Origin of the sequence: Paenibacillus baekrokdamisoli (assembly GCF_003945345.1) — a bacterium.
Classification (GTDB): Bacteria; Bacillota; Bacilli; order Paenibacillales; family Paenibacillaceae; genus Paenibacillus_Z; species Paenibacillus_Z baekrokdamisoli.
Genome location: NZ_AP019308.1, coordinates 4,910,935 through 4,968,605 on the forward strand (window position 1 = coordinate 4,910,935; position 57,671 = coordinate 4,968,605).

37 protein-coding genes (2 of these 37 only partly in view) are annotated in these 57,671 nt (G+C 46.8%); 9 read left to right on the forward strand and 28 right to left on the reverse strand.

Translation table 11 applies throughout. From position 1 onward, the window contains the following. A protein-coding gene (locus tag EKN16_RS21680) for a GntR family transcriptional regulator (protein ID WP_125662075.1) crosses the window boundary here: on the reverse strand, window positions 1-533 show its 5' portion. It extends 106 nt beyond the left edge of the window; only the first 533 of its 639 coding nucleotides appear in the window; its start codon is at window positions 531-533; the stop codon falls past the left edge of the window. Between the two features lie 83 nt (window positions 534-616). Here EKN16_RS21680 and EKN16_RS21685 point away from each other — a divergent pair, with 83 nt between their 5' ends. After that, window positions 617-1,249 carry a GntR family transcriptional regulator gene (locus EKN16_RS21685; RefSeq protein ID WP_125662078.1) on the forward strand — a complete coding sequence of 211 codons (633 nt, stop codon included), beginning with the start codon at window positions 617-619 and terminating at the stop codon, window positions 1,247-1,249. A gap of 152 nt (window positions 1,250-1,401) precedes the next feature. Here the strand turns inward: EKN16_RS21685 and EKN16_RS21690 are convergent, their stop codons facing one another. Next, window positions 1,402-4,299 (reverse strand): family 78 glycoside hydrolase catalytic domain, encoded by a 2,898-nt coding sequence (locus EKN16_RS21690; RefSeq protein WP_232015921.1) that lies wholly within the window; start codon window positions 4,297-4,299, stop codon window positions 1,402-1,404. Between the two features lie 434 nt (window positions 4,300-4,733). Between EKN16_RS21690 and EKN16_RS32415 the strand changes: the two genes are divergently transcribed. Beyond that, a complete protein-coding gene (locus tag EKN16_RS32415) occupies window positions 4,734-4,901 on the forward strand; it encodes a hypothetical protein (RefSeq protein ID WP_164522929.1) in 168 nt (55 codons plus the stop codon). 215 nt (window positions 4,902-5,116) lie between these two features. Here EKN16_RS32415 and EKN16_RS21695 read toward each other — a convergent pair whose 3' ends face one another. Both EKN16_RS21695 and EKN16_RS21700 read right to left on the reverse strand, forming a co-directional pair. Further along, entirely contained in the window at window positions 5,117-9,904 is a 4,788-nt protein-coding gene (locus EKN16_RS21695) for a M4 family metallopeptidase (protein ID WP_164522930.1), read from the reverse strand. Window positions 9,905-10,339: 435 nt separating this feature from the next. After that, window positions 10,340-13,585: a S8 family serine peptidase gene (locus tag EKN16_RS21700; protein WP_164522931.1), complete on the reverse strand. Its 3,246-nt coding sequence runs from the start codon at window positions 13,583-13,585 to the stop codon at window positions 10,340-10,342. A 500-nt stretch (window positions 13,586-14,085) separates the two neighbouring features. Between EKN16_RS21700 and EKN16_RS21705 the strand changes: the two genes are divergently transcribed. From EKN16_RS21705 to EKN16_RS21715, 3 genes are all read left to right on the forward strand, one after another. Continuing rightward, window positions 14,086-14,349: an AbrB/MazE/SpoVT family DNA-binding domain-containing protein gene (locus EKN16_RS21705; protein WP_125662087.1), complete on the forward strand. Its 264-nt coding sequence runs from the start codon at window positions 14,086-14,088 to the stop codon at window positions 14,347-14,349. Continuing rightward, window positions 14,346-14,768 (forward strand): type II toxin-antitoxin system death-on-curing family toxin, encoded by a 423-nt coding sequence (locus tag EKN16_RS21710; RefSeq protein WP_125662090.1) that lies wholly within the window; start codon window positions 14,346-14,348, stop codon window positions 14,766-14,768. Before EKN16_RS21705 ends, EKN16_RS21710 begins: the two co-directional genes overlap by 4 nt. 155 nt (window positions 14,769-14,923) lie before the next feature. After that, complete coding sequence (locus EKN16_RS21715) at window positions 14,924-15,490, forward strand: Fic family protein (RefSeq protein WP_232015923.1); 567 nt, start codon at window positions 14,924-14,926, stop codon at window positions 15,488-15,490. A 265-nt stretch (window positions 15,491-15,755) separates the two neighbouring features. Here EKN16_RS21715 and EKN16_RS21720 read toward each other — a convergent pair whose 3' ends face one another. The 15 genes from EKN16_RS21720 to EKN16_RS32420 form a co-directional block, all read right to left on the reverse strand. Beyond that, entirely contained in the window at window positions 15,756-16,751 is a 996-nt protein-coding gene (locus EKN16_RS21720) for a FecCD family ABC transporter permease (protein WP_125662093.1), read from the reverse strand. Further along, window positions 16,752-17,771 carry a FecCD family ABC transporter permease gene (locus tag EKN16_RS21725; protein WP_125662095.1) on the reverse strand — a complete coding sequence of 340 codons (1,020 nt, stop codon included), beginning with the start codon at window positions 17,769-17,771 and terminating at the stop codon, window positions 16,752-16,754. 4 nt (window positions 17,772-17,775) lie between these two features. Further along, window positions 17,776-18,786 (reverse strand): ABC transporter substrate-binding protein, encoded by a 1,011-nt coding sequence (locus EKN16_RS21730; RefSeq protein ID WP_125662098.1) that lies wholly within the window; start codon window positions 18,784-18,786, stop codon window positions 17,776-17,778. Between the two features lie 146 nt (window positions 18,787-18,932). Continuing rightward, window positions 18,933-20,546, reverse strand: coding sequence for a helix-turn-helix domain-containing protein (locus tag EKN16_RS21735; RefSeq protein ID WP_125662101.1), 1,614 nt, complete (start codon window positions 20,544-20,546; stop codon window positions 18,933-18,935). Window positions 20,547-20,807: 261 nt separating this feature from the next. Then, on the reverse strand, window positions 20,808-22,286 hold the full coding sequence (locus tag EKN16_RS21740) for a rhamnulokinase (protein ID WP_232015925.1): 1,479 nt from the start codon (window positions 22,284-22,286) through the stop codon (window positions 20,808-20,810). Window positions 22,287-22,358: 72 nt separating this feature from the next. Continuing rightward, window positions 22,359-24,146, reverse strand: a complete 1,788-nt coding sequence (locus EKN16_RS21745; protein WP_125662105.1) for an L-fucose isomerase — start codon at window positions 24,144-24,146, stop codon at window positions 22,359-22,361. 13 nt (window positions 24,147-24,159) lie between these two features. Further along, the gene (locus EKN16_RS21750) at window positions 24,160-25,374 is read right to left on the reverse strand and encodes a TIM barrel protein (protein ID WP_125662108.1); all 1,215 of its coding nucleotides are present in this window, start codon (window positions 25,372-25,374) and stop codon (window positions 24,160-24,162) included. Window positions 25,375-25,518: 144 nt separating this feature from the next. Further along, on the reverse strand, window positions 25,519-26,403 hold the full coding sequence (locus EKN16_RS21755) for an AraC family transcriptional regulator (RefSeq protein ID WP_125662111.1): 885 nt from the start codon (window positions 26,401-26,403) through the stop codon (window positions 25,519-25,521). Between the two features lie 175 nt (window positions 26,404-26,578). Further along, window positions 26,579-29,749, reverse strand: coding sequence for a glycosyl hydrolase 2 galactose-binding domain-containing protein (locus EKN16_RS21760; RefSeq protein WP_164522932.1), 3,171 nt, complete (start codon window positions 29,747-29,749; stop codon window positions 26,579-26,581). A gap of 54 nt (window positions 29,750-29,803) precedes the next feature. Next, the gene (locus tag EKN16_RS21765; RefSeq protein WP_164522933.1) at window positions 29,804-30,589 is read right to left on the reverse strand and encodes a phytanoyl-CoA dioxygenase family protein; all 786 of its coding nucleotides are present in this window, start codon (window positions 30,587-30,589) and stop codon (window positions 29,804-29,806) included. Window positions 30,590-30,745: 156 nt separating this feature from the next. Further along, window positions 30,746-32,065, reverse strand: a complete 1,320-nt coding sequence (locus EKN16_RS21770) for a right-handed parallel beta-helix repeat-containing protein (RefSeq protein ID WP_125662120.1) — start codon at window positions 32,063-32,065, stop codon at window positions 30,746-30,748. Between the two features lie 153 nt (window positions 32,066-32,218). Next, window positions 32,219-33,922, reverse strand: coding sequence for an extracellular solute-binding protein (locus EKN16_RS21775; protein ID WP_125662123.1), 1,704 nt, complete (start codon window positions 33,920-33,922; stop codon window positions 32,219-32,221). A gap of 49 nt (window positions 33,923-33,971) precedes the next feature. Next, complete coding sequence (locus EKN16_RS33175; RefSeq protein WP_232015927.1) at window positions 33,972-34,385, reverse strand: carbohydrate ABC transporter permease; 414 nt, start codon at window positions 34,383-34,385, stop codon at window positions 33,972-33,974. A gap of 482 nt (window positions 34,386-34,867) precedes the next feature. After that, window positions 34,868-35,806: an ABC transporter permease gene (locus EKN16_RS21785; protein ID WP_125662129.1), complete on the reverse strand. Its 939-nt coding sequence runs from the start codon at window positions 35,804-35,806 to the stop codon at window positions 34,868-34,870. Window positions 35,807-36,154: 348 nt separating this feature from the next. After that, window positions 36,155-36,301, reverse strand: a complete 147-nt coding sequence (locus EKN16_RS32420) for a hypothetical protein (RefSeq protein WP_164522934.1) — start codon at window positions 36,299-36,301, stop codon at window positions 36,155-36,157. 376 nt (window positions 36,302-36,677) lie between these two features. Here EKN16_RS32420 and EKN16_RS21790 point away from each other — a divergent pair, with 376 nt between their 5' ends. Beyond that, a complete protein-coding gene (locus tag EKN16_RS21790; protein ID WP_125662132.1) occupies window positions 36,678-38,510 on the forward strand; it encodes a sensor histidine kinase in 1,833 nt (610 codons plus the stop codon). Between the two features lie 11 nt (window positions 38,511-38,521). Continuing rightward, window positions 38,522-40,117, forward strand: a complete 1,596-nt coding sequence (locus EKN16_RS21795) for a response regulator transcription factor (RefSeq protein ID WP_125662135.1) — start codon at window positions 38,522-38,524, stop codon at window positions 40,115-40,117. 45 nt (window positions 40,118-40,162) lie between these two features. On the opposite strand, the gene EKN16_RS21800 is transcribed toward EKN16_RS21795, so the two are convergent. The 5 genes from EKN16_RS21800 to EKN16_RS21820 all read right to left on the reverse strand — a co-directional run bounded on the left by EKN16_RS21800 (window position 40,163) and on the right by EKN16_RS21820 (window position 50,324). After that, the gene (locus EKN16_RS21800) at window positions 40,163-41,011 is read right to left on the reverse strand and encodes a carbohydrate ABC transporter permease (RefSeq protein WP_125662138.1); all 849 of its coding nucleotides are present in this window, start codon (window positions 41,009-41,011) and stop codon (window positions 40,163-40,165) included. Next, entirely contained in the window at window positions 41,001-41,885 is an 885-nt protein-coding gene (locus EKN16_RS21805; RefSeq protein ID WP_125662141.1) for a carbohydrate ABC transporter permease, read from the reverse strand. The genes EKN16_RS21800 and EKN16_RS21805 overlap by 11 nt, the downstream gene beginning before the upstream one ends. A 69-nt stretch (window positions 41,886-41,954) precedes the next feature. After that, entirely contained in the window at window positions 41,955-43,352 is a 1,398-nt protein-coding gene (locus EKN16_RS21810) for an ABC transporter substrate-binding protein (protein ID WP_125662145.1), read from the reverse strand. A gap of 195 nt (window positions 43,353-43,547) precedes the next feature. Beyond that, window positions 43,548-45,578, reverse strand: coding sequence for an alpha-L-fucosidase (locus EKN16_RS21815; RefSeq protein ID WP_164522935.1), 2,031 nt, complete (start codon window positions 45,576-45,578; stop codon window positions 43,548-43,550). 162 nt (window positions 45,579-45,740) lie between these two features. Further along, the gene (locus tag EKN16_RS21820) at window positions 45,741-50,324 is read right to left on the reverse strand and encodes a discoidin domain-containing protein (protein WP_164522936.1); all 4,584 of its coding nucleotides are present in this window, start codon (window positions 50,322-50,324) and stop codon (window positions 45,741-45,743) included. Window positions 50,325-50,940: 616 nt separating this feature from the next. Between EKN16_RS21820 and EKN16_RS21825 the strand changes: the two genes are divergently transcribed. Continuing rightward, window positions 50,941-51,537, forward strand: coding sequence for a TetR/AcrR family transcriptional regulator (locus EKN16_RS21825; protein WP_125662154.1), 597 nt, complete (start codon window positions 50,941-50,943; stop codon window positions 51,535-51,537). 153 nt (window positions 51,538-51,690) lie between these two features. Here the strand turns inward: EKN16_RS21825 and EKN16_RS21830 are convergent, their stop codons facing one another. Then, window positions 51,691-53,928 (reverse strand): S-layer homology domain-containing protein, encoded by a 2,238-nt coding sequence (locus EKN16_RS21830; RefSeq protein ID WP_232015929.1) that lies wholly within the window; start codon window positions 53,926-53,928, stop codon window positions 51,691-51,693. A 38-nt stretch (window positions 53,929-53,966) separates the two neighbouring features. Beyond that, entirely contained in the window at window positions 53,967-54,503 is a 537-nt protein-coding gene (locus EKN16_RS21835; RefSeq protein ID WP_125662160.1) for a hypothetical protein, read from the reverse strand. A 312-nt stretch (window positions 54,504-54,815) separates the two neighbouring features. On the opposite strand from EKN16_RS21835, the gene EKN16_RS33535 reads away from it, so the two are divergent. Beyond that, window positions 54,816-56,852 (forward strand): helix-turn-helix transcriptional regulator, encoded by a 2,037-nt coding sequence (locus EKN16_RS33535; protein ID WP_164522937.1) that lies wholly within the window; start codon window positions 54,816-54,818, stop codon window positions 56,850-56,852. 217 nt (window positions 56,853-57,069) lie between these two features. Here EKN16_RS33535 and EKN16_RS21845 read toward each other — a convergent pair whose 3' ends face one another. Together EKN16_RS21845 and EKN16_RS21850 are read right to left on the reverse strand one after the other, a co-directional pair. After that, a complete protein-coding gene (locus EKN16_RS21845) occupies window positions 57,070-57,396 on the reverse strand; it encodes a hypothetical protein (RefSeq protein WP_125662166.1) in 327 nt (108 codons plus the stop codon). A gap of 6 nt (window positions 57,397-57,402) precedes the next feature. After that, window positions 57,403-57,671, reverse strand: the 3' portion of a protein-coding gene (locus EKN16_RS21850; protein ID WP_125662169.1) for an AbrB/MazE/SpoVT family DNA-binding domain-containing protein. It continues 118 nt past the right edge of the window; only the last 269 of its 387 coding nucleotides appear in the window; its start codon lies beyond the right edge, outside the window; its stop codon occupies window positions 57,403-57,405.

Here is a 57,671-nt window from a genome sequence, read left to right on the forward strand (position 1 = left end):
ATGCTGCCCCAAAGACGCTTCTTGTTCCTAATGAATGTCGTTCTAACTGCCATCAAGAATTTGTCTTGAATACGGGACATGGCGTCTAAATACTCTTCATTATCGAGCGCGGAAATGATCGTTTCATGGAATTGACGATCCAGTTCTACATATCCGATGATGTCATCATTCTCCACAGCCTGATACTGAAGCTTGAGATTCTCATCCAGTCGGGCGAGGAACAACGCGTCTAATTTGCCGGTTAGCTGGTTCACCGCATATGTCTCCAAAGAAAGACGCAGCTGGTAGATCTCCATGATTTTCTTAAGCGATACCTCTTGCACGACTATTCCTTGATTCGGAGACAGCTTCACAAGCCCCATCATCTCCAGCCGGTCCAGCGCTGAACGAATTGGAGTTTTGCTCATCTGCAGCAATTCGCTTAACCATTTCTCCGACAGGAAGGTACCTCCTTCCCACTCTCCATTCACAATGCTTCGCTTCATGCGTTCATAGGCAACTTCTTTTAACGTTCGGCCAGGGACTTCGGACATACATAGCCTTCCTTTCAGCTCATAGATTCGTTATGATAATGATACCACTAGACGATCACATTCCTGAAGGGGGATAACCCAGATTGGGCACTCCGACTTTGCGCCAGCAAGCATACGTAATGATCCATGAGTGGATCGTAACCGGAAAATTGCCTAAGGGCACGGTTACTTCCGAGGTTCAAATTAGCCGCTCTTTGGATATGAGCCGCACACCGGTTCGAGCTGCGTTGCAGCAATTGGAATTGGAAGGCTACCTTCGGATCGTCTCTAAACATGGCATTCTCATCTTAGATTCGTCTTCCCAAAGAGTTAGCGATCTGTTGGAGCTTATCGCATCGCTGGAATTATTTGCTGTAAACAGCATTTGGATTTCGATGCAGCAAGAAGATCTCATCGCGTATTCGAACAACAAGAAAGAAGCTTTTCAAGTTCTCCTGAGATCGGAAGGAAATAACGGGGCGGCGTTGATTCAATTCGAATATGATATGCTTCTGGAGATCCTCACCCTCTGCCATAACACCGAGATGCTTACACTGTTTCGGAACGTGACAGCAAGGCTTTTCTGGGCGCTGAATGAGAAGAGATGGCATACCCCTTATCATTTGGAAACCAGAAGCCACGTCCAGGAACTTATTCTCTCCCTAGGAATAAGTGCCGATCACTTTCGCACGGCCCTGTTTGTATACATCCAGCATTTAAAGCAAACATGGACGTAATCATGCGGCTATACATGTGGAGTCCGCACTAATGCCATACAAAGCAAGCCAGACATGACCGCGGGGCGGATGTGCCTGGCTTGCTTATTTTAAATTTCATATCCAAAAGCCAGCCTACTTGCGGCCGGCTTCATCAAATTTCGAATCGTTAGTTAAATATCAAAACGCTCTATGACGCCTTCGTACCCTGTCGGCAATTTGATCGTTGCTTGCACATTTCTCGGTAACCACACTTGCAAATGGATCGTGTTGTCTCCCATGATCCGCCAACTTACGTCGATTCTCCCTTGGGAAGGATGAGGCACGCTCCCTCTGGCCCATGATAAGCCAGCTACTTGGGGTTCGATTATGATCTCTTCCCAACCGAGAGCACCAGGCCTTACTCCAAGTATATATGCGCCTAGGAAATACCCCGGGGCTGCGGACCAAGCATGACAATGACTACGGGTCGGCATGTTGGGATTTGCCCGGTTTACCGCGAAGTTCGGGTACATCTCCCAGCATGTCGTAGCTCCCATATCAACCATCTGTCCATAATTACGGCGCATGTCGTCCAGCATGTGCCCGAACTCTCCCATATGGACTAAAGCCTCATAATAGAAGAAGGCCATAAACGGGCTGCCGATTTGAACGAAGGTTTCCGGCGGTTTGTTAATATGCCGCTTAATGGCGGCTTCGCGCTCCACATCCGCTGATCTGCATAAATAGGCAACGACCTGGGTTTGTATGCTGAAGCTCTCCGAATATCGACCGTCCTCATAAATGCAATCGAAATAAGCTTGATGATCATCCGACCACAAATAGCGGTTAATCGACTCGCGCAGCTTGCTTGCAGCAGATTCATATGTGATAGCCCCTTCCTCATCGCCGACGAGCCTAGCAAGTCCGGCGGAGCTAAGCAGCGTTTGGAACAGAAAGAGATTTTGATGCGTCACAACCCCATTGTCGGGCTGCTCGATCGGGGCCCAATCCAGCAAATTCCAACCTTTAATAAATAACAGTCCGCGCTCATCCCGCTTTTCTAAGTAATGGTCCAGGGTGTAGCGAATATGAGGCCACATTTCATCCGCGAAAGCGAGATCGCCCGTATGGTCGACGAATTCTTTACAAGCTTGCGCCCAGAAGAACGTCCAATTCGGGATGACGCTGCTCCAACCGCTAGGCACTTGATCGGCATACAAGGGCGTTTGCCGCTTCGAGCCCGGCACCAGACGAAGGCATCTCTCCACGATATCTATGGCCCCGAACGTGTAATAATTGATTAATGCTTCGTTCCGGCTATCTCCCACCCAAAATACTTGTTCGTATGCCGGGCAGTCGACGAAGGTATCCTCCATGCACAGCTTGGTCGTATGCCGGCTAATTTGCCAAATATCGTTCAGCATGGAATCCGAGCATTGGAAACGGCCGATATCGGCAACCGGATAATGGCTTTGACGCATCTGCACCTTGTAGAGTTTCAACGGGAATTGTGCATGGCGAACCGTCACCATTAAATAACGCAATCCGCGCCGGATCGGCGACACATAAGATTGGCGGCCTTCGAAGCAAATATAGCGCAGGGTGTTATCCAAGTCGTAAGTATCTTGTCGATAACCGTCCCGCATATATTCGAATCCGTAAAAGTCGATGACCGTTCCTTCAGCCGCCTCCAGTTCAAAAGCAATATAACCAGATAATTCAGTGCCAAAGTCGATGATTAACTCCGTGTCGGCACCCTCATATCGTGGAATAACTGCAGGCTCAGGATTGGAAGTAACGGCATGCTGCACGCTGTACGGTATAGGCAGTGACATTTTATTATTTTTCCAAATACAAGCTACGAATACATTATCTCGACTGATCAGTGCATTGGAAATCGGCTTAACCCACTGCAAACACTTCTTTAGATCCGCTGCTGCCGATAAATCCTGTAGATGCAAGTAAGTTTCGTTGTTTAGAGATAATGGACGCACGGGTTGATGATCGATTATTTCATTGAGGTCGAAGGGTCCAATACTTATAAAAGGTGAATCATCTATTCCGGCTTCATCAATCGGAGAAATCAACTCAAAAGATGCACCGCTATCTATACCGAGCTGCAAGTTCCTTCCATGGTCAGACTCGTTGGTGACATCAAGCAATAGGAAGTTATCTCCTGGCTGCAGCTCGATATCGATATATTTTTCCGGGGCTGTTCCCGTAAAGGAAGCCTTGTCGATTCGGATGCCGTTTATGCTTATAGAAGGGAGATGGGAGGTCGCATTCGGAAAACCCAATGTCGCGATTGTGGTAGTCTTCACGCGAATGATTGTAGCTATATAACCGATGTAACCAATTGGATTGCAATGGTTTATGCTGTCAGCGTCCATTTGATTGCGAACATCAATACTGGTGGTCCAACTGATCGGATTAACTTTATGCAGCGCCTCCACCCTTGCGGGATATACGGCTTCTTCGGAAAGCAGTGGAATGTCCCGCGCTTTAAGCTCAGTCCACGGTTCAGTTCCAGCTTCTCCAATGATTCTCGCGGCAGGCCATGCCGAATCGTCATACGAAGGATCCCACCAGGATGAATCCCACAATCGCGCATCGATTCGTTCAGCGAATGCTTGCTGACAAGACATACGCGGCGAACGGGAGTCCTGGCCGAGATAGCGGGAGGTTTTCCAAGTAGAATCTGTTGCTATGGTTTGCAGTACTTTATTGCCCTCATACCATTCTAGCTGTGTAATCAGTCCTCCCCGCCCCCGCAAATAGTAGAAGGTAGAGACCCCAAAATGCATGACGAGCACGGCGATCGTATTTTCCTGCCCAGATTTGATCAAATAACCGATATCGTAAGTATCATAGGATTGCTCAGACGTCCAAGAACGCGCGGGTCCGCGTCCCACCCATTCCCCATTGACATAAAGCACGTACCGGGAGTCGGCCGTAATGCTCAGACGGACTCCCTTATGACTTCCCTCAGCAGCATAAAATGTCTTACGGAAGCACCACCATTCGTTACGAGGGCTCGCTTCCCCATCGTTCCAAATCCAGTGCGCTCGCCATCGCACATTCATATCCATCTATGACTTCATTCCTCTCTGCGCAAATGTTAAGAAACTTTAGAGTCAGCCTTTCACACTACCTCGGTATGGACCTGAACGAACAGCCAGTTCTTCCGTGAATTTTCTAGAATGTACGTGCGAATATCAGTGGTTTTCATGCAACGATAACCGCCTGTTTGGTTTAGCTGTAACGTAACATGCGCGTTTTATATGCACAAGATGTCTAACTTGTATACATTAGATTATGATTTTCTAAACAAACTCAACATGCTTCACGATCAAGTCTACGGTTAGCGCCGAATCACTGCCCGCCAATGCATCCCTGATCAATCAATGCTCTTCCATGCTGCCCCACAGACGCTTCTTGTTCCTAATGAATGTCGTTCTAACTGCCATCAAGAATTTGTCTTGAATGCGGGACATGACGTCTGAAGACTAGAGTTAGCGATCTGTTGGAGCTTATCGCATCACTGGAATTATTCGCTGTAAACAGCATTTGGATTTCGTTGCAGCATGAAGATCTCATTGCGTATTCGAATAACAAGGAAGAAGCTTTTTGCCATACAAAGCAAGCCAGACAGAACCGCGGAGCGGATGTGCCTGGCTTGCTTATTTTCTAGGCGCTTAGGAGGCAGCCAACAAAATCGACACGCGGTCGAGGGCTGCCGTCCTCTTTACAACTTGAAGAGCCGTGGAAATTGGAAAACCTATCTTCAATCTGCGTCAGCATATCATGGTAAACAGAAGACGTAAAAGGGTCCCTGGTCGCTTTGAACGACAAGCCCGATCACGTCTTTTCGTGCTTCAAATGCTTAACGGAACGTTTCAAGAATGTTTATTTATCTATGAAATGTAAATAATCTAACATTTTTTTCAAAATGACCGCCACCTCGGCACGCGTCACCTTCGCTTTCGGCTTAAAGTCTTCCGACTTGTTCGCCAAGTATATACCTGCGTCGATGTTTTGAAGGATTGCCGTCTTCGCCCATCCGGATATTCGGTTCCCGTCCGCGAATGGAGCCGTCTGTTTCGCAATCAATTCGGTCAAATTTATTTTTTTGCCGGCGAACGAAATCCCCCTGGAAACCATAACCGCCATCTCTTCGCGCGTGATCGTCGCGTTCGGATCGAAGAGTGTGCTGCTCTTGCCGTTAATAATGCCAGCCTTGACGGCTGCGTTAACGGAAGGAGCAAACCAATGCGTATCCTTCACATCGGTAAACTTAGATACGCTAATTGTTGCATCAAGTCCCAACGCTCTTGTAAGCAATGCGGCAAACTCCGCGCGGGTAATCGACTTATCCGGCGAGAACGTCGTAGCACTCGTGCCTTTAATCATCAGTGCGGACGCGAGCGTTTCGATTTCACTCTTTGCCGTATGGTTCTGAATATCCGTGAACGTAACTTTCCTCGCCTCCACGACTCCGTACAAGCTGGCGTGCGGAGCGGAGATGACAATTGTTGTTTTTCCGTTCTCTACTTTAAGCGTAGCAGGAATAAACTGAGCTTCACCGGTTTTCGGATCGATGATGACCGCTAACAATCGCTTGTTGCCGTCCGTTTCAGAAACGACGATCGATCTCGGAACATAGGTGCTTCCGAAATCGGTAATTTCAACCGACTTCCCGCCCGCTTCGGCGAATACTTTAAAGTCGACGATGCTTATGAACGTTAAACCCTGCGATGCTCCATGGTTTCTGATCATTTGCTCCTCGGCTTTCGAAGGGGCGGATAGGGATATCCTGAGCGTAACCTTGTCGATGCTTTCGCCCGTTTTCCACGCCAAGTCACCGAAATTAAGAGCTTTTAAAGGCAAGTCAAAGCTGGTATGCTCCGTCTGAATGGAAATGATGGCGTCATTGTGCTTTTGGGATGCTTTCACCAACGTTCCTGCAGGCAATTCGACGCTCGTCTTATCGGCGGACTTGTTGGCCTTCAAGATAATCGTCTTCGAACCGGAATCGGCATCGTCCATCGCGTTAAATGCTTTCTCCAGATCCAAGGATTCCACCGTGATCGTCATGTTCTTCGTGCCGTCTTGCGAAAGTACAGTTTTGATATTGTTCTCGTTCGGGCTCAGATGCACACCCTCGTCGTCGATAAATAGTCCAGGCACATCTTCTTTCGGCAATGTCGGTGGTATAATCGGCGGAACACCACCGCCACCTCCTCCTCCAGATGGGGGATTCGTTTGCGCCGTACTTTGCGTTACAAGGAAAGTGTCACTGACCGTATGACGATTGCCATCGTTCGCCGTAACCCGGATTGCCGCCGTTCCTATCGCCATCGTCTTCACCCTTAACGTATTGCCGACGACTTTGACCGAAGCGACCTGCCTTGAGTTCGAGCTAGCGGAAAATCTTAACGGATCACCGTCCGGATCTGTGAATACACCTGATAATGGAATAATTATTTCTTGGCCTATACTCGCTGCATTCTGATTTGCGATCGGATTGGAGACGGCCGAAGCTTGGTTTGGCGGTTTAACCGTAACCGCAAACAAGGCAGTCGTCGTATGTCCATGACCGTCGTCTGCTATCAAAGTGACGATTGCCGTGCCAACCGACACAGGATGAATGCGCACCTCTTTATCGACAACGTTCACGATGGCTTTGTCCGAAGCGTCCGATTCCACCGTAATAGTTAAAGCATCACCGTCCGGATCCTTAAACGCGTCCGCTAGCGGAACGTTCAAGTCGCTGCCGACGTACGCGATTTGCCCAGCAACGCTCTTAAAAACCTTTGGAGCCTGATTAGGCGGAGGAGAGATGGTCACGTAAAAGCGATCTTGCACGTAATGCCCCCATCCGTCATGTGCATTTACTAAGATTTCGACTCTGCCAGCTGCAATAGGATGAATGACAAGGGGATCACCCATTTGCGAGACTGTAGCTAGTCTCGTATCTCCTGAGTAGGTCTCATATACGAAAGTATCGTTAATATCCTGATCCTCGAAAGTACCACTCAAAGGCACGACGATGTCTGCTCCACCGGCGATCGCGGTTCGGTCTGCGATCTCTTCTTTAAGCGTAGGCGCATGCTTACCCGCTGACAAAGTATAGGTCGCCAAAGCGATCGAGTCTCCTGCATCTTTCCCGCCGGTTGTGACCAGCTTGAATTTGTAGAGCCTATCCGGCGACAATCCGGTAATGGTCGCGTTCGTACTGCTGCCGTCAAGCGCAGCTGACGTCGCCGATGGACTCCAAGTTACTTCTTCGTCCGTGGATTGGAAGAGTTGAAATTGCGTCGCGTCGCTTAGGCTCGGCCATTCGAACGAAGCTGTTGTCTCTGTAATATCCGTCATCCTTAATGCCGATTTCATATCGATTACCATGTCGTTCTTGTAGTAATTGGCTACCTGATACTCATAACTGTTATGGAATGCACTATCCATGAATCGAATCGAGAAGTCTCTTACGTCATCGCGATTCGTATGATGGACGGCTTCTCCCAAAAACCATAGCTTCAACTTTTGGCCTACGAGCATGGAATGCGGAACTAATCCTTCTGGAACGGGCGATACGATCGCTTTACCCGTTTGTAAGAAGTCTTCTCCATCCACTCCCTGAAACGTATCGTTATGAAGCTCAATTTCTACCTCGCTCGCGATTTGCCCAATATCCACATTTACTTCATAGAAGTTCCATTCGGGATGAACCCAATTCGCCCACTTATAGGTCAAATACGGGGCAGAATCATAGACGTATACATTCCATTCGACGCTCGTTCCCCCGGAATTGACTTTATAAAGGCCAGTTTGATCGGAATAATCCGAATCAACCGCCGTTAGCGTGGCGCCGGAAGTAACCGTGATGGTAGGATTAAACGTTTCAGGCGAAGACGCATTTACGTAAATTTCGTTCGAATTCGCTTCGATCCACACCGATGCGACGCCGTTAGCCTGCAAAGACGTAATCTCATGCCTTGACCCATATGGCAATCCAACGGCAGTCCATGCGTCTTTTACCTTTTGCACGATTCCTTGCGTTCCGCTATGCTCGGAGGCGTAATCTTCTGCTGCCGACACGAAAGCGTCTCTCGCGTCTTCGAAGTTCGAATTTGGCATCAGTCGGTTCGTCAGCACGTCATAACTTAGTTGACCTAAAATATCTTTGCCGTTCAGTCCGATCGTATCGATGCCCGTCGCGGTCAAGTATGCCGCATGGTTGGGAATTCCGCTATTGATATGGACTCCGCCTTCGTCGATTTCCCGATTAACGTACTTGAAATCGTTCATCGTCGCAGGTTGATTGAAACGTCTCGGGTCCGCCATATCCCTGAAGATGGATCCCGTATCTTCTCCGATTGTCCAATTGTTCGGGGTTTGTTCGAAATTCATCTCGATCAACGAGCCGAAAATGTCCGAGAACGATTCGTTTAGCGCACCCGATTGATGCCGATACTCTAAATCCGATGAATATTGCGTAATACCATGCACCATCTCGTGGCCAATGACATCCAAAGAACACGAGTAACAGCTGCCGTCTCCATAGATCATCATGGCTCCGTTCCAAAAAGCGTTATCGTAAACATCCGGAGTTCCGTCATCATTCGCATCTTCCGTATAATGTACGAGAGAGAGAATATCCATTCCATTTCCGTCTATGCTATTGCGATTAAATTTCTTCTGAAAATATTCGTATACGACCCCGCTGTAGAAATGGGCATTGACTTCGTCTTCATCGATGAAGGAAACGTCCTTACCCGGCACCGTTACCGGCGGTCCCCAATCCCCCGCGTCGAAGGTGACGATTTCTCCCGTTTTCGTGTCGTTCTTGTACATATCCCGAGCTCGATCTTCCAGCATATAAATATCGTTTTCTGAATCCGCGTCGTTCAGATCATCAAGAACGACGTTCAATCGTCGTTCCGTATCATTCTGGCCGACTCCCGTTATCAATGCGGGCGCGGCATTTTCGGCCATCCGGTCATACTTGTCTATAATTTCCCCGTTATTCGCGTCAACGTATGCGATCCAATCGCCGGCCGCTGGCTCGAGATAACTCAATTCGGTTTCGTATGCCAAATAGCTTCTACCGTGAAAAGGATAGATCATCAATGTCGAGGCAGGCGGGTTCGTCAGTTGTTTGCCATCGATGACATTTTTCGATTGGATTTCGAATCCGAGCGTTTCCTCCAAATGCCTTCTCAATGCAGTTATCGCATCTTGAGAGGAAAGCTTCGGAGTCAATGTTTTGGGTATTGCCGGTACTGGGGATGCTGCAAGCTGGTTGCGAATTTCCGTCACTCTTTTAGATTTGTTAAGATGAACCCTTATGTATTTGCCATATACGGGAATTCCGCCTTCTTGAAGCTGGTACAAGTAGTGCGTCCGTCCGGCGGGATCAACCGTTTTCTGCTTTAGCGTCAATTGGTTAGCCGGGTCTGAAACTCCGATCGTCTTTTTGTTAGAGGTCAGAAATTGGAGTACGGATTGATCGTTTCCCAGAGGAGCCGATAACTCCCCTTTGATGCTTGATTGAACTTGATTGCCCTCAATAAAATTTTGTGCCGATTGCGCATCGCTAGCTGCTGCTAACTCTCCGCCGCACAAACCGAGTGCCAATTGCAATACCATAAATAAACGTAATGATTTCTTGCCGATGTCCCTCGAACGATTCAAGAATGAGTCCCCCATAAAATAGAATAATTGAAATAGCAAGAAGAAAATCTCGCTTTAATAATGATATTTCATATTTTCTCATATATTGGTTATTGATGGAATAGTCTATCACATAATAATCCAATTTAGATTACAGCTCCACTGTCCTCCGCGCTATTTTAGTTGCGTATACAAGCATAATTCCAAATTATTGAGGTTGAAGTTATTTATTTTGAATGCCACGGAGACTTCTATCTTGCTCCCCGATTCTTTCCACACAAAAACCCGACCGCAAGAGGTCGGGTTTTTGTGTGGTGGAGGCGAACCGTGGCTATTCAAAACCACAATTCGCCGCCGCATTTTGCTCAAGAGTTTCGGAAAAGTCGCTTAATCATCGTCCCGAGTGACGATAAGAAATCTCCACTAACCTCAGAGTGATTCTAGCTATTATAGCTATTACTTCGACCCGAGAACTTTCACCGTACACATCGCTTTTATTCTTCCATCCATTGTGGAAACCGTAATTGTCGTGATTCCAGGTGATTGGGGAGTAATAATACCATCTTGATTGACATAGGCAATCGATGAATGACTACTTTTCCAAATTAGCTGTTGGAGCGGTGCGTCCGCAGGCTCTTTGTTGACGATTAATCGCGTCGGCTCCTGCGTGGATTTTAGAACAAGATAGTTACTGCTTAATGTGAGCTGCTGTATCGCTTTCGCAAAATGAATGGTGCCGTCTGTAACTACTATTTTATAACGAATCGTAACAGATCCAGTTTGAAGATCGGAAGCAGTAATTTCAATGGGATAGATGCCAGTTGAGTTTCCGTCAAAATAATAAACCCCATCTTGGATATACCCTGCACTGACTTTATATTGAATCGCATCTCCATCAGGATCTTGGAAATAATCGGCGAGTTGAAGTTGAAACTGTTGATACATGAGCACGCTTTGATCCCCTGGTGATTTAACAATAACTGGTTTATGATTAGGTCTCGTGCTGTCATTTATAAACCTGCCGGATTTCAAGGTTACGTTTTGACGATATTGCTTAAGAGGGTACACATCATTTACATTCTTTAACGTCATTACATATTGTCCGTCAGGTAAAACCTTCGAAAACTGAAACTTATTATTCCCGTCGACCGTTGTGCTGTACTGTGTGCCCGTCTTCGTGTTTGTTAACACCACCGTTGTCAAAAACTCATGCAGCTTTGGCAGCGGCAAGGACTCCACCGGCAAAGCCTGCTGCGGTGCTTTCGCTGCCACTGTTGAATACGTATCATTCATTGGATTCATGAATTCCCTCTCATTTAGCACAAGAACGTTTCCATAAGTATCTGTAATCCGGACCTCACCGGCGGCTCGAAGAGAATAGTCCAATATCGTTTGGGCGGATAACGACCCGCCGTACTTGATATCGATCTTCGGTGTCTGCTCAGACAAATACTGATCACGGAAAAACATAACATTTTTCATATCCGCACCAGATTTGACCGTTTTCCACAACCTGAAACGATACATTCCATTCCTCATGAATGTCTGATTACTTCCTTCCGACAGGAGCGTGCCTGACGTAAGCACGAATTCATTGCCTTTCAGAAAAATATCCATTGTTGCATGATTATCGCTATTCAACGAGTTCGTTATCCCTTTTTCTCCAACCACATTCACAACAGAAGCTTCATCATCCTCTAAGCTCACGTTCGTAAGGCCTGTTCCCGCCAAAGTATATGCCGAGAAAAAATTATATCCACCGAATTGAATTTTATGTTTCCCCTCATCCACATACAGTACCGCATCTTCCTTTAGTCTAAATTCTTTGATATAAGGCCCTTGAATATAGACGCCATGAACGGATGGAATAATACTGGCCGCATAAACGCCGCCAGCGGTATCGTTCATTCGCTCCGAGCTTTCAGGATAATCAAAAGTCACTTTCTGCAGCTTCTCTGGTTTGAATATCTTAGTTCCGGTGGAAGCAATCTCTCGTATATAGACAGGAAAATCCTTTTCGCTTGCATTCACCGCGACAGCTAGGATGTAATCATATTTCTTTAGCAGCACTCTTAGATCCAAATTCGTTCGTGCTTTTCCGTCTCCTTTGGCATAAACCCATTCAAAATTTTCATTTGATTTCCCTTTAATACCAAAGAGTTGAATATTGAAAAATTTCATAGGCTCCCCGTGGATATCCAAAGCCTCGAAGCTGGTGTTATACTGGATAACCTGAACCGGAATCGTAGCGGATTTCATATGACTACCCGCTCCAACCTGTACATTTAGTTGATAGGTTCCAGGCGATATTCCGACGAGATTCACGATATCGGATTGAAACCCGTTTGATTTGACGATCCGGTTGACAACCACCTTATTATTGAGCGAAATTACCAGTTTGTCATTCACATGATCGTTAATGATCGTTTTAACGGTTAACGCTTCATTTTGTTTGGAGTTCTCATTCGGACTGATCAGTTTGAACTCTTCATTAACGTTTTTAAAGCGTGCAAGATTGACCACGCCTTCCCCGAAAGCGTCATCCCTTCCTGCCAGTCCTAGGTCATCTGTATTTTGCTTGAGTAAAAATTCGATTTCTTGCAGGCTGCGTTTTGGATTGTCCAACAGGAGTAAAGAGGCTGAGGCGCTCACGAAAGGCGCAGCCATGGAAGTGCCGCTCAGCTTCCCTTTTCGATTACCCGGCAGAGTGCTCTCAATGTCTTCACCAGGAGCTGTTAAATCCACTGATTCCCCGTAGTTGGAGAAACTCGCCAAATCATCCGATTGGTTAAGTGCCGACACAACGATAATTTCCTCTTTGCTTGCAGGGAAGTAGTCCTTTGTATCATTGCTGTCATTGCCGGCTGCTCCGACGACCAAGACACCCTTCTTCAATGCATAATCAATTGCCTCATCCATATAGGGGGAATATCCAGGCCCGCCCAGACTGAGATTGATGATGTTTGCTCCATGATCAGCCGCATAAATAATGCCTTTCGCGATATCAGAATCCAATCCTGACCCATCAGGCCCGCTGCCTAAAACCCGGATAGGCATAATCCTAACGTTATCAGGTGTGGATTGGACAATTATCCCTGCGACATGAGTGCCATGATAACTCCATAAACTTTCCATGGGATCCGAATCGTTATCCACAAAATCATACCCCGGCAGCACTCTGTCTTTTAGAAACAGATGATTATAATCAACCCCGGTATCCACCACCGCAATAACAATTCTTGTATCGCTGCTTGATTGAAGTTGATGCGCAAACTGCCGCATTCCGTTACGTTCTATTCCCCATGAAGTAATTTTCGAAACGTCTTCGTCCGCTGCATACCTCAAGTGATCTACTTGGACAAAGACCAGTTCATTGGCGTCTCTGTAGCCTTTGATCGTCTGGGATAAAAGCATGGTATCCAGTTGATGAACAGGAAACGACTGATTCCAATTTAATTGCCCTGGTGAGGAAGGGGCCTTATCATAAAATTGCTGAAACTTGTTATACGCTATGCTTTCATATGTATAATCCTGATCACCTTTATTTTTATACTTCAATACTACTCGCTGTTCCTGAGTATTTCTTTGCTCATCCTTCGCATAAACTTGGTTGCCACTTTTTACGCCATAGAAAGGAATAACTATTAAACCAATGATTGCAGTAAATATTAAGAAGACTTTTTTGTACACCTTACGATTCATTGAGGCTCTCCTAATTAACATATTTTAGAACATTGTATTTACAAGATTATAGCAAAACCACGGTATTATAGAGCAGGTAAAGCGTATACGTTCTACGATGCTAACTCCAAAACTTTCTATTATTAGGATAAATGTACATCTAGGAAGTTGCAATAGCTATGCAGAAAAGCTGATTGTCCGCAAAGATCAGGTAAAGATGATCATCTCTAGCACTTTTCGAGTTTTTTAATCGCTTTTCAGCGCCTGCAAAAGGTTGTCTGAAGCAACTCATCGACTTGATTGAGGATGTTGCTAAGAAAGCCAACAAGAAGATCACAGCACTCATTCAAACACAACTCCACCAATGGATTGCTGGTTTGCCCAGCTATATCAAGGGTTATCTGCCTATTTTAGGCTGCGAAAGTTGAGTACTCAAGAATTAAAAAAAGATTTCACTTCACAAAAGGATAATTGTATAATTGTTATAACAGTTGAATATTATAATTAAGATGGGAAATAGGATGGGTAAGGTGATTGAAATGGAGCGAAAAGTCACAAAGTTCGGTAATAGTTTAGGTATAACGATGACAGATGCACTAAAACAAATAGGTCTTGAATTGGGAGATACCGTTCAAATCGATGTAAATCAGACTAGCGGAGAAATCGTGATCAAAAAAGCAAACAAGGTCACACTACCTGCTGGAATAAGTGGTGACTTCATGGAAAGTCTAGCCGAAGTTATTAGTGAATATGATCAAACCTTAAGAGGATTAAAGGATAGATGACTGAGTCCCGTTATTTAACTTCCCAGGAAGTCATAGCCATTAACGTCGCAATGATACAGAGGTATAGCGTCGGGGAACATATTGGCGTAAAAAGCCCAGGTCTGCTCGAGTCTGCAGTATTTCGCTCACAATCATCAGCATTCGGTGAGGATGCCTACCCTTCTGTTTATGAAAAAGCCGCGGCTTTGTTTGAATCTCTCGGTCAAAACCATCCCTTTCAAAATGCAAATAAACGTACTGCTTTTACTGCTCTTGTAATTTTCTTACGGTATAATGGTTTGAGTTTTGTAATGGACACCAAGGCAGCGGAAGATTTCACAGTAGATATGGTCAATCATATTTACACCTTTAACGAGTTGGTAAGCATTATTGGCCAACATTCCGTCAGTCATAATAAGTCAGACAAAAAGAGCACCTAGCAAGGTGCTCTTTCTCATGAGTTGGTGGAGGTGAACCGTGGCTGTGTAAAACAACAATTCGATGGAAGTATGTCAGTTATCAGCCTCCAGCATTCAACGACGCCTCAACTTATGCAAGCTTATTTAATTGGCTTTGTACTAGTGTCACAGGGTATATGAACCCCTATGAAACGTCAAATGTTAATTTTGAAAAGAAGGTTCATCCTCTAATCATTTCTGGGGTCACTCATCACTTAATAGGTTACATCCATCCTTTTCCTGATGGTAATGGAAGAACTGCCCGAGCATTTTCTACCTTGGTTGGTTTAATACACAATGACCTTGCCACGATTAAGGATGCATTTAGTGTAGAAGAATTCTTCGATAAAAGAATAGAGGATTATTATGATACGCTGATGGCTGCAACTCAAGGCAACCTAAAACCATTCATTGTTTTTTATCTTGAGTGCGTTAACGCATCGCTTACTAAGGTTCTCAAAGAGCTGCAGCGTTACGATAGAATAAAACATATTCGTGAACTACTGGGTAGAGGGCATGCAAAAACAATGTTTGAATTGATTTGTAGAATGGATGACGGAGAGAGATTTCATAGACAATTGTTTGATGATACTCTAGAAGCTTCACCCTCAAGTATTGCCAAAAATATTGCAAAACTAAGAGATCTAAGCGTCATCAAACCGGGAGACGGACGTGGAGAATATATTGTTTGTATTGTGGATTAGCCTATACGAATGATTAAAGACTATAACAGTATTAAAAAGCACTGTTCCTCTAAACATTTGGGGACACAGTGCTCTTATTGTTGGCTCTAAGCCATAACCAGTGATTGCCATCACGAAACAAAAGCGAAGCGGACGGAATCGTTCTGAAGAAGCGATAGCGTTCGCCTTTGTCTCCTTATTTCTACCCCTAAGGGATAGAATCAAGAAATAGGGAGACAACAGCGATCGTAAGAATGATCCGTCCGCAAAGCGCGCTCTCAACGCACTATGCTTCGAGTTTACCTGCTATCCTACCCCTAAGCAGCAAATAAACAAAATAGGGCGCACCGATTAGCGATGTAATAATGCCTACAGGGATTTCTATCGGGGGCATCACAATACGTCCCACTGTATCGGCAAGAACAACTAAAACTGCCCCAAGCAAAGCTGAAGTCGGTAAGGTCAGACGGAAATCAGAGCCCACTAAAAGGCGTGCGAGATGAGGAATTACCAGACCGATAAAACCGATGTTGCCCGCAACTGCTACCGCGCTCCCAGCTAATGCGACCGAGATAATAATCATGAGCAGCCTCACTTGATTAATTCTTGAACCCAACCCCAGTACCATCTCTTCGCTTAATAAAAGTACATTTAACTGGCGGTAACTGAGCAGCGCCAATATTGTACCTATAACTGTCCAAGGCCACAATAGCCCCACATGTTCCCAAGTGCGTGCATATAAGCTGCCTTTGAGCCAAACGAGTGCTTGTGCCGCAGACGGCGCGTATTTGACAATAAATAACGTGATAAGGGCCTGCAAGCCGCTGCTTACAGCCACTCCGCATAGTGCAAGGCGGTCAGGTCTAATTCCTTTTTTGTAAGCTAATAAAAAAACAAGCAGACCTGCGCATATAGCTCCGCCAAACGCAAAGAATGGAAGCATGCTTTGTGAGAAACCAGGAATCGCTAGAATGAGGATGACCGTGGCTAATCCACCTCCGGCTGTTATCCCAATTACATCGGGCGCGGCAAGCGGGTTTCTTGTAACACCTTGCAGCATCGCTCCAGCTATCGCCATATTAATACCAATACATATTGCAATAATCAAGCGGGGCAGCCGATAGTCAAAAATAATACCATCACGCTGAGTAATCTCTTCCAATAACTGAGCAAAGGGAATGTTTACTGCCCCAAGACGCAAACTGAGCACGATAGCAATCAACAGGAGCAGACATCCGATAAGTATAGTCCATCTAAACCGACGAATATTCAGTTCATTCATCTAACCGTCCCCCATTTTTCGCCGCATCAGATAAAGAAAGAATGGGGTTCCCAGAAGAGCTGTAATAATACCAACGGGAATATCCGATGGGTACAAGAGCCATTGTCCGCTTATATCAGCAGCAAGAAGCAGATTCGCCCCTGCTAATGCTGATAAAGGAAACACAATACGATAGTCCGTTCCAACCAACGACCTCATCATATGCGGAACCATTAATCCTACGAATCCGATCGGTCCTGCTAGAGCAACCGCTCCGCCGACAATGAAAATAAGAATGAAAAAGGCGAATCTGCGGAGCCTCACCACATTTTGCCCTAATCCCATAGCAATTTCTTCACCTAGAGAAAAGATATTAAACGATCCTGCAAAGAATAAGATAAGCAGCGTACCCGGAACGACACAGAGTAGACTTAGCTTCACATCCATCCAATTCGCTCCTGACAGCTTCCCCGCCATCCAGTAGAGGATATCTGATAAATTATCCTCCTGGAGAATCAGCAATCCTGTCGTTAAAGAGCCCATGAATAAAGCGATAGAAACACCCGCCAGCAGCAGACGTGTTCCCGTAAAAGCTCCACGCTGAGACAGTATTAAGACAAGGCTTCCTCCAACTGCGGCACCAACAAAGCCAGCAATGAGAATGGTGACCGTTACACCCTTCAGTCCGAACAAAACCAAGGATAAAACAACAAAAAAGCATGCCCCTTGATTAATGCCAATGATCTCCGGATCAGATAGCGGATTCCTTGTAATACCTTGCAGCAGACATCCTGCTACAGCTAGTCCAGCACCGAGAATAATAGCCAGCACAACTCGCGGAAGCCTAACTTCCCAGACCTTATAAGATAATAAATTCGACTCATCCAAGTTCCACAAGTCCGAGAAATTGCTCCAGTTTAGTCCTTTCACACCAGAAAATGTACCCACACTTCCTAAAATAATGACGAGTATAAGCATTCCTACGAACAGATAGGGAGCAGACTTGGTCTGCCCCCGCATGCCCGATTGCAGTTGATTCACCGCTCTACCTCCGGGGTATATTATTATTACCGCCTGCCATTGTTTTCAAAGCTTGGTCAATAATGAGCTCTGCCGCACGTGGTCCGCGACCTTTAGACCAGAGATCCCGGCTCACTGTAATCGCCTTGTTCTCTTTAACAGCCTGCAAATTTTTATAAATCGGATTGTTCAGCCATTTCTCAGGCTCTCCATAAAGAAACAGATATTCAGGGTTATACTCACCTAGTCGCTCCAAACTAAGCTTGGCGATATCGGTCTTGCTTTCAGCAGCTGTATTATCCTTTGAACCATCAAATAAATAATTAACGCCAATCCCGCTAAGCAATGAACCGACGAAAGAGCTTTTAAGCCAGACGGTCGAATCATCTTCAAAGGCACCAACAACCAAAGCACTCGGAGCTGTCTTCATCTTTTCCTTGCCTTCCTTAATCTTCGCCTCAATGGTTTGAATGACCTTATCCCCTTGTTCCTTTTTACCAACAACATCGGCAAGAAGACCCAAGTTCGCAAGTACCATTTCGTAGTTATTGTCGTCAAAAGCAATGGTAGGTGCAATATCCGAAAGCTGATCCTTGATCATTTCGTGGCGATCCGGGTTCGCTAGGATGAGATCAGGTTTAACAGACTTGAGCACCTCCAGGTTCGGCTGCTTGGCTTGTCCTACATTCGTAATACCTTCTCCATTCACTTGATCCTTGAGATAATCAGGAAACCCCGACTCCCCTATTCCTACTGTGGCAATTGGCTTTATATCAAGAACACTTAGCATATCGATAAATGCATAGTCTAGCGCAACAATTTTTATAGGTGTTCCCTTAATTGTTGTTTCACCCCATACATGCTTGATTGTCTTCACTTGTGAAGAAGTTCCTGCATCTACAGCCGCTGGTGTCTCTCCATTCGAACTTCCTGCATTCGGACTGGCATTTTCTTTATTATTAGCACCACAACCAGCCAATAATAAAAGACCTGCAATCAACAAAATGGATATCACTGATGTTTTTACACGAAACATGGTTTGGACTCCTCCTGAAAGCTTCTCTGTTATTCACGCTCGCAATTAAGATTGAAAATCATTCTCAATTACCCGACTAACAGATTATATACGATCCCTTTCAAATAAACCATGAAGTATCTTGTTCCGTTTTTTGAAGCTTTTTGTTATTCGAACGCTTTATTGGTAGGAGCGAGCAAGCTGATGATATGATCAATCATCAGTTCATGACTTAGAGCTGAATAGTCGATCCAAGGATATGTATCAATTTGATGCCACTGAAAGCTGCGAACAGCCTTTAAGCCCTTCCATTCCGAGCTTGATTGTACCTGCTGCCATAGCTTCTGATCCTTTTTTGGGGATGAACACATAATAAAGATAAAGTCAGCCTCGTACTTAGGCAGCTCTTCGGGTAAAATGGTCTTCCTCCACTTAATTTCCTTCACTTCCTGTGGGGGAGTTATTTGAAGATCTTGATATAATACGCAGCCTATATTGCGATCCATGCCGTAAACCCTTAACTTACCCCCTACAATTCTCAGGATAAGCACTGTTTTCTCGCCGATCTGCGCCCTTATGCTTGCTTTGGCTTGCATCGCCTTCTTGTCGTAGCGGTACAGCCAGCCTTTGGCTTCCTTATGCTTGCCAATAATATTCGCAATCTGCAGAAATCGCTGGCGCCAATCCAGCTCCCAATAGGAAATGACAACCGTCGGGGCAATTAAGGATAAGTCTTTGTTCCTCTCCCCCCATTCACGATCACTAACAATAATGTCAGGCTCGAAACGAATTAGATCGTCTAGGCTATTCACAGAATCATAGGTCACAATGATGCGTGAATCCTTCAATTGATCCTTAAGATGAAAGTTCTCCCAGTCCGATATTCGGACAGATACATGAGGCGTCACCCCAAGGGCCAGCAGATCCCCATTAAAGGTATGCCGCATAATGGCGATTTTTTTGCGACTTATTTTCAAATAATTAGCTGGAGGATGACCCGTTTCTTTCTTGAACATTCGGCTAAAGTAGGATTCCTCTTTGTATCCAACTGCTTGTGCAATATCTTGAAAAGAACGGTTAGAGAGCACGAGCAATTCCTTGGCACGTTCAATTCTCAGCCTAGTGATGTAGGCTGTCGGGCTAACACCCTTAATCTTCTTGAACAAGCGAGAATAGTAACTGGGGCTAAACCCTGCCATCTCAGCCAAAAACTCTAGCGAAATCATTTTCATATAATCAGTCTTCAAATAGTTAAATGTACGTTCCATTCCTTTTACCACATCGTGCTTTTGCTCCAAAATCTCCTTCATGATCATATAGATAAATTCCATGAACAAGCTAGTTTGCCGATATTGCCGCAGATCGTCCTGTTCTCTAGCACTCTCATACAATTGTTCGAACAAACGGAGCACCTGTGAATGATTGTCGATATAAACCTCTCCCTCAATGGGAAAAGCAATTCCTTCTTCTTTATACAACTGCCACTTTCCGTTCGTTTGATATCGGCTCTTATAGGAATAGGATATCTTATAAAACTCCATTGGTTCTAGCGCATTCGACGTAACCTGAACTTTTTTCCCTTTCTGGAGAAAGAACGTTTTTCCAGCCTCAACAAGGTGGACTTCACCATTAATCTCTATGCTGCCCTTACCCTTGCTGACGAATATAATCTGATAGGTGGATACAAAATGCGAGTCCAGCTGCGTTTGGTCCGCACAAAGAGTATGCTCCACATGATAGATATGATAAATCATCTCATTTAACTGTTTAACTATTGTCATTTCCTAATCCTCCGCAGGCCGTTCAATTATCGATGGTGTTCCTGAGTATTATTATAACCATTCCCTGTGCCGATTTCTTATTGGAATCCATTGTATCCAATCAAAGTCTTACTGGGCTTGAGCTTTTGTGGCATGAAAAAAGAGTTCCTACCCCATCTCGAAGTGTTTAGTATCGCTACTTCACACGCAGAGATGGTTGGAACTCCAAAGGGAAACTGAATCATCCACCTATCTTGCCCACGGTTTCTGGGGATTATCTCGTCATCTTTCTGCTAGTTTTTTGTATCTCTCATATTTACTTCCCCACTCTTCCTTGCTTTGCGGTTCGTACGTAAGCGGCGAGAACGAATTTTTCACAACTTGCCTAAGTTCATTCAAATTCAATATTTCACCGTGCGCCATCGCCTGAACCAGCAGATTGCCCATCACTGTCGCCTCCACCGGCCCGGCTACGACCGGTTTTCCTACAGCATTCGCGGTCAGTTGGCAAAGCAAGTGATTATTGACACCACCGCCCAACATATGGATGATCTCTATTTTGTTCGGGAGCAGCAGTTCCAGTTCTTCTATGGTTTTCCTGTATTTTAGAGCCATGCTTTCAACCACGCAGCGAATGATTTCCGCCTTGCTTTGTGGAATCGGCTGATTGGTTCTTTGACAAAAAAGGCGGATGGCGTCGGGCATATGGCTCGGAAGAAGAAACAGATTATCGTCGGGATCGATATAACAATTCGAATTGGATATCGTACGAGCGAGATTCTGCATGGACTGATAACTCAAAGGCTCCCCCTCGTTCGCCCATTGCTTTCTGCACTCCTGCAGCAGCCAAAGCCCCATTATATTTTTAAGCACTCTGGTTTTGTTGTCCAAGCTCCCCTCGTTCGTAAATGAAAGCCTTTGGCTTAAAGGACTGTTGATCTGTTTACCGTTTTCAATGCCTACGATGGACCACGTACCGCAGCTGATATACGCATAGCGGCTGAACGATACGGGAATAGCTGCGACGGCCGATGCGGAGTCGTGTGAAGCTGTCAATACAACAGAAACCGGCCGCACATTTATTTCCGCACTTACCTTGTCTTGTAAAGGGGCCAGCACTGTCCCGGGCTGCCTGATTTCGGCGAAAAGGGACTCCGGAAAAGCAAGCCTATCAAGAACCTCCCTGGACCAATCGCCAGTAGTTGCATCCAGCATCCCGCTCGTACTCGCCACGGTATACTCCGTCGCCTTCTCTCCGGTCAAAAAATAATTGATCAAGTCCGGCATGAACAACATGCCGGACGCCTGCTTAAAGAGGGCCGCCTCCTGCGATTTGGTTGCATACAGCTGGAAGATCGTATTATACTGCCAAGGATAGTTACCGGTCATCCGATATAGCTCGTCTTTGGGAAGAAATTGGTAGACTTCTTCCGGGATATTCTCCGTTCTGGGGTCCCGATAATGGTGGGGATTTCCAAGCAGCCGTCCTCCCCAGTCTATAAAGCCGACATCGACTCCCCATGTGTCGATCGCCAGGGAAGATATTTCTGGGCCGCTGTACAGCCCCGCCTTCCCGATGCTTTGCTTGACCTCATGAAACAATCGCAAAAAGTCCCATAAAAAACAATTTCCAAGACTTACGGGCTCGTTCGAAAATCGATAAACCTCGTTCATCGTTAATCTCGATCCGTCAAATGCCCCCAACATCGCCCTGCCACCGCTAGCCCCAAGATCCAAAGCCAGCATATTCAAGCTGCTCACAGTCGGTATACCTCCTATAATGACACGGTTATCGGGTCTGTTCCTTACGCTCGTCCTGTAAGACCTATCTACCTACCTATAGAGTGGTCCGAAGTTCGCACATGCCCGGAAATCGGCCCCTTGCAGGTCGTCCATTCCGAACGCGCTCCATGCCCGTGGACGGTAAACATTGGATTCCCGCACATTGTGCATGCACACCGGGATTCGGAGAATTGATGCGAGCGTGATCAGATCCGCACCGATATGACCGTAGCTGATCGCCCCGTGATTGGAGCCCCAATGATCCATTACCGTGTAAACGTCCTGAAAAGCTCCTTTGCCCGTCAATATCGGAGCAAACCAGGTTGATGGCCAAGTGGGACTCGTCCTCTGATCTAACGTTTCATGCACGTGAACGGGCAGTTCAACCGTATATCCCTCCGCTAGCTGCATAACAGGGCCGAGTCCTTTGACGAGATTAATGCGGGTCATCGTTACCGGCATGCCGCCTTTCGTCACAAAATCGGTGGAGTAACCGCCGCCGCGAAAATATTCCAAATCCGCGGGACGCCATGATGTAGCTTGCAGGCAGGCTTCAACTTCCTCATCGCCGATTTCCCAGAAAGGCTTCATGACCGGTTGGCTGTCCCGCGATTGCTCGCCCGTGCCGTCCAGAGCGGCAGGCCCCGAATTGATCAGGTGCAGCATGCCATCCTTTGCCGGACCCGTCAGCTCGTAACCGGAAATGCGTTTAACCGCTTCCGGACTCCAGAATGTCCGAACGTCCGCGAATATTTGTGCACATTGGGTAAGCAAATAGTTAAAGAGCATCGACACGCCGTTAAGGCTGTCATTCTCTGTCGCGAGAATATAAGGCGCGCGAATGCCGTTCCAATCGAACGAAGAGCAAAGAATCGCCTCCATGAAATCGCCGTTGGGGAAGTGGTCCGTCCATTGTCGCTGACCTTGAAAGCCTCCCACGATCGCATAATGCCCCAGCGCTTCTTCCCCATAGCCTAGCTCTGCCAATTTCGGATTGCCAACCATCAGATCCCGGCCAATCAGTGTCATCTTTACCGCCGTATCCCAATCCCCGTCCTTCTGTAGCTGCGTCCGCTGCCGATCCTGTGGGTTATTGTCCGCGCCTTCCGAGCAGTTCCGCTTCACCCAAGCCATGGCTACCTTGAATTCCTCGGGATCATAAATTTCACGATCCATCCTTCTGACGAATTCGGACATATCCACGTATTCATTGCGCATGCCCAGGTAATCCTGGAAGAAGCTTTCGTCGATTATGGAGCCCGCGATGCCCATAGAAACGGAGCCAAGTGAAAGGTATGCTCTTCCGCGCATAAGAGCTGCGGCCATAGCGGCTCTGGCAAACCGGAGCAGCTTCTCCTCAACGTCAGCGGGAATATCCGTGTCCTTGGCATCCTGTACCTCGCGGCCATAAATACCGAAAGCAGGAATACCTTTCTGATTGTGTCCGGCGATGACGGCGGCCAAATAAACCGCGCCCGGCCTCTCAGTCCCATTAAAGCCCCAAATCGCTTTAGGCATTGTCGGATCGTCGTCCATCGTTTCCGTGCCGTAACACCAACAAGGTGTAACGGTGATGGAAACACCGACGCCTTCTTTGCGGAATTTGTGCGCCGAAGCGGCGGCTTCCACCGCTCCTCCGATGCAGGTGTCGGATATGACGCATTCAATCGACTCCCCATTCGGGTACTTAAGCCGCTCAGACAATAAACTGGCGACTTTCCTCGCCATTTCCATTGTCTGCTCTTCCAGCGATTGTCTGACCCCTTGACGGCCGTCTATCGTGGGACGGATTCCGATCTTCGGAAAGGGCGTTGACCACCTGTGCCATTGTGAACTCATCGATATCCCTCCATTATTTATTACCATCGGTAGTTACCGCTCCGCAAGCCTTCAAGGCCTCGCTAAGCCGTATGCCGTCCCGCGGGATGAAATGGCGCCAATATCGGACCGAATCCTCCATCTTGCGAATGATATCCGTATTCATTTCGCTCGTTCCCGAGAAAATTTCCAATGTCAGAAACAGCTCTTCACATCTTGGAGGCATAAGGCCATCCTCCGGTTTATGATACGATCTGGCGATTGCTTCAAGCACCCGTTCACCAGCTATGATTCCCGTCCGGTTGGCCTCCTGCGTGAAGGGAAGGTGTGCCGATGAGGCCCCAGTCGTTTGCTGCAAATGAACGATCGGAGAATATGCCGCAAGCTCCTCCAGCCACAGATAAGTGTCACCATCGTCCCAGCTGGCAAACAGATGGGGATAACGCTCCATCTCATGACCGATCTGCTCGATATACGCGGCTTCTTTATCGGCCCCTGCTCCCACCATTTCATCGAATAATCGGTAAGCCGTCCGGGGTCCCAACCAGAAAGAGTGAAGCCGTTCGCCGCCCCGGACTTTTGCTACCGCTTCCGATATCGTATCCGGGGTTGGTCGCATGAATTTTCGCTGCCCGCTTTGATGCCCGGTATCCAGGGTCAAATAGAAGGAAGAGCTGGACGCCGCATAAACTTCCCGCAGCAACTTCCTAGCTCCGTCGATCGTCCATGGAATTTGATGCGGCGTATACATTTGCTCGACGCCTGGCGTACGAACTCCAATTGCCCCACAGAACGTCGCGATATCCGCCAATCTTGCGTACAGGTCGCGTTCTGCAGCCTCATACAGCTGCGCGTTTTGCAGCGTGCTATCGGAAAAAGCGTGGCAGTAAAATCCAAGGCCGGCGCCCGTTTCCGCTGCGAGCCTAGCCATCGGCTTTAACCATTCCTCCTGCAGCCGGTCCCGGATTCGCTTGTCTGTGTGGGAAAGACCGAGCGTCGTGTAAGTCCCATGTCCAGAAAAAAAGGTGGCAACCCGCGATCCGGTCCTGTCGCATGCCTGATGCAGCTCATCCTTCCAGGATCGCAAGTACTCCTTTCCCATGTATAGCGGGTCACATTCGTTATCCGCACTCGCTTCGATATTAGTAACGCCCATCCCGCGGATCAGGTCGACCCATTCTGAGGGACGTGTCCACCGTTTAGAAGCAAAACAGTTGTCTACGGATAAATACAGTTTTGGATCAGTCATTGGCGCGCTCCTTCTAAGTAATTACCGGGGACATAAACAATATCGTTCCGGTTTCTTGAACTCAAAATCATTTTATTTCATCAATCACCTAGCGTCTTTGTCCCCAAGAACGATTATTGGTCCAAAATGACGAATTGAAGGGCTTCAGGCTTCAACCCTTCTGGCATATACAGCAAGGAAATGGCTAGGCGCGACCCCCGTTTGCTTCTTAAAGACTTTGCTGAACTGATGCAAGCTAGCGAAACCGACTCTTTCCGCTATGGATGACAACGTCTCATCACCGATTGCAATTAATTTCTTTGCTTCTTCTATACGAACCTGATTTAAATATTTATGAACGGAAATGCCAAGTTGATCTTTAAAAATAAAAGATAGATGGCTTGAAGAAACCCCGCAGTCCCAACTGATTTTGATATTGTCCAGATCCGGAATACAATAGTTGGAATGAATGTAATCGATGCTTTTTTTAATAATGGCCCAGCCCTTGGTAACTATGCCCTTCTCTAACGAATAAATCTTCTGATTTCGCAAAAAAATAATAATCAACTCGATTAGCAATGCCTTCGACAATAACGAATAGTTTGGAGACTTCCCCATGTATTCCCGATACATTTTTAAGAAAGAGCAATTTACATTCTTTTGATCCACATAAGGCAATCGTGAAACCGGCGAGAAGCCTGAAAAATACATCTCCTCCGGATACACTTCATTTTGGCCGTCTTTCGAAATGCCGACATTGTCCCAGAAGGTCCTTTCTTTCCTGAAATACAGGTCGAAATGGGCAATATATTGGATAAGTGGTCTTGCTGAAGTGACGTTGATAAGATGATTGACGAATGGCGGGACAAGAATGAGATCTCCTTTTGAAACGGGATAAGTAATCCCGTTGATGCTGAATTCAGCCTCCCCATCTTCTATATAGGTAAGGACATTATCGTAGTCGATCCAACTGTTTGAGAAAGCAGACGAGGTGACAATTTTGGCGATTCTTACAAAAGGAGATATATCGTTTAGCCGATCAGCATTCAATCTGATCCCTCCATTTTGTTCAGCATCAATCCTACAAGGATATGATTCTACTTTACTCCCTGGGCCATCTCAGCGAAATTAGGCTACCTCCATAAAACGTGTAATATATCCATGCGTTTTCGTCAAATAAAAAAACACTGCCTTAACAAGCGGCAGTGTTGGGTAGATAGGATCGTTATTTATTTAATACAAGATCAAGCGCGTCCCAGGAAAACCAACCGCCCTTCACTTCGATTCTGATCATATTTTTTCCCTCATGCAGTGTACCTGCGGGAAGATCAAAAACAAGGGTCTTCGGAAAAGCCAGGTGGGCGGGATCGGCTTTCTGGATTCCAAAACCGGGCTGCAGCTTCTGTGTAAAGCTCGTTTCGTTCACATAAACCGCAACCAACGTCTCCTTTTCAGAAGCTTGGTCCGCGGTATGAATGCGCAATTTTCCGGTACTCCTTGCGGATTCGGCCTCTGCCTCAAACGAGAACGCCACCTTCTCTTTAACCAGATAAGATACATTCGCTGGATCGATCCTTCTTCCTTCATGGAAGGCTTCTCTACCTTCATTGACTTCTTCGTTGAGGCTACCGGCATATTCCCGCGTCATGCTGTCTAATCTTCCCATGGAGAGTACAACATCCGGTGAAGGCTCGGAACGTAAGATGTCGGCGTTCCAGCATCGAATCTCCCATCCCGTCTGGCTCAAGGATAAACCTTCCCGCACTGACGACGCGCAGACCTTGATCACTCGCGTTTCACCTGGAGGAATGGAGATGAAGTTATTGTCGATAAAAAGATCGGTGCGGTATTCAAGAACAGAGTGCAGCTCGCAGAACATGGCCGTCATTCCCCCTATATTCGCTACAACGAACGAAAGGCTTTCTTCGCCTCCATGCTCTACGCGTTCTGCAGAGACGAGTTTAATCTCCGTTCTAGTAACAACTCCCCCATTAACGCACGTTGTCACGTAAGGAATGCCGTAATCATGATCTGGCAATCCAGTGTTCAACAGTCCTCTTAAAGGGCCCTTCGCACCTTTCATTCCAAACACATAGGCTCGTTCCGCCAACATCTCTCCCGAGGCATCTCTGAGCGCCAGTTCGACCACAATCGGACCAAGACGGGTAGCCATCGGTGGGAGCAGATTCACCTGGTCCAGGGATACGACTTCATGAGGGCTGATACAGGCAGTTCCCTGTCCTTTGGCGAAAGCCTCGCCTCTTCTGTCCCTCGCCGTCCAACTCCAATTCAATTTCGAAGCAGTTTCGGCCGCATCGCTTACGAGTAGCAATTCTATGTCTTTGCCATCAAACATGTCATAATTCAGTGAATCATACTTCAGTTGCAGAGTGAGCGGAGCAAGCGCCTGCTTAACGAAGTAGTATTTCATGAGCGGTCGACCGTCATAATCGATCATGAAGCTGCCTGCTCCGTTTGGCCATGGCTCGTTGTAATCCCAAGTCGTAAATCCTCCCAGCTTCTCCCCTTTTGCCCGTAACGCATCGATAATATAGCGGACACCTTCCGCTCCGATGAATTGTCCGCCTTTGATCAATGATTCGAGCCCATCCAACTCACCGAACAATTGCTCGATTGTGCCTTTCGCCAGCCACATGTCTTTAGAGAAAACCGCGTTAACTGCATTTTTTCTGATCAGGACAGGATCTTCTTCGTTGATCGGCCACTGTGATGCGGGCGGTATGTCCCTATGCCATACTTCCAGATTTGCTGGTGTCTGACAGCCAACTTCCCCATAGCGCATCATAGGAATGACGCCGAAATTATCCTTGATCTCTACATTGAATTGTTTGTAATGAAGCTCGGGAATGTAATCCCACGGAGCGTGCCTGGAGCCTTGGATCGGGCAGGTTGCCCTAAATAGCCGGTCATCCTCCGCCGACACCGCCTTCTCCTGGACGCGAAGCGCCGTATGATCGCTACCCTGTTTGAAATACCATTCGAGTTCATTGCCTCCCGACCATTCGATAATGGACGGATGGTTCCGAAGCTGCTTCACGATATTGCGGATCGTCTCTTCGAAATGATGCAGAAAAACCGGCTCGTTCTCGGGAACGCAGTTGGCAATCGGAAAATCGACAAGAAGCATAAGCCCAAGCTCATCCGCTGCATCGTAAAGGGAATCGGGAAAGATCACCTGGCCTCCATGCTGACGAAGTGTATTCATGTGGCACGCTTTGGCCATCTGGATAAAATGTCTTCCTCGGTCTCCGATCCTGCCGTACAATAGATCGGGCGCAACTAGATTGGAGCCCATCGTACGGATCGGACGGCCGTTAAGGATTAGCCTAAACGGATTCGGGAAATCTTCCGCGGCTCCCTCGACCTGCTCCCATCGCACATCCCGAACTCCAAACCGGGTTGTTGTCCGGTCGCTGATTCCTGAGTTCGACGCAAGAACCAATTCGCTGGTCAATACATATAAAGGTTGGTCGCCGTAGCCGTTCGGCCACCATAGCTCCGGGTCGGGCAATTCGATCCGTCCCTCAACCATGTTGCTCCCCTTCTTCAACTGGGCTTTGATGTCCGCCGACAGGGATATCCCATTTCCCGAAACATGGAAGATCGCCGCAACCTCCGCATTCTCCGTGCTGTCCACTTCCAACCTGACCACGACGGTCGCCTTGCGGTATTGCTCGCTCAAACGGGTTTGCACTTGAACCCATTCCACTTTGGCCGGTCCCGACGCTTCCAACCTAACGTCCTTCCAGATTCCGAGCGTCCAAATATTCGTACCCCAGTCATAGCTGAAGTTAGCCGGACTTTTCAAGCCCTTCAACACTTGTCGGGTCTTGTTGTTAGCCTCGACAAAAAAATACGGTGTGCCGTCACCGCTCATTTTCCCGTCCGAACCGATTAGATAAGGCAAGATTTCTTCGGGCATCCGGCTGATTTTAACTTCCAGACGGTTTCGTTCCCCGGTTCGGACAACATCCGTCACGTCAAAATCGAACCGTTGAAACATGCCTTCGTGCGTGCCTAGCCTGCTGCCGTTGAGCCAAACCTCGCATGCGTAATCCACACCGTCCAAATACAATTTGATCCGTTTGCCGGTCATGCTCACGGGTGCGTCGAAATCTTTCCGGTACCACCAATCCTGTCGAGCGACCTCCAATAACCGCGGATCTCCTTCGCCGTACCAGAGCGGCTTCAACTTCCTCGCCCGCTCCAGATCGGCCTGTATATTGCCGGGGACTGTGGCGGATATCCACTCTCCCCCGTCTTGGCCGGGAAACGGAAAGCTTTCGTCTCCCGCTTCGTTCTCGCAACGGATTTTCCAATCTTCTCCGTTCAAGGATAAACTCTCCGACAATCGTACTGCACGGGTCTGGTTCATCTTTGTTCCCCCCATTAGATTCTTCTTATTAAACGTCATCCCATCCCGCCGTCGTCACTTTTGATAGATTACCGGGCAAAGATACGGATTCGATAAATCATGAAACAACTTTCCTTCGGTGTTTAACAACTGCTTAGATTTCTCCGTACGCATATGAATGGCGATCGATAGTCTGGGCTCTGTTGAACGATTGCTTCCGCTTCCATGTAGAGTCAAAGGGTGGTGAAAGCTCGCTTGTCCCGGCCTCAATACGGCATTCGCTTCATCCCATACCCTTCCCTCGCGATGAAGCTTCTCTTTTTGCCGTTCAAGATCGTGATCGTTAAAGTTGGCCGTATCCTCAAGAAAGCCCCACCTATGCGATTGTTTGACAAAAGCCATCGGTCCGCTTAGCTCCATCACATCGCTGAGAGCAATCCAGGAAGTGAACACTTCCCCTTCCCAATGGCTCCAGTAGGCATAATCCTGGTGCCAACCGATATTCCCCCGCTCCTCGACATTGCCAGGTTTGTGAATCAATTGGGTCAACCAAACCTGAACCATATTCGCTCCCGTTACGGCTGCCGCCCACTCCCCCAATTTCGCTGAACTGATCATGTTGTAAATGGCTTTATTCGATAGATGGGCATCGTTCACTTTAACCAATTTGGATCCGACGTGTTCCGGCTTATAGCTGCCCCATGACGGAGCGACGCCCAAATCATAGCGGCCTCCCAACACCTCTGATGTCCCATTTCGGGCTTGCTTGACTTCCTCCTCGGAAAAAACATCCGCTCCGATATAATAACCATCCCGTTGATAATGATCTGCCGCTTCCCGCATAAGGGAATGAATCGCCATAAATGTCACCTCTTTCTCATGTGGCAGCGCTTTCATTCCTTGACCCAGAGGCAATTGGCTTGAAGGGTTCGTCTCGAAAGCGCTGTGAATAAAGGATCCTCCTCCAAGCCGACATCTCTTGAAGGAGGATTGTTGCCTGATTCCATAAAAATCCGTCTAATGATTTACTTCCAAATTGTTCGTTATCAATTGTTGGGTTCCCGTGGACAAATTGCTTATTTTGCCGTCAACGTTGTTGAGAAGCATATTCCCCTCAATCATGAGTCCATTGTTCGTGCCAGATGGGATCTGGATGCCATAGGATTGGGTATTCAGGAATCCGTCCGATTCGCCAATTGTGTTCCCTCTGATCATCACATTGGTCGCTGCCGGGACTAAATAAATACCAGCGTGATCGCCGTTTGCAAGGCGTGAATTTCCAGCAATACGGGAGTTAGATACCGTGACGTTCTTCGCGTTCGCGGTAACATAAATGCCTTCTTCGCCATTGTTATATATCCTCGAATCATAAACCCCTAGTCCGTCAACTTGATCGGCGTATATGCCGATCGTCTTGGCGCTGGCCGCCCAACTGTTCGTCAGAACCATAGAAAGCGCCGATTGAAAATCCCATCCAATTCCGCCAAACTGCGTATCTGCCAAACAATTGGTGAAGAATCCATAATTAGGCGGAGGCGTGTTAGGTATCGTGTCTACGAATTTAAAACCCGTTTTTCCGCTTGTCACATTCACGTTCGTGGCATAGATCCCCCCGGTATTGCTGTCGAAGATAGCGCCGATGGAAGTATTGTCGTCGGCGAGGTTGATTTCCAAATTATCAAGATATACATCGCCGATCTGTGCAGTGTAGATAGCGTAATCCACGGGATACGTGAACACGCTATCGGCAACGAAAAATTGATTTCCGCCGACCGCCCTGATGGCTGAGCCCATTTTGTACATGGCTTCCGTGCTGCCGAAGTTAAGATTGAGCAAATAAGTTCTCCATGCCTGATTAAATGTCATAAGCGTTCCTGATGCATTCGGCGCTTCGTATTGGAAATTCAAATCCCGAATGGTCGTATGGTTGACGACCTGACCGTTGTTATCGACTTTCAACAGGGTAACGGACGGATTCGTACCCATAATGACCGTATCCGCGTTATTAGTTCCCATAAGCACTAGATGGCCGCTAGTAATGTTTAATGTTCCGTTCACTTTGTAAGTACCGGAAGGGAAATAAACCGTCCCTCCCCCGTCGTTTTTCGCCATCTCGATGCAACTTTGAATGGCTGCCCTATCATCCGCTGCATCTGTTCCATCAGCGCCGCAATCTGTTACGACATTGAACATGTCCTGCACCAAGGAGGTGCTTGCAGGAGGATCTTTCTTTTTTGCTAATACCCGTTCCTGAGAGAAAGCGACCGAGAGTAATCCCCATACCATCGTAGTAACCGCGACGGTGATCAACCACTGCTTTCCTTTGAATGCCGTCATTCGTTCTCCTCCTAAATGTTAGTCAATGAAATTCATTCCGACCAGTGTGTTCATCCATCACCTCCTAATCGACTCGCTTGCAGCTACCCTTTCACTCTCCCTAGCACGATGCCTTTCATGAATATTTTTTGTTGCCTCTCCTTCACGTTTAACTTATTGAGAAGACTTGTTATTATCTAAAAATAATTGTACTTGACTAATCAGTTCCGCTTTTATCGCTTTTATATCCTTTTGTAATTTTTTATTTTGTTCCCATTTGGACTGCAATTTTGCCATTGCATTCGCTGGGTCAGGAATCATTCCCAATGTATACGGAAGTGTTAGTGATGAAACTTTAGCAAAATCCGGATTAGCCAACTGTGTTTTCACTTTTTGGTCAGAAAAGGTAAACCCTGCAAGTGGTGATTTCATATAGGCCTTTTGGTCTGATTGGTATTGGTAATATTTTATATATTGCTCCGGAATTGAGGTCGGTACTCGAATATAATTCGGGTTCCAAGTAAATTCATATCCTGGAAGGGCATAGTTATTAGCCAAATCAATACCATCCGGGAAAGAATACTTGCTATCCCCAACCGGTATCCAGTTCTTTCCTGGAACCCCGAATTCAAATAAATCATGATTTGCTTGATCAGCAAATAACCAATTTAAAAACATCATCGACCGGTCCAGATTTTTAGAAGATTTTGGGATAGCTATAAAATTCCAGGCCCGGAAATCTGTCAACATACTTTCTGGTTTCAATTCCCGTTGATTTCTGCTAACCATATACATACCCAATTCCGAACTTGGAACCCCAGATTTTAAGCCACCATTGACAGAATCATAAGCAGTTATGGATTCAAAGTAAGCTGCAGATTTCCCAGATGTAAACATACTTTTCGGATCTTTTTGCATTATCGGATCCTTTTCGGTATATCCTTTGTCATGCCACTCTCGGGTCTTCGTGATGACACTATAATCCGGTACATTGAAAGGGAGCGGGAAGTCATTCATTTCTTCTAAAGCTGCTCCGGTTACAGTGGCATTAACGACTTTATTATCCTTAACAAACACCGTTCCACTAACATTCGGAGCCAAAGGTACACCTAACAATCCGGCTTTTGCTTGAGCAAGACTGTCCTCTTGATCCATATCAATAATATCTTTTGCCGAATAGTTACCGTCATTCCTCTCAGCAAAGGGAATCATATTTTTTTCATTTTTTAGAATCGCATCAAAATACTTTTCTAAATCCTGAACACCGTTTATTGAAGTTATTCCATACTTATCCGCCAAATCCTTACGGTAAAAAAGCGTAACCAGTGCACCGTAATTTTGAGTTAAAGGAACACCGTATACATGCGGCTTATTATCCGGGCCAATAAATTCATTATTCTTTAATAAACCTCCAGAAAAAGCTTTCTTCAATCCTGGATATTTATCATTATTAAAGAATTCATCCAGTATAAAATAGTTATCTTTCGCGACAAATTCGTTTAAGCTCATCCAAGGGGCATCAAACACCATGTCCATTTGTTCCCCAGCCGACATTTTAAGTTTTAATTTGTTGTTATAATCGGCTTGTGGGGTCCAAGTAATTTCCAATTTTGTGTTCAACGTATCTTTGGTCTGTTTTTCGAACTCAGCCACCACATCATCCATCTGTTTAGGTTTATCCCCCCAGAGCATAATCTTTAACGTAACTGGTTCTAATGATTTGCTTGCATCCGTGGTTGCCGTATTACTCGTTGTGTCACTTGTCCCCTTGTCCGATGGGGTTTGATTTCCACTTTTTCCTGTGCAAGATGCAAGAATGACCCCTAAGAGACAAAAGATTATTAACAAAGATACACTATGCTTGATACGTTTTTTCATTTCTTTTCCTCCCTTTTTTTGTTTTATGCCAATCGGTTTTTCACCGAGACTAGCCTTTTATGGCTCCGACTTTCAATCCGCCGACAAAATACTTCTGCAAAAATGGGTACAAGAAGATAATGGGACCGATGGTAACAACAGCTGTCGCCAGCCTGACTGCATAAGATGGAGCGATTGGTGAGCCGGCAGGGGCACCTTTCGCGGCAATGGTGGCAGCCATGTCAATGTTCCGAATGATTCTCATAATGATATATTGGAGTGAATACAACCGCGGATTATCAACATACAGCATTCCGGGGAACCAGGAAGACCAATAACCAAGTGCATAAAATAACCCGATAGTCGCAAGAGCAGGTAGGGATAGCGGCAGAACGATCCGGTATAAGATGGTCATTTCTCCTGCTCCCTCTATCTTGGCTGATTCAAACAATTCTACAGGTATATCGTTAAAAAAATTGCGCATTAAAAACATATTCCATGGGCTTAGCAAGGCGGGAATGATATAAACCCAAATAGTATCAGAAAGATGCAAATACTTTGTAATTAAGATATATTGCGGCACTATTCCCCCGCTGAATAGCATGGTAAAGTAAAAGTAAAAGTTTATGTAGTTCTTGTAATACAATCTTCTACCCGATAGGGCATAAGAGGCAGCACAGGTAATTAGCAAACTGAGAAAGGTTCCGGTAATGGTGATAAATATTGTCACAAGGTACGCATCCGGAACTGTATTCGTGGAAAAAATAGCTACATACGCTGCGACTGAAAATTTATGGGGGAAAATTGAATATCCTTCCCTTAACAAACTCCCTTCATCAGTAAAGGAACTGAACATTACCAAGAGAAATGGATAGAGACATATCAACGCAAACAATGAAGAAAGTATATACATCAGACCATTTATCGACTTCACTAAATTAGATTTTTTCACGTTTGTCATCTCCTTTAAAAAATCGCTGATTCTTTATCGTATCGCTTAGTTAGTTTGTTGCACAATAACACCAACGTAAAGCCAACTATCGATTGATATAAACCAATAGCTGCAGTCATGCCCATTGAACCGGAAGTCCTTATGGAACGGAATACATAGGTGTCGATGACATCCGTTGTCGAATACAACATCGAATTATCTCCTATCAAAGAGAAAATCATTTCCAAATTGCCTACAAATATATTTCCCAGACTAAGCAGGAACAGAATAACGATTGTACTCTTCAGAAGAGGTAAGGTAATGCGGAAAATTTGCTGAAGCCGATTAGCTCCATCCATTTTGGCAGCCTCATACAGTTCTTTGTCTATTCCGATAATGGCGGCCATATACACGATAGCTCCAAACCCTGCCCCTTTCCAAATGTTAATGAGAACAAATATGGTTGGCCAGACACCAGGGCTGATATATACATCTAAGGTCTGATCCGTAATATATTTATAAAGTTGGTTGATTACACCAGTATCGGTACTTAAAAAAGCTACCGAAAATAAACCCACTGTTGGCCAGGTGATAAAATTGGGCAAAATCATGACAGATTGGATAACCCTTACAACCGCATTTCGTCCGAGTTCAGTTAAAACGATAGCAATTGTTAAAGCGACAATCGTTCCAGATACAATAAAAAGCATATTTAAATAAATAGTGTTTAGAGTAATAATTAACCAATCATGGCCAGCGAAGAAAAATTTAAAATTATCAACACCCACAAATTTACTGTGGAATAGCCCTTTCATTGGATTGAAATCCTGAAAGGCAATAACCAAACCAACCATCGGTAAATAGGCAAATATTAAACTGAACAATACAGCGGGAAGCACCATAAAATACAGGTTTCTGTTATTAATTAAATCTCTCATACCTTTGTGTTTATTTATTCGACTCTGGAATTTCATAATCTAGTACCACCTATGGTTGAATTGTAAAAAGAATATTTGGAAATAAAACGCTTTCATTAATGAAAGACAACCTGGACAGGATATAAACCGAAAGCGTTCTCTATTAGATTTCATTTAACATCTCCTATAAGATCTTTATGTTAAATCTCTTCTTTCCCTAATAATCATATTCTTTTACTTATAATGCGTCTTTGATTAAAAGAATGTTATTTTGTCAAAAACTACGTTTTTCAAAATTTAAAGCTTCTTAAATATATTGTATTTATGTTCCCATTCTTCCGTATCTTGCGGATCAAACAGTCTTACATCTCACATTCTGGTGACAGACTATCTGTAAATTCCATATCAGGTGCTATCCAGTAATGACATGATTATCTTAACTTCAGCAAGTACATCTCCTCCGGGCAACACCGTTAGCGTCGAGGCATGGCCGTTCCGAAACGATCGGCGATCCTCACATATGTACTCTTTTGTGGCTGAACTATATTTCATTTGTTATCTCCTCCTAACTATGCTTAGCTAAGTGCTGTTAAGTAATGCAACCATGAAGCGTAATGCCCCTTTTCCTAGCCGCAAAAGGGCACGCCGGATAGTTTTAACCACTCGTTTGAGAGCGCTTCCAAGCTCGCTCGACCAACATAATCATAAAAAAATATGGGGGATAAGTCTTTGTTGAAAATGACGTTGTTTTGTCAAAACCTATGAATTTCCGTTGCTATTGATTCTTACGCCGATCGCTAACTAGACAATCTCCAGAGATGGTGTAACATCTCCATAACTTGAATGATGCATGAAGGAATTCATGACGGCGCGTTGAATAGGTTGGAACCAACATATCGCGAGCCTGAAGACGAAATGAGGGAATAGATTGAAAATTCAGGAAATTTATTCGCGTCTAAGCATCAAATACAAAATACTGATCTCATTCTATCTCATCATATTGACAACCTCTCTATCGCTTGGCTATTACTCGTATTACATTGCCAGACAAAGCGTCATGGATAAGGTCAGTTCCGCCAATTTGGAAATCGCTAGGAAAATAAGCAGCAACCTTGATTTTCTGCAGAAGGACATGATCGGCATATCCGTGTCCCTTAGCGTTGACCCCGCCGTGCAAACGATACTGAATTCACAGGGAAGCAGCCTGAAACAAGAACTTGGCTACTTGAACTCGGCGGACGTTCTAATCGGAAACTCCCTCAAGTCCATCACCAATCTGGTAGCCTCCAAAAGTTATCCCATCGACCTCATTCTGTACGCCAACGATCAGGACTTCACTCCATTTCATATCACGAATAACTCTACCGTGAAAGTGAAAGGGTTTTCAGAGATTATGCACACAGATGAATACAACGAGGCTCTGGCGGCGAATGGCCGTGCCGTATGGTTCGTCCAAGAGAAAGCCGGACGGTTTTTCAGCAATGCCAAGCCCAACATCGCAGTCGGCAAAATCATAAAGGATCTGACGACGCTAAAGGTAATCGGCTTCCTGCTCATTAGCATAAACGAGCAGATGATCAAGGATACTTCCTCCCTTGGCTTGCAATTGGATAAGGGTAGCATTGCCATTACCGACAAAGATCTCAAAGTGATTTCTTACGCCGGTTCAGAGTATTATTCGAATATGATCAAAAATCAGAAATTCATTGGATTGACCAATACTGACAAGGATGGTTACGTCTTCGACAAAATTTCCAACCAAGAGATGCTGGTAGCCTACAGTAGCGGTAACCTATCCGGCTGGCATGTTTATTATGCAGTACTGACTGACACTCTTACCCGGAAAGTGAATTCGATTAGAACGTTCACCGCGGTAGCCATTTTGACCTGCATCGTCCTATCCTTTCCCATCGTTCTCTGGATTCTCTCTTCCTTGACTACTCCGATCTATACGATGCTGAAATCGATGAAACGATTTCAGAAAGGCAACTTCGATGAAAAGGTGAAAATCGTTTATCTAGATGAAATGGGAGAGTTATCCCTTGGCTACAACAGAATGATTACGGAAATCAAGGACCTAATCGACAGAGCATACATCTCTCAAATCAAAGAGCGTGAAGCGGAATTAAATGCCCTGCAGGCGCAAATCAACCCCCACTTCCTCTATAACACACTTGACATGATTTTAATGAAAGCCGAGAGAAACAAGGAATCCGATATCGCGGATATGATCTATTCCCTTTCACAGCTTTTTCGCCTGAGCCTGAACCGTGGAAATACGTATACGATCATCGCAAGGGAGAAAGAACTCATCGAGCACTATCTGCTTTTGCAGAAAATCCGGTTTAAAAGCAGGCTGCAATATGAAATTCTGATTGACGACGAGATCCTGAACTACAAGATTCCGAAACTTATCCTGCAGCCGTTCGTCGAAAACGCCATCGTACACGGCATCGAAAGCCTGAAGAGCAACGGCGTCTTGACGATCAAAGGATATCTTGAAGACGGCAGTATTAAATTGCTCGTGGAGGATAACGGAAACGGAATGATGCAGGAGCAATTGGACCGTCTGTTCACTCCTAATGAACTTACGGAAAGAATAGATTCGCCCGCCATAACAGGAGGATATGCCATCCGAAATGTGAACGAGAGGCTTAAGCTGGCCTATAAAGACAAGTACACGCTGAAATTCACCAGCGAACCTGGTAAAGGAATGACGGTCGAAATTACGATTCATGACTTCATACGATCCGCAACTTAGGAGGAATTCGAATGATAAAGCTATTCGTCGTCGATGACGAAGAGGAAATCAGAAGGGGAATCATTGAAAATACGGATTGGGAAGGGAACGGAATCGTCATTTGCGGAGAAGCCGATAATGGGGACGATGCGTTGACGCTGATTGAAGAAAGCGAACCGGACATCCTCCTCATCGATGTCAGAATGCCCGGGTTAAGCGGTTTGCAGGTTGTCGAGTCCCTTCAGTCGACCAAACGGCTCGTCAAATCGATCATTCTAAGTGGGTATGACGACTTTTCTTACGCGCAGAAAGCGCTTAAGTCAGGTGCATGCGACTATTTGCTTAAGCCTTGCCGTTCCAAGGATATTCTGGAAGCCGTCCTTAAAGTCAAAGAACTGATTCTCGTTGAAAACACTCACGTGAACGCCTTAGAGAAACTCAAAACACAATATCAGGAAGGTCTTCCTCTCATCAAGGAGAAGTTTTTATTGCGGATGCTCAACAATCGGTTAAAGATCAACGCGAAATTGCTCCAGAACTTCGAAATCCTTGGTTTAAAAATAAAACCGACCAACTTTGCGGTCATCGTAATCCAGATTATCGATTTCCATTCGTATGCCGAGCAGCATTCCTATCAGGATATCGAATTAATGAAATACGCCATGAAAAATATCGTCATCGAGCTCATTCAGCATGAATACGACTGTGAAATATGCGAGGATGCCGCCGGGTTTTCTATAATCGCCAATTGCCGCGACGGCAGCTCCGAACGTCTCGTCCCGTTATTCGAAACAATTAATTCGAATACGGTCAAATATTTGGGATTCTCCTTATTGATCGGGATTGGTACTTATTATCGAAACATCGAGGATCTTATCTATTCTTATGATGAAGCAATGAAATGCCTTGAATTCGCCTTTATACTCGGAAACAATAAAGTGCTCCACTATAGTGCGATCCCCAAATTCGGCCAAACGAAATCGGTATATCCGATTAACGAGGAAAAGCGTCTAATCGAATCCGTCGCAAGCGGCCGAAGCGAAGATCTGACTGACAGACTTGAAGCCTATTTGTCGATCCTGGTTAACAACAATCCATCCAAAGATTACATTCAGAAATCCTGCCTCGCGCTCATTGTGTCGTTATATCATTTATGCTTGGATAAAGACATCGATCCGGAGAAAATTTTCGGTTCTTATTTTTCTTCCTTGGATCATTTGGTGCAATTTCATTCCCTGAATCAAATTAAAGAAAAGGTCACTGAACTTGTCGGAAAAGTCACGGAAGCGATTCAAAGATCAAGACACAGCAATCGAATCATCATGGTAGCGTTAAAATATATCGAGGATCATTATAACGGTAACCTAACTCTTGAACTGGTCGCAAACCAGGTTTACGTAAACCCGAAATATCTCAGCATGCTGTTCAAACAAACGACCGGCGAAAACTTCGTCGATTATATTCAAACCCTTCGAATCGAAAAAGCCTGCGAGCTTCTGAAAGACTTGAAATTGAAAACATACGAGGTTGCGAATCAAGTCGGTTATTCAGACGAGAAGTATTTCTCTCATATCTTTAAGAAAATAAAGGGAATGCCTCCAAGCCAATTCAGGGATCATCGTCTATAACAAAAGCTCCCTCCGGGGACCGGAAGGAGCAAATGATAATTTAATTTATCCTTTCACGGCCCCGGCGGTCATTCCTTGGATAATATACTTGCTGAATATCGAATAAATAAGAATAACCGGCAATGTTACGGCAACAAGTGCAGCCATGAACAGCGTATATTGCGTCGTATACATCTGGTTAAAATCGTTGAGACCAACGGATACCGTTCGCAAAGCTGGATTGTTTACTAATATTAAAGAAAAAGGAAACTCATTCCAAGTTCCGATGAAATTGAAAATAATAATGGTCGAGATAATAGGCTTGCATAACGGAAACATGACCCGGAACAACAAATCGGACGTTTTGGCCCCCTCCATGATCGCTGCCTCTTCGATTTCATAGGAAACTGTTTTCACGAAGCCTTCGATTAAAATAACCGACATCGGCAATGAATAGGCAATGTAAGGCAAAAACAAGGTATACCAGGCGTCTCCGAGACCCAACAGCTTAAATTGGATAAATACGGGGATCAATAAGGATAACGTAGGCACGATCATTCCGGAAAGAAACAGCAGGTAGATGAGATTCCTTCCTTTAAACCGATATCTGGAAAGGAAATAACCGACAATAAAAGCCAGCACTGTTCCGATAATGACAGAAACTATGCTTAAATAGGCGGAGTTCATAAAATAGGTACCCATTTTCCCTGTAAAGATGGCTCTCTTATAGTTGTCAAATCTCGGATCTAACGCAAGGGCCGTAATATTTCCCAAAAAATCTTTATCTTCCCGAAGCGAGGAATTGATTAGCCACAGCACCGGAAAAATACAGGATAGCGAAAAGGCCAGCACTACGGCATTGATCGAAAATTTCACCAGAAAGGAAACGGGCTTTAATGCGAGATTAGCTCTCATATTTTCTCCCTCCGAGCAGCGACCGGATCAGCAGAGTGATGAGAAGGGTCAAAAGCAGGATGCCGATGGAAACCGCGTTGGCATAGCTTAATTTCATTTCCCTGAATGCTGTCGTGTAAGCATATAACCCCATTACCGACGAGCTTTTCCCCGGACCCCCGCCGGTCAAGACCAAGATGTGATCAAAAGCCTTCATGGAACCAATGATGCAAAAGGTGATGCAGATTTTTAAAGTGCCATATATCATAGGGATCGTGACATACAAGGTTCTTTTCCATCCGGACGCACCGTCCATTTCGGCGGATTCCATTAGATCCGCGGGGATCGAACCGATTGCGCTCAGCAGGATGACCAGGTAAAAACCGACGAACTGCCATATCACCGGAACAGCGACTGTCCTCATGATGATGCTGGGATCGTCCAACCAAAACATAATATAATGCTCCAAGCCTAACTGCCGGAGGATGAAGTTCAGAATGCCAATGTCATAATTGTAGATCAGCTGCCACATCAGCCCGATGACCACGGAAGAGATCACGACTGGAAAAAACATGACATACCGATGAAACGCCTTAAACCTAAGCCACTTCATCGTAAATAGCAGCGCGAACACAAAGGCGATGCCCACTTGGCCGATGACCATGAAGAGCGTAAAAATGGTGCTATTTTTAAATGAAAACCAAAAATCGTCGTCTCGCAATAATTCCACGTATTTATCAAACCAAACGAATTGCTTGACCGAACCGCCAGTCCATTCAAACAGGCTGTAATAAAAGGAAACGAACGTCGGAACGATAGCCATGAAGAAATACAGTCCAACGGGGATACTCAAGTAGAGAAACAGAGTCCTCGGTTTAATCGCTACGTTTTTCATAGATCTCTCCTAAATAGAATCCGAAGTGCGAAATTACACTTCGGACAGGTTTGGCCTCTATTTTCTTATCTATTTTTTTGCGGATTTATCCATGGCTGCCTGCAGCTTTTCCGCGAGCTTAGCCGAAGACAGACCGCCGACACTGTACTCCTGGAAGCTGGTGTAACTAGCTTCCACGTAGCTGCCCGAAAACTGGATCTCCGGAACCGGCGCCGGTTTCACGTTTTTCCTAAATTCTAGAAACTTCACGAAGAACGGAGGCAATTTGGACGGATCCTTGGGAGTAACGTTAATAGCTGTCAAAGACCCCGCATTGATGATCTTCTCGCCTGCCTCTTTGCTAGTCAGCATCTTCAAAAATTTGACGGCCGCATCCAGCTTGGCGCCGGTGACATTGGCATTCACAACGTAACCCCAACCGGTACCACCAGGTGCAATATTGCCAAGCTCGGGCTTGGAAGTTTGCGGAGGCAGGGTGGAGAATTCCGTATTATCGAGTATTTCTTTAGGCATTTGAGCGATCATACTAGAAATCATCCACGAACCCGAAATTATCATACCTGCTTTGCCGGTATAATAATGGCTTTGCATTGCTTGCATACCATCAATGCTGTTCATATCTTTATTGAAGATGCCCAGCTTGATGAGCTCGCCCAGCATATCGATCGCTTTGACGTACTCCGGATCCGTAAATTTCGCTCCGGTACCTTCCCTGACGCTGTCGTACCAAGCCCGATCCATGTATCTGAACACCAGACCCGGCATAAAGGTGCTCGCAAGGGGATCTTTTGTTTTGTTGCCCATCGCCATCGGAATATAGCCATTAGCTTTGAGCTTCGTAATCGCCTCTTTGAATTCATCGAGATTGTTCGGGAAGTGGTCTATTCCGCTCTTCGCGAATATATCTTTATTCCAGTAAAGCACGGTGCTGATTAAAGATTCGTAAGGAACGCCATAAATTTTGCCCGCATATGTTTGATCGTCGAATGCGCCCGGAATGAATCCGTTTTTCCACTCCGCATCCTTCTCGAATATGGGGGTCAAATCAGCAATCAAATTGTTTTTGGAGAATGCCTGCTGCATGGAAGGCAAGGCAGGGAATATATCCGGCAGGTCGTTGGCGGCAGCCAGCGTCTGAATCTTTGTCATATAAATGCTCGGGGAAATAATCTCCGCCGAGAAATCGATATCCGGATTTTCTTCCTGGAACCTTTTTATCGTGTCCCTGAAGTTAACAGCTTCCGCAGCCATGACATCCTCGCCGTATTGATAATAAAGCTTTAATTTGACTTTTTCCTTAGGCGCAGCCTCGGAACCAGAGCTGCTCTCGCTTGCACCGCTCGAAGCGGGTTCTGAAGCCGCAGGCGATGACTCTTTATTGTTGGTTCCGCCGCAGGCGGCTAATGCAAAAATGAGGCTGAAGGTCAAAAATGTAGTTACCAGCTTTCCCAACGTTTGTTTCCTCATCCCGGAAACCTCCCCTTTGTAGTAACCATAGCTTGTATGTTTTAAAAACCTTGAATGCCTAGGATATTCAAGATTCAAAAACCGTGCTTGTGGCCGGAATATAGCCAAATGGTATGGTTCAAATATACCTCCAGCCTTAGACAAATAAAATGAGCCTATGTGCAGAAATGGTGTAAAATTTCCTCATCTTAATTATCATTCGAATTCAATCACATGGAAGATGTCTAACCGCGGAAGGAATATGCGCGATTTCCCTTCACTATGCCCAATCGTCAGCACTTGATTATTGTCCAGAAGTACCGCCGTTTCAATATCTTCCGAAAGTTCAATATATAGATCATAGATTGGGGATATAGGCGATGATTCCTGTTGGTTGATCGCGGCGAGATATCGTTTCCCTTCTTTCTCCCACCCTAGTATTTCGACAAAGCTCGGCGCATTGGATGTAAACTTCCATTCCCGGCACACCGAGTTTAACAGATTGTATACGACTCTCTTGCTCATGAAGGGTCTCGATTTTTCGATAGGCGCGGCAAGCCAAACGATCTTCCCTTTTCCTACGCTTTTGACGATGATCGCAGGCAGATCCGTGTCTATTCCTGGCGGATTCGAATGAATAGCGGAGAAACGTTGTCCTTCCGTTAACGTGTAAGGAAGCGTGATCGTGGCGAGCACCTCGCAAGACCCCGACAGTTTGATCATGAGCTGCTTCCCGTCCACGGTTAACGGATTTTTCTGGCTAAACCCTTCCAGAACCGGCTTCCCTTTGTTCGTCGGATTCATATAGGTAACGTTATGTTCGGTTAAGCCGATCACCTCCGCCTCCAACAACTCCAACAGTCTTCGATGACCGATCTGACCGCTTAAATAAAGGTTGCCTCCATTCTGTAAATAGCTCTCTATGGCATCCATTTCGTCATCGCGGATCACTGCGACGTCCGATATAACCAGGATATTGTCTTTGATCGTCTTCAAATTCCTACTGGCAACGATATCGAAGGGAACATTGTATTCTCTAAGAATGGACGCCATTTTCACTTGACCTTCAATGAAATCGTCCACTTTGAAAAGTTGTTCGCTAACAGGCTTGCCATTGTCCCTCCAGGTAAACTTCGAATGCGTCGATACCCAGACGGCTACATCGCTTAGCATTTCCCCGCTTACAACCTTTTCGTATCTTCTGGTTTTGTCAAACACCTCTTTCATGACATCTCGATAAACTTCCGGCGTAATTGTGCCATCGGGATTCAAGCCGTCGCAAAGCGAGAAGGCACCGTTATGAACCAGTGCGGTTACGGCATGAAGCAGTAACTCCTCTTTTGTTTTGGTTGTCGTATGGTAGGACAAGTCAGGATCGCAGCGCGAAGTGATATACACGAACGGCAGGTTCGGGCTCACACTTTTGTAATATTTACAGCAGAAGGTTTGCTGCAAATAGCCTCCGTAATAATCGCCGCCAGCATAATCGCAAGCATCGACGACGAGGTCCGTATTGGCAAACTGCCATGGAAACAAAGCGACGGCAAAGTTATGCTCGACCGTCACATGTGGGTTGATTTCCTTAATACTGCTTGTTGAGAACGCTGCAAATTCCCCCATCCATCTTTCCCTGGCATATTGGAAAGCCAGCCAATCTGGATCGCTCCAATCCACGATCTTAGGCATTTCCTTCCCTGTTTCTTCCAAATACCTCTCCGTGCAGCTATGGCAATAACATACTTCCGGCCAGAAAGGCATATCCAAGAACATTCCTTCGAATGAATAATTTCTATTCAATTCCTGAAGGTTCGCCCGTACATACTCCCTATACGCTTTATTGTTCGCGCAGACGACCCCGTATCTGCCTTTCTTGAAGAAAGTGGATGCCTTTTCCTTTGAGGTCTTTCCGTCCGCGTAAACGCATCGCCAAGCCGGATGATTCTCATAAGCCCAGTTGTCGAAAATTTGAGAATAATATACGATGACGGACATTTCGTTCTGATGGCAAAGCTCGATCATCTCGCCGACGTAGTCTCTGCCTCGTAATCCTTTATGCATTCTGCCAACCGAGCACGGCCAGTAACACAGCCCTGTATGAGGCTTAGCCTTGACCACGACATTCTGGGCTCCCGAGAGCTTGATCGTCGAAACAATCTCTTCCGGATTTACCTTGGAGAGAAACTCCTCATTCCAATCGTCAATGTGCGCGTCTAAAAAAATACGGCGGTAGTTTCCCTCTATCCACATGGTGGAAATCACTCCTGTGCTGCATATTTTATTCGAATAGCGCCGAACACCAGAGGCGCGCGCTATTCGAACCATCTCTATCGTAAGAGAATAGAAGCAAAGAAATAATGGGTCTATTTACTAAAATGGTTTGTAATCTCCATCATTATTGCGTAATTCCTATCAATTACCGTACAGCTCGAATTCATAGATTCTCGCATAAAGATCGGTCGCCAGTTGGCCCGGCTTCGTAATATACAATCTCACGTATTTTGCCGTAAACGGCACAATGGAGCGGTCAGTGATGTTGGCCATGTTTCCGGTTACGGTGTCTCTGTCGCTCCAATTAACGCCGTCATTGCTGGATTGCAGCTTAAAATCGCTGGTATTCTGAACCGGGGTTTCCTTGCTCCCGGAATGCTTCACGACATATCGGGCCACTTCGGTGCTTTGGCCTAGATCCACCTGGAGCCAATGGGTACTTGAGCCGTTGCCAGAGCGCCAGTAGGTAAAATTGCTGTCATCTCCATTGACGGCCAATGCCCCGCCGTTCAACAGGATGCTCCTTTTGAAGTACTGCGTCGGAGCGGAAACGTCGATGCTGTCTGTTTGGACCGGTTTGTTTCTCGCCAGATTTCCATTCCCCTGCACATACGTCTCGAACTCGTAGATGCGCGCGTACCCGTCGGATGGATTCTGATGGGAGCGCGTAATGTACAACCTGACATATCTCGCTTTGAACGGAGCGACGCTGCGGTCGGTAACGGAGGCCGTATTGTCCCAGACGCTATCCCGATCCGTCCAGTGGATCCCGTCATCGCTGGACTGAAGCTTGAAGTCTCTCGTATTGTTGGACACCGCCTCTTGGACGCCGGCATGCTTGACGACATACCTTCCGATTGGCGTCGATTGTCCAAGATCTACGCTAAGCCAATGAGGGCCGTGTCCGTATGCGGATCTCCACATGCCCCCCTGATCGACATTACCGTTCACCGCTTTGGTTGCGGTCAACTGTGGTGAATATTCGCTGTCCGCGGAGGCAGTACGGTTCAGGGCTTTATTCGACATATCCGGCTTGTACAGCTCGAATTCGTAAATTCTGGCATGCCCGTCCGCTGGGTCTTGATGCGGCTGGGTAATGTACAGCCTCACGTACCTGGCCGTGAAAGGCGTCACGTTGCGGTCTGTCAGTGAATCAGCGTTTCCTGTTACGGTGTCGCGGTCCGTCCAGGTAGAACCGTCATCGCTGGATTGAATCTTAAAGCTCTTGGTATTGGTAACCGCAGCTTCCCTTGTACCGGCATGCTTGATCACATATCGGTCAATTGTGGTACTCTGCCCCAGGTCGACCGTGAGCCAATGGGGACTGAGCCCGTATGCGGACGTCCACATATCGTGCAGATCCGTATTGCCGTTCAAGGCTTTATCCGCTTCCTGCCCTGCGGTATGCACGCTGTCGGCCGCTGCAGACTTACTGTAGGCAATATTGCTGTAAGTCTGTGAAGGCGGCGTATAAGTTGCAGTAGCGTTTTGTGCCAGTGCGATCAATTCGTCTACTTTGATATGTTTTCCGTTGCCTCCCACAACCGCTATTTTGACCGTAAATCCTTTCTTGCCGCTCCATCCGGTCAGACCTTTGAGATTAAACGTATATTTGCCTCCCGCAGCCGCATTGCCGTCCATCATGAACACATCGTCGAATCCCTTGTTATCATTAATCAAAATATTCCAGGCTGCGCCGTAGGACACATCCGGTACTTGAATTTGCAAATAGGGATAAGCGTCCAAATCATAGTAAACCGGTTTGGAGACAAAGCCCCAAGTGGAATCGCTGCCCGTTTTTATCGTCGCTATCGTCCCGTCCGTCGTAATGACGGCATTTTCGTTGACCATTTTATTGCCCCAATTCGACGTCTCTGCGAAATCGTCGAGCTTTTTGCTCGCAGGAGTCGAAGGATCGGATGCTTGGGGGATCAAGCCCAGGAAGGCGTTAACCGTTGTGGCCGATTGGCTGTAGCTGCCGTTCTGATATTGACTCAAGGCGGTTTGATAATCGGCCTTGTAAGCTAACAGTTGTTCTGTTACGCCGATATCCCGTCCCGATTCCTGCAGCTTGCGGTAGGCCTGAATCAGCTTGATTTGCGCGTCTTGCATCGCCTCGAATCGGCTCATTTTAATGGCATCGGCAGTCTCGATTTTAACGCGAACGTAAGTGCCTGAAGCGAGCGTATGCGAGATGCCCGCGCTTAGCTGCGCGGCGGTTTTCCCGGACGTGGACATGCTCCCCGACGGATCCGTAATGGACAACGAATAGCTTCCCGCCTCAAGATGTTTGAACCGCATGTTGAACGTCTGGCTGGACCCAGTCGGATTGTAGAATATAAAATTGCGCTCAATAGATGAAAGTGCCAATTCCGGCTGATCGAGATTATCCAGGTTAACCGCCAGAATATCCCGGTTGTCAGCGTCTCCGAACGCTTCATACAGCATATAGGCGAGGAAAGGATTGTTCGCCATATAGATGGAAGGGCCCATAAAGCCGTGAGAAGTCTGCACTTCCGACGTATAATAGTCTTCGATCGGCAAATACGCCGCGCCGCTATTAACGAAACGGGTAATTGCCGATCCGAATACCGCCGGATCCCAGGTCGCGGAGTAGAAAGTAAAGTTGTTTTGTCTGTTCACGTTGAACATTTTGAGCAGCAGATCGATGTTCGTATTCGAGGAATTGCGCAAGATCGTCGTCAGATTCTGGTAAGTCAGGATGTTTTCCCAAGAAGTCGGCGACATGGCGGACGAGAAAGGATGGAAAAGCCCTTGGCTCTGCATGGATTGGTCGGCAGCATTTCCCCTGATCCCGCTCTCGTACCAATTCATCAACCGGAGCGTCGTATTCTTGAAATCATTGGAATACGCTAGATATTTGGGCAATCCGGTGGTTTCGTACAGCAGCTCGCTTGCCGAGATTCCGTACGCGTTGTTCGTCACCTCGTTTAGCGCGAACTCGTAGGGATCGTCGTAGGTTTTCGTAAAGGTCGGATTGGACATTTTGTACGTCATGCCTTCGAAAAGCCCATCGACTGCTTTTTTCGCTTCATCTAAATATCTCTGTTCATTGGTAGCCTTATAAGCAAGCATCATGTCATATGCGAACAATCCGGCCGCCCACACATCCGTCGGTGCGCCAAGTGTCGTTCCGTAGTCAATGCTTTTAACCGGCAGCTTGCTTTGGACGCTCCATTGCAGTGGAAATACGTAATTCGTATGATGGGCAAGCTCAATGAGTCCTTCAAGGCCCATTATATATTTGCCACCGATCGCCGGATCGAATTCGGCTGGATCGCGCATCTTATGCGCAATCCACGTATTGATGCTGAAGGTCGGATTGGCCCAGCTGAATTCGATGAACTGGTTTTGATAGTCTTTAGAATTCTCAAAGCTGCGGATGAGCTTGGACTCGGGATTGTAATAGACTAACAAATCGTCGAGCTGATCGTTAATGAAATTCCTTTGCGTCAGATTCGGATGCAGCCGTTCGTAAGCGATCCACGGGACCATGGCATTATTGCCCGTTTCCCAGTCACCTAATAGCGTGAACGAAGGATCGCGGGTCGCATTGGGATGCTCCTGCGCATAAGAAGCGTAATCCGCGCGGCGCACCAGCTGCGAGTTGGTCCGTTCCGGGAAAACAGGGCCGTCATTCCAAGTGCCGCTCACGCCGTAGTCGCGTTGATTGGACACACCGTCATTCGTACCGTATTCGTGGTAAGGCTGAATCTTGTACGTGACATCTGGTAGCATTAGCTGCTCGGCGGCTTTGCCGCCGAAAAATTCGTAGGTCAGCTGGCCCGGGTCCATAACATTCTGGGGCCAGGTTGTCGAGGACGGAAAACGTTCCGAGAAGATGTTTACCATCTTGTCCAACGCGGCCATTCGGCTAGCCGGCCCCTGCGGGCTATAGTTTCCATAGAGGTAAAACTCGGTCACCATGTCCCCCGAAGCGATATATTGGGTACCTGCAGGCTGCTTCCGGGGTTCAAGTCCCATAGCGATCATGCCATCCTGCTCCTTGACTCTCACCTGTACGTCTTTAAAGCGATTGAAGTTTTGGGAAGTCGAAAACCAGTTGGTGGAAGCCATGTTATAGAAGATACCGGCCTCCTTTTTTCCCGTCCACAAGTAAGCGGCAGGAAACGTGTTGTTCCATTGCACCGTATCGTCCGGAGATTCATAAGAGGGCGATTCCTGATGCACCTCGATCAGATCGTTCGGAATGCCATTGATCCAGAACAGGCTTGCCGGCTCCAATCCATGCAATTGCAAATCGGAAGTGAGGTGATTCGTTATCTTGAAGTGGATGAGCGGACTGCCGCTGTTCACTTCGACGAGAATATCGAAATTATAAGCGGGATTCGAATGCGTGCCACTGAACAGAACGGCGATATGTGAGCCCGTGTTATTCAGGATCGAGAAGGAAGTGGGGTACAAGTCAGACCCGGGGCCCATGGCAAGCGGACGGCTTCCGTCGAACAAAGGCTGCCATTTTTCTCCACCCATATCGATATAGGTCTTAAGCTTATATTTGCCGTTCGAATCTTTGATGAATTCAAGCTTCTGCTTTTCATTGATCAACGTTACCGTGTCGGGGTTCGCCGATACTCCTAGCCACAGGTTATATGCCGCATGCACTTTGCCGGGCGCATAATTCGTGGAGCCCAAAATCAACACAAAAGCGATAAACATGGCAGACATTTTCTTCAATAACATTACTTTCTTCCTCCTTATATTCAGGAATGCGCTTTCATAAACGTGAATCGCTCCGTCCAGTAAGTTGTCTAACGAAATTATAGCCCCCCAAGCATATACATTTTTCATTCGGATGTCTTTAGTCGTATCCATGAAAACTTGTGTATTCGTATGATATACAACATCTATCCGTTCCACTTCTCAGCAGGAACAACCTGACGAGCGGCACTAAGCGTGCTTCAGCATGGTGATGTCCACTGACGCAGACCCAATCCTATCATGGCCTTGCAACCGCAATACCCCCCTCCAAAAAAATGCTTAGAACCGCAAAACATTGCGGTTCTAAGCATTTAAACAGGCTATGGCTCTATAACATGTTTACATCGACTCAAATGAAATGCAATTCTTGGAGTATCTGCCTTGCTTCAATGTGCACAAGCTCTGCGATCCGGTCGGCTTCCTCTCGATAAACGCAGCCGGTCTCCGGGTTCACCGCATTTCAAAGTGCTCAATTCCTTCATATTCATCATGCAACTAATAAACATTTTGTTGTATAATAAACTCAATGTAAAAATAATCTACAAAGCAGGATGCAATTGTTGTACAAAGCATTTATGGGGAAAGGAAATGAGAGCCCATGTCAACAAAATCGCCGCGTACGGATCCGCGTGTACTTCGCACGCGCCAATTGATTCGAGATGCATTTATCGATTTGCTTCAGGAGATTGAGCTTGAGAAAATAACCGTGAATCGTATTGCAGAACGCGCTACGATCAATCGTGTCACCTTCTATCTTCATTACCGGGATATTCCGGATATGCTGGAGAGGATCGCGGATGACATGATCAAAGAAATTCATGCTATCTTGGAGGATGTTCGGGATCAGTCCCATGTTGACTTGGATTGGTCCACATTGCTCAGAATGCTTGAGCATATCGCGGAAAATTCAAAATTTTACAAGGTGCTGCTCGCTTCAAAACGCATATCGGTCTTCACCGATCGACTTATGAATCTGATGGTTGATGTTATCACCATCAGATTCGAGAAGCGAGACGCTTCCTCTTCTGATTCGGCTGTGAGTGTTCCAAAAGATATTGCAATCTGGTACGGCTCCTCCGCCTTCATCGGTACAATTGTCTGCTGGCTTCGCAATGATATGCCCTACACACCGCTTTTTCTCGCCAAGCAGCTTTCTCTGCTGTTCCGTTTACATCAAAATACGACCAGTTCATAGATTCGGCCGGAATGAATTCATCAAAACTAGAATAAGCGCATGCTTGTGCATGCGCCTCTCATAGAACCGTACGTGATAAAGTAGACCTCCCATACTCAGAGACCGGTTAGACAATCATCACAATGCCTAATCGACCTCTCTTTTATTCTCCACTCACCCTCGAGCCTTGATCTCCAACATCCTGACGATCCAAGCTACAGCTTCCGCGCGGGTGGAGAGCGCTTGAGGAGCGAATGCACCTGCGGTTTTGCCGCCAACGATGATAATACCCTTCTTCTCGATGGTAGATACCGCTCCTCTGGCCCATCCGGGAATGTCGGTATCGTCGGTATAGCCGGTCTTCGAGACGGCCGCAAGAGGAATTCCTGAAGCCTTGAACACCATCGCGGCCATCTCGGAATGGGTGATGTTCGCTCCAGGACGGAAATTGCCATCCGGGTAGCCGCTTACGATGCCAAGCTGCATCGCCCCCGAAATCGAATGCTGTGCCCATGCTCCAATCTTGCCTTTATCCTTGAAAGGCAGTTCCAAAGCTTGAAGCTCGGGCTTCAGCCCATTCATCAGCATGACAACGAACTCCGCACGGGTGATGCTGGCGTCCGGTCGAAAAGTGAAGTCTGGATAACCATTAGTGATATGGAGCTTGTAGGCTTCGGCAATTTCCTCACCCGCCCAATGTCCTCCAATATCGGTGAATAGCTCCGATCCAGGCGTCTTAGTTCCCGGCAGTATGGTAACCTTGCTCGCGGCGGTGAAGCCGCCATCAGATGTCGTCACAGTAATTACTGCCGTGCCGGGCGTCATTCCCGTCACCTTACCTGATTCGTCTACTTGGGCTACACCCGGATTGCTGCTGCTCCAAGCCAACTTCCTGTTGAAGGCATCTACAGGCTGGACAGCAGCCTTCAGCTTCACGCTTTCGCCCGCCGGGAGTGAAAGCTCAGCAGGGCTAACTGTAACGCTGTCCACCTCGATCGTTCCCGGAGGGTTAGTCACGGTGACCTCGCAGGTGGCGATAAGCCCGCCATCATCTGATCTCGCGGTAACGGTCGCTTTACCAGAAGAGACAGCAGTCACGTTGCCGGTATTGTCAACGGCGGCCACTCCATTGTTGTTGCTGCTCCAGGTCACTTTCCTGTTGGGTGCGTTGCTTGGGGACAGCGTAACCGACAAGCTTTCGCTCTTGCCGAGCGGCAAGGCAATCTGTGATTTATTCAATGATATGCTGCTGATTTTAACGCGAAGGGCATACAGAGTCTGCTTTGACTCCTTCGAGCCTGTTACATATACGGTACCGTCATCACCGATGACTGGAGCAATAATCCCATCGGGGGTACTGATGCCATAACTCCACTGTATGCTTCCATCTGAAGAATTTAACGCTTGAACCATACCGTCCGCTGTTAGCAAATGAAGCATTCCAGTCGAACTGAAGACGATTGGTGTTATGGCTTTATTAAAAGCAGTTTTCCATTTCAAGCTATTATTCGGAAGCAGCGCATAAACCGTTTGATTCGCCGCCCCGACATAGATCATGCCGTCAGTCCCGATAATCGGGGAGAACGGGGTACCCCCTAAAGCATACTCCCATTGTTTTGTTCCGTTCGGGTTTATCGCATACAGCTTACTATCGTCCGCCCCGACATAGATCATGCCGTCCGAACCGACGACCGGAGTTGTATTGACAAGCCCTCCCGCCTTATAGGTCCACTTGATGCTGCCATTGGGCTTCACGGCAAACAACGTATCGCTAACATTACCCATATAAATCGTGCCGTCCTTGCCTACAGCCATGTAAGCAGTGGTAGTGACTCCTACCTTTGATACCCACTTCTCCGTACCATCATTCGGTTGAAGCGCATGAAGCGTTCCATCCCTGACGTTCGCGTAAACGGTGCCATCCGCTCCGAACACGGGCCTGGAATCGACGGCTCCTATGTAGGCCGCCCATTTTTTCGTGCCGTCAGGATTCAAAGCGATGAAACTTCCATTCAAGTGGCTAAAGCTGCCCTCTCCGATGTATACGGTACCGTCCGGTCCGATGGTAGGAGGGAATAGCAAAGAATCTTTAAGCGGGTAATCCCATTTTTTGCCGCCTCCACGCGATACAGCGGTCAAGCTGCCTACAACTCCCACAAAAGCAAAGTAGTTATTCCCGAGGTAGATCGTGCTGTCCGAGCCAACCGCTGGTGGGCCCGAAGAGATAATGAACTGCCCGGGAGTAGGAAGGTACCAGATTAATGAAGCATTTCCCTTATTCGTAGTGGTGGGGATACGATCAATTTTGATCGGGGGAAGTTTGTCGATAACAGGTGTGGTTAAGGCAGCAACTGGAGCGGCAGATAGCCCAAATAAGCATGAAACCATCAATACTAAGATTACTAGTCGCATTTTTAATCTTTTGTTCGCCACAATAACCCTCACCCCCCTTACATATTTGCTGTGATATCGATACTAATCTGGGCCTGCCTGACCTTGGATTCGTCTTCTGGATCCTTGTAGATGCCGATTGTTAACTGTCCCGCCAGCTGCGTTTGAGCTTTCAGAGCTTGGCTCGTGTACGTGTAGGTATGAATCTTGGTCGTTGCGTCTTCCTCGTCCTTAACCTGTACGGCATCCTTGGGCAAGAACTGCTTGATAAAAGCAAGCGCCTCCTCCGTACTCGGTGCTTCCCCGCGATCGACGTAGGAATTGAAAATGTTAAACGCTTGCTCCTGATTCTCCGTCACCCTGATCTTGCCGTCCAAGTAACTGACGGTCAATTCGTCCTCCTTCTTGACGCCAGCTCCGAATTTGGCATCGAAGTAGCTCAGCTTAGCACCCAGCACTGCATCCTTCATAATGTCTGCCTGGGGGGAATTTTCCGCAACGTTCGTGGTTGCTGGATCCAAGCCTGCCGATGCCGGGGTATCCGTTACTGCCTTACCGCTATTTCCACCGCAGCCGGACAGTAGGTATACCATCATTAATATCAAGCAAAAAAACAGCATTTTCCGCTTCATAGGCACACCATTCCTAACCTATAGTCTCTGATTTTTTCCAGATTAACATATACGGTTGTATCCGGATATTATCCGAAAGGAGTAGAAAAGTAGTATTAATTCCTGGAAACACCCCGGAAGGTGTGTACCTAACGAATGCTGATACGGGGGATGTGCTAAGCTGGACCAGCTTCGGTTTCTTCATCATAAAATCCTTTAAATCTTTCAATCATGTTGATAAGATTGGTAAGAGAATACTTTCAAATATTTCCATTAAAGGACGGTGACTCTCGGACAATGTCGAACAACCAATCAGAGCCAAGAATGCGCGGCGAGATCGACCGCTTAGAGCAGCACCTTCTCGTCGGGCGAGAGAGGGAGATCGGAATTTTCCTGGAGTTATTGACGGAAGAGCCCCCCGGGGAGCAAATTCTGAATCTTTACGGAACGGGTGGCATCGGTAAAAGCTGCCTGCTGGATGAATTCCGCAGATTGTCTATTCAAGCCGGACACCTCTTTCTGTCTACGGACTGTCGCATCCTCCGGACTCCTAACGATCTCTGCCTCCACCTCCTCCGCTTGCTGGACTACCGGGCACAGACGATCGAAAAAGAAGCAGATACGGCCCGGCTGACGGAAGTCTGCCTGATCGCATTATCGGAAACCACCTTGAAAGGAAAAACAATTCTGGCCCTGGACACGTTCGAAGACATCGGAGAAATGGATCATTGGCTAAGAGAGGGTTTCTTACCGTATCTCCATCCGAGAATCTTTGTTATCCTCTCGGGAAGAGTCCCGCTCGGGGCCCTTTGGCTTTCCTCATCGGCATGGCGACAAAAGATTTACGGTATGCCACTGGAGGATCTGGACTATTCGTCGGTGAAGCTATATGCGGAACGCTCGGGTATGATGGGAGAAGGGCTCATAGGGCAGGTATGGGCGAGAACGAAAGGTCATCCGTTGACTCTATCCTTGCTCGTGACCACCGCGCTTTCGCGCACCTCTGGGAGGGACGCTTTCATGAGGGAAAGTGAAGTATTTTCCCACGTCGTTTCGTCGTGGCTCAGGGAGGTTCCCGATCTGGAGATGAAGGAGCTGGTCGAAGCTGCCGCCGTTCTACGGGTGTTCAATCAGGAGCTGCTCTCCTATGTTCTAGATAAGGAGGTTCGCTTCGATCAGTTCCGCCAACTGGCAGACTATTCCTTCGTACAACGGATCGACCGGGGGTGGCTGCTGCATGATCTGCTGCGCGAAGCGATCAATGAGGAATTGCAGCTGCGTGTCCCCGACTATTATGAGAAGCTTAGAAAGCGCTGCGTTGTATACTACTACCGTAAGCTTCAAGGATCGACGAGAAATAAATCGATGTCCTGGGAGAACGCGGAATGGATCTACTATATTGGGAACCAGCTCATCCACTCCCTCTTCTACCAGCAGTCGACCACGCACCGCTTTGAAGCTCTGACCCTCTCCAACTGGGACGACGTTAATCAATATATCGAGCAGCGCTATCGAACCGTCAAGGAATTCCCCGTTCACCGCATCCATCCCGTCACCAAAGAAAATTTCGAATACGTCTATACTGTGGAGGACAGCCTCAACGCACTGAAGCATATTCACCTGGAGGAGTTGTACGCCCTCGATCCGAGCTGCGTCAAGCTTGTCCGGGATGCCAATGAAACAATATGCGGCTTGTTCATCATTATCCCAATCAACGAGCGCACGCTGAGTTATCTACGCACGCAGCCGCTTTCTTCTGCCTATTTCTCAAGTCTTCCCGAATCCGAGCTGGATGAGTTAAAGGCGCCTGGCAATCAGCGGTCCGGCTATTTCATCAAAACGCTCGATGTCTGCGATCCGTCCGACGAGGCCATGATGCAAGCAACAGGTATCGCCTTCATCACCCATATGTTGTCGGCCGGCTTCGTGGTGGCAGCCCCTCCACCCCATCCGCTACCCCGAGATATCCTTCTCAGTCTAGGCTGCGAGATTCCGGATGTCGTCCACTACGACTACGATGAGCGAACGCCGACTCCCTATTACGTCATTGATACGAGAGGGAAGAAGCTCCATGATTACCTGAACCGGATGATCTCTTCGATTGGGCTGGCGGATGAAATTGAGGAAGGGTCCGTTCCATCGTTTCTGCTGACCAAGCGGGAGACGGAAGTCGTCGAACTGCTCGTAAAGGGAAGCTCTAATGCCGAAATCGCGAGCCGTCTATTTCTGAGTGAAGCCACGGTAAAAAAACATGTAGCCCACATTTTTAAGAAGTTGAACGTTAAAAGCCGAGGGCAATTGAGCCATCTATATACGAAAAAAACAAAGCCATGAAGCATATACAACAGGCACCACGATACCTTTAGTTCCTATTGCATTCTCAACAATATCTACGTTGCTTCAATATAGGCTTGGCTCTTTTCTTTTTCTGAGACAAATTACGGTGAAAGCAAAAAACCACAACCTCATGCGGTTATGGTTTTAGATGGTAGAGGCGAGGGGATTGAACAAGCGCCCCCTATTTCCCGATAATACCAAATTGGGGCGATGATCACGGCTTTTTCAAGAGTCGGTCGTGATGGTCGACGTTCCGGAAGAAGATTCCCTTCGTCTTTGTTCCTTTGTCGTCCAGCACGACATCGATGAACTGCCACGACATGCGCAGTTCCTTGTTCGCCCGCGCTTCCCATACTGTAGGCTTGATGCCTTTGGCCGATTCGATTTTGTCGATGCCAAGACCGGGAGAGAAGTTCGGCGCCTCATTTGTCATGCGCTCAATCGCTTCGAGAACGTCTTTACGTTCGCGAGGGTGAAGCTTGGCGAGCTTCTTATCAAAAAGCTCTGAAGTTGTGAACGGACAGGGGCGAATGTGAAACACGTGGACTTAGCTCCTCTTCTTTCCAGAAGAGGGAGCCTCTTCTTCGATGATCGCGCTAACACGTTCGCGTAGAGCCTTGAGTCCTTCAGCTGCATCCAGATGAATCATGGCGTGTTGCAAGCCGCCGCCAGCAACCCATTCATCAACTTCACGCTCTTCAGCCTGCCATTCTTCCGTCCAATACCACGATTGGTCTTTACGAATCGTCTCCATCGGTGTTCCAACCAGCTTTCCATCGACGACCGCCCATTCGATAACATCGCCTTCATGGAGAT

Bases quoted from the DNA above. Each gene is read 5' to 3' on its own strand.
- EKN16_RS21800 (WP_125662138.1), bottom strand. From the start codon at position 41,011: ATGAGAGCTAATCTCGCATTAAAGCCCGTTTCCTTTCTGGTGAAATTT.
- EKN16_RS21810 (WP_125662145.1), bottom strand. From the start codon at position 43,352: ATGAGGAAACAAACGTTGGGAAAGCTGGTAACTACATTTTTGACCTTC.
- EKN16_RS21735 (WP_125662101.1), bottom strand. From the start codon at position 20,546: ATGACAATAGTTAAACAGTTAAATGAGATGATTTATCATATCTATCAT.
- EKN16_RS21785 (WP_125662129.1), bottom strand. From the start codon at position 35,806: ATGAAATTCCAGAGTCGAATAAATAAACACAAAGGTATGAGAGATTTA.
- EKN16_RS21760 (WP_164522932.1), bottom strand. From the start codon at position 29,749: ATGAACCAGACCCGTGCAGTACGATTGTCGGAGAGTTTATCCTTGAAC.
- EKN16_RS32420 (WP_164522934.1), bottom strand. From the start codon at position 36,301: ATGAAATATAGTTCAGCCACAAAAGAGTACATATGTGAGGATCGCCGA.
- EKN16_RS21720 (WP_125662093.1), bottom strand. From the start codon at position 16,751: ATGAATGAACTGAATATTCGTCGGTTTAGATGGACTATACTTATCGGA.
- EKN16_RS21770 (WP_125662120.1), bottom strand. From the start codon at position 32,065: ATGACGGCATTCAAAGGAAAGCAGTGGTTGATCACCGTCGCGGTTACT.
- EKN16_RS21805 (WP_125662141.1), bottom strand. From the start codon at position 41,885: ATGAAAAACGTAGCGATTAAACCGAGGACTCTGTTTCTCTACTTGAGT.
- EKN16_RS21815 (WP_164522935.1), bottom strand. From the start codon at position 45,578: ATGTGGATAGAGGGAAACTACCGCCGTATTTTTTTAGACGCGCACATT.
- EKN16_RS21825 (WP_125662154.1), top strand. From the start codon at position 50,941: ATGTCAACAAAATCGCCGCGTACGGATCCGCGTGTACTTCGCACGCGC.
- EKN16_RS21710 (WP_125662090.1), top strand. From the start codon at position 14,346: ATGACTGAGTCCCGTTATTTAACTTCCCAGGAAGTCATAGCCATTAAC.
- EKN16_RS21705 (WP_125662087.1), top strand. From the start codon at position 14,086: ATGGGTAAGGTGATTGAAATGGAGCGAAAAGTCACAAAGTTCGGTAAT.
- EKN16_RS33535 (WP_164522937.1), top strand. From the start codon at position 54,816: ATGTCGAACAACCAATCAGAGCCAAGAATGCGCGGCGAGATCGACCGC.
- EKN16_RS21830 (WP_232015929.1), bottom strand. From the start codon at position 53,928: ATGCGACTAGTAATCTTAGTATTGATGGTTTCATGCTTATTTGGGCTA.
- EKN16_RS21795 (WP_125662135.1), top strand. From the start codon at position 38,522: ATGATAAAGCTATTCGTCGTCGATGACGAAGAGGAAATCAGAAGGGGA.
- EKN16_RS21690 (WP_232015921.1), bottom strand. From the start codon at position 4,299: ATGGATATGAATGTGCGATGGCGAGCGCACTGGATTTGGAACGATGGG.
- EKN16_RS21745 (WP_125662105.1), bottom strand. From the start codon at position 24,146: ATGAGTTCACAATGGCACAGGTGGTCAACGCCCTTTCCGAAGATCGGA.
- EKN16_RS21820 (WP_164522936.1), bottom strand. From the start codon at position 50,324: ATGTTATTGAAGAAAATGTCTGCCATGTTTATCGCTTTTGTGTTGATT.
- EKN16_RS21715 (WP_232015923.1), top strand. From the start codon at position 14,924: ATGAACCCCTATGAAACGTCAAATGTTAATTTTGAAAAGAAGGTTCAT.
- EKN16_RS21730 (WP_125662098.1), bottom strand. From the start codon at position 18,786: ATGTTTCGTGTAAAAACATCAGTGATATCCATTTTGTTGATTGCAGGT.
- EKN16_RS21775 (WP_125662123.1), bottom strand. From the start codon at position 33,922: ATGAAAAAACGTATCAAGCATAGTGTATCTTTGTTAATAATCTTTTGT.
- EKN16_RS21835 (WP_125662160.1), bottom strand. From the start codon at position 54,503: ATGATGGTATACCTACTGTCCGGCTGCGGTGGAAATAGCGGTAAGGCA.
- EKN16_RS21765 (WP_164522933.1), bottom strand. From the start codon at position 30,589: ATGGCGATTCATTCCCTTATGCGGGAAGCGGCAGATCATTATCAACGG.
- EKN16_RS21750 (WP_125662108.1), bottom strand. From the start codon at position 25,374: ATGACTGATCCAAAACTGTATTTATCCGTAGACAACTGTTTTGCTTCT.
- EKN16_RS21700 (WP_164522931.1), bottom strand. From the start codon at position 13,585: ATGAATCGTAAGGTGTACAAAAAAGTCTTCTTAATATTTACTGCAATC.
- EKN16_RS33175 (WP_232015927.1), bottom strand. From the start codon at position 34,385: ATGCGCAATTTTTTTAACGATATACCTGTAGAATTGTTTGAATCAGCC.